Here is a 57,671-nt window from a genome sequence, read left to right on the forward strand (position 1 = left end):
CATTAAGCTATCGACATGAAGTAGCGTCGGGCGTTGCTCTGGTGGTAATGACTCAGCCCAATTCAGCGAGCGAATGACGTGGTCACTGGTTTTCTGATACAGCATCGCGTCGTCGACATACATCAAGCCGTGAATATGTGTTTGCTCCAATAGCCGCAACACCTGAATCGCTTGTTCTGGTTCTAATGGATCAGAATCCAATACTTTTTTCGCCTGATAATCATAAAGATAAGTGCCGTTACAGCAAATCGCGGGCGTATCAAGTTGTAATGCCTGATAGAACGGGTGAATGGCAACATGGTGGCGGCCAGTCACAACAATCACTTTAACGCCCTCAGCACGAGCTTGAGCCAGTGCCGATAAGGATTCAGGCAGAATACGTTTTTTATGATCCAGCAGTGTTCCGTCCAGATCCAATGCAATTACGCGATATGTCATGGCAGTTTTAGTCTCGTAAATGGCGAATGAAATTATATGTTTGAATATTATTTTCGATGGTACACCGGATGGCGGGTTGATTAAACCTGACAGGGTAATCGCCAGCATGAACGGCTAAAAATAAGCAGGATAAGATGTAAACCGCGCGACGACAGACGGTTGTTATGTCCGCGTAGTCAGGTAAGCTAGGCTAAAATAGTGTGTTAAACGCGATATTTGGTTTAGGTTGAAGTGGCTAAATCAGGCCCATTCGACCAAACAGCATTGTCTAACAGGCGCGACTAAGGAGTAAAGATGAAGCAAGTGGTTTACGTGGCAAGCCCAGACAGTCAGCAGATTCATGTCTGGCAATTAGATTCAGCCGGTGAATTAACTTTATTGCAAACCGTGGATGCGCCCGGCCAGGTGCAACCGATGACAATCAGCCCGAACCAGCGTCATTTGTATGTCGGGGTGCGTCCTGATTTTGGTATCGTCAGTTATAATATTGCAGGTGACGGCACCTTGACGGCTGCGGGAATGGCACCACTTCCCGGCAGCCCGACCCATATTGGCACTGATTTGCAAGGCCGCTTCCTGTTCTGTGCCTCTTACAGTTTCAATTGCGTGAGCATCAGCCCAATTAATGAACAGGGTGTGGTGCAGGCGCCTATTCAGCAATTAGATAATTTGCCCGCGCCGCATTCGGCAAATATTGACCCGACCAATCAAATCTTACTGGTGCCTTGCCTGAAAGAAGATAAAGTGCGGTTATTTGATTTAAGTATTGATGGCAAGCTGACGCCTCATGCGCAGGCCGATATCGCGGTGGCCGCCGGTGCAGGGCCACGTCATATGGCTTTCCATCCGAATCATCAAATCGCTTATTGCGTCAATGAACTCAATAGCTCGGTAGATGTGTATCAGATAAGCGATAACGGCCAAGAATATAAGCTAATCCAGACGTTGGATGCGATGCCAACTGATTTCAGCGGTACGCGCTGGGCGGCAGACATTCATATCACGCCAAATGGTCGCCATTTGTATAGCAGTGACCGCACCGCCAGCCTGCTGAGTATTTTCAGTGTCTCCGACGATGGGCGCACCATTTCACCAGCAGGGCATCATTTGACCGAAGCACAACCGCGTGGCTTTAATATTGACCACAGCGGTAACTTCCTGATTGCGTCCGGGCAAAAATCAGATCATATCGAAGTGTGCCGTATTGATAACAACAGCGGTGAGCTAACCACCCTGAAGCGCTATGCGGTAGGGAAAGGGCCAATGTGGGTCAGTATTGGTGAGCCAAGAACTTAATAAATAATGTTATCAGGCGGGGAAACGTGCCGAATGGGTCGTAACGGCACCCACCGGCGCTGTCGCCCCGCCCGTCCCCAGAGTATATTGTCCACTACTGCTTTAGTGGATACTCATCGCCACCGCATCCGTTAACCGCGCCAGTGAGTGCGGCGAGATAATATAAGGCGGCATCAGGTAAATCAGTTTACCGAACGGGCGGATCCAAACGCCATGCTCAACAAAGCTCCGTTGTAGGCGGGCAACATTCACCGGCTCTTTCATTTCAACGACTCCGATAGCCCCCAAGACCCGTACATCAGCCACCGTTTGGCTTTCTACCAGCGGCAGTAACGCCTGCTTTAATTGTTTTTCTATCGCGCTAACCTGCTGTTGCCATTGATTTTGCGCTAATAGCGTTAGACTGGCTGAGGCCACGGCACAAGCCAGCGGGTTTGCCATAAAAGTCGGCCCATGCATAAAGCACCCAGCATCACCGTTACTGATGGTTTCAGCGACGTTTCGGGTCGTGAGGGTGGCGGATAGCGTGAGATAACCGCCGGTCAACGCCTTACCCAAACATAAGATATCCGGCACAATCTGCGCATGTTCACAGGCAAAAAGTTTACCCGTCCGGCCAAACCCGGTGGCTATCTCATCGGCAATCAGCAAGATCTGATGCTGGTCGCACAAAGCTCTCACCTCCCGCAGATATGCCGGGTGATAAATACGCATCCCGCCTGCGCCCTGAACTATTGGCTCAAGGATAACGGCGGCAATCTCGCCAGAATATTGTGCAATCTTGTTGGCAAAATCAGTAATATCTTCCGGGTTCCACGGCTGGTCGAAGCGGCACTGTGGTGCATCAGCAAACAGATTTTCAGCCAAATAACCCTGATACAAACTGTGCATTGAATTTTGTGGATCACAAACCGACATCGCGCCGAAAGTGTCACCGTGATAGCCATGACGCAGCGTTAGAATACGTTGCCGCCGCTCTCCCTTGGCCTGCCAATACTGCAATGCCATTTTCAGTGCCACTTCCACCGCCACCGAGCCGGAATCCGCTAAAAACACACACTCCAGCGCCGGTGGGGTGATGGCAATAAGCTGCTTACACAACGCCACTGCCGGGGGGTGGGTGATTCCGCCAAACATCACATGCGACATTTTATCGAGCTGCTGATGTGCCGCCTGATTCAGTACCGGATGATTGTAACCATGTATTGCGGCCCACCATGACGACATGCCATCGATTAGCCGCCGGCCATCAGCCAGTTGCAACTCAACGCCATCGGCTGCCACCACCGGATAGCAGGGAAGGGGGTCAGTCATCGAGGTGTAAGGGTGCCAGATATGGCGTTGATCAAAAGCAAGGTCAGAAGGTGTCATAGAGGTTTGTTGTAAACTAATTGGCGTCTTGAATGGTTGACAGCATATCGGATTTATTTACACTGACCAAACTTTTTTCTCTTCTGAGAGAGGCCGTAATGGCAAATTATACTCACTGGACCGTCGGGCAAGCCCAAGCCCTGTTTGAAAAACCGCTGTTGGAATTACTGTTTGAAGCACAATGTGTTCACCGTCAGCATTTTGATCCGCGTCAGGTGCAAGTCAGCACTTTATTGTCGATAAAAACCGGTGCCTGCCCAGAAGATTGCAAATATTGCCCGCAAAGTTCGCGCTATAAAACTGGCCTGGAAAGTGAGCGCCTGATGCAGGTTGAACAGGTATTGGAATCCGCCAAAAAAGCGAAAGCCGCCGGTTCAACCCGTTTTTGCATGGGGGCGGCGTGGAAAAACCCGCATGAACGTGACATGCCCTATCTGGAGCAGATGGTGGAAGGCGTCAAGGCGATGGGGATGGAAACCTGTATGACGCTTGGCACACTGGATAAACAGCAGGCGCATCGGCTGGCGGAGGCAGGGCTGGATTATTACAACCACAATCTCGATACCTCGCCGGAATTCTACGGCAGCATCATCACCACCCGCAGTTATCAGGAGCGGCTGGATACCTTAAGCGAGGTTCGTGACGCCGGTATTAAAGTCTGTTCCGGTGGTATCGTCGGGTTAGGGGAGACGGTACGCGACCGTGCCGGATTGCTGGTGCAACTGGCAAATTTACCCAAGCCGCCGGAAAGCGTGCCAATCAATATGCTGGTAAAAGTCAAAGGCACGCCGCTGGAAAATAACGAAGATGTTGATGCGTTTGAGTTTATCCGCACTATCGCGGTGGCGCGTATTATGATGCCCGCTTCCTATGTGCGGTTATCCGCCGGTCGCGAGCAAATGAACGAGCAGACGCAGGCCATGTGCTTTATGGCGGGGGCCAATTCAATTTTCTACGGCTGCAAATTGCTCACCACGCCAAATCCGGATGAAGACAAAGACCTGCAACTGTTCCGCAAGCTGGGTTTGAACCCACAACAAACAACCACTGAACAAGGCTCTCGTGAGCAACAGCAAGCATTAACCGAGCAGTTGCTGTATGGCGATACCACTCAGTTTTACAACGCGGCACGCTGATGAGTTGGCAGCGCAAGATAGAACTGGGGCTGCAACAACGCCATGATGCAGCCGCTTACCGCGTCCGTCAGGTGAATAACGGTGCTAACGGGCGCTGGTTGCAATCTGGCAGCCGCCAATATCTCAACTTTTCCAGTAACGACTATTTGGGATTAAGTCAGGATGCGGCAGTCATCGCCGCCTGGCAGCAGGGCGCACAGCGCTATGGCGTTGGCAGTGGGGGGTCTGGCCATGTTACCGGTTATAGCCAACCCCATGCGCATTTGGAGCAGCAATTAGCCGACTGGCTGGGCTATCCACGCGCCTTGCTGTTTATTTCCGGCTATGCTGCTAATCAGGCGCTGCTGGCGGCGTTAACCGCTGCCGATGACCGAATATTAGCCGATAAACTCAGCCATGCCTCGCTGTTGGAGGCGGCAGCGCACTCGCCGGCTCAACTGCGGCGTTTTACCCACAATCAGCCTGATTCGCTGCAAAAACTGCTGGATAAACCCTGTTCAGGCCAGACATTGGTGGTAACTGAGGGTGTTTTCAGTATGGATGGTGACAGCGCGCCGCTGGCGGCTTTGCAGCAAAAAGCGGCAGCAGCGGGGGGCTGGTTGCTGGTGGATGACGCGCACGGTATTGGCGTTTGTGGCGACGGTGGGCGTGGCAGTTGTTGGCAACAAGGGGTGAAACCCGAACTGCTGGTGGTGACGTTTGGCAAGGCATTCGGGCTTAGTGGCGCGGCCGTATTGTGTCAGGAGCCGGTGGCAGAGTATCTGCTGCAATATGCCCGTCATCTGATTTACAGCACCGCGATGCCGCCAGCACAGGCTTGTGCCTTGCAAGCCGCGTTATTACGTATTCAGCAAGGTGATGATTTACGTTTGCAACTCCAGCAGCGTATCGGCCAATTCCGTGCCGGTGCAGTTGGTTTGCCACTGCAATTAGGGGCATCAGAAACTGCTATCCAGCCGCTGTTGGTGGGGGATAACCAACAAACGCTGACCCTGGCAGCACAACTGCGTGCCGCAGGTTTATGGGTAAGCGCCATTCGGCCGCCAACCGTCCCCCCTGGGGGGGCAAGATTACGTATTACGTTGAGTGCCGCGCACCAAGCGGAAGATATCGACAGATTGCTGGAGGTGTTGCATGACGTGTGTCATTGACCCCCCGTTTCCCACAGAAACAATTGATAAACCGGCCATTGCCGCCGCTTTTAGCCGTGCGGCACAGAGCTACGATTCAGCCGCTAAGTTGCAGCGTGCAACCGGTGAGGCGCTGCTGGAACGGGGTTTACGGCATACAGGGGAAACCGTACTGGATGCTGGCTGTGGAACGGGTTTTTTCAGCCGCCGCTGGCGCGAATTGGGGAAGCGGGTTGTGGCGTTGGATCTGGCGGCAGGTATGTTGGAGTATGCCCGCCAGCAGCACGCTGCTGATGACTACTTACTGGGTGATATTGAGCATATTCCCTTGCCAGATCAATCGGTTGATATCTGTTTCAGTAACCTGGCAGTGCAGTGGTGCTCGGATCTGGCGGCGGCACTGATGGAGCTTTATCGGGTTACTCGGCCCGGTGGCCTGATTCTATTTTCAACGCTAGCCGATGGCTCCCTTGATGAATTGGGGCAAGCGTGGCAACAGGTTGATGGTAAGCGCCATATCAATGATTTTCTTTCGTTTGGGCAAATCAGTACGGCGTGTCAGGGGTATCGCCACCAACTGACACCGCAGTTACATCAACAACAGTTTCCAGATGTGATAGCCCTGATGCGCTCACTGCAAGGTATCGGTGCGACACATTTACATCATGGGCGCGAGGCTGGTCTCAGTGGGCGTCAACGGCTGGCGGCGCTGCAACAAGCTTATGTCGTACAGTCAGGGGGTTATCCGCTGAGCTATCAACTGGTTTATGGGGTTATTTATCGTGACTAAACGTTGGTTTATCACCGGTACTGACACTGATGTCGGTAAAACAGTCGTCAGTTGTGCATTGCTGCAAGCGGCGGCCAATCAGGGCTACCGCACCGCCGGATACAAACCGGTGGCTTCAGGCAGCCAGATGACAACAGACGGTTTGCGCAATAGTGACGCGCTGGCGCTACAGGCTAATAGCAGCGAGCCATTGCGCTATAGCCAGGTCAATCCACTGACCTTTGCGGAAGCCACCTCTCCCCATATTGCCAGTGAAAGTGAAGGGCGCGAGATTCAGCTAACTGAATTATCACAGGGTCTACGGCAGTTAGCGCAATCAGCCGATTGGGTTCTGATTGAAGGTGCGGGCGGCTGGTTTACCCCGCTGTCGGCACAGGTCACTTTTGCTGATTGGGTCGAGCTGGAACAATTGCCCGTAATTATGGTTGTTGGGGTCAAGTTAGGTTGCATTAATCACGCCTTGCTCACCGCACAAGCTATCCGCCAAGCCGGGCTAACGCTGGCGGGATGGGTTGCCAATGAGGTGATTCCGACCGGTGCGCGGCAAGCGGAGTATCTGGCGACATTGACGCGAATGATACCTGCACCACGATTGGGGGTTATCCCGCATCTTACGGATATTGGCGAGCACCCGCTGGCTGAGCGCCATGATCTCGGCGGGTATCTGGACCTGAAGCCACTGGCCGTTAGCGAAGGGGGTTGATAGTCGTTATGCATTGCTGGAAACGGGGCTAAACGCTATTTTAGCCCCGAGGGTGCCTTACGGGGTCAACTGGCCAGGTGCTCAATAATCAAATCCTCATCCAATTGGTCCAAGGTTCCTTGGGCCACATTTCGGCCACCGGCCATCAGGCAAAAGCGATCAGCAACATGTTGGATAAAGGCCAAACGGTGCTCAACCAATAAAACCGTTAAGCCAAGGTTGCGGCTAAGTTGATGCAGAATTTGGCCTATATCCTCACTCAGTGGCGGCAGAGTATCGCCCCCCGGTTCGTCCAAAATCAGTAGTTCTGGCTCTGCGACCAGCGCTCTGGCTATAGCCAACTGCTGCTGTTGATAGCGGGTAAGATCTCCTCCGCGTTGGCTGAGTTTATCGTGCAACAGCGGGAAGAGATCAAAAACCCAGCCCGGAATGTGACGTGATTTATGGCGTCCAGCCAGTACAGCTACCAGCAAGTTTTCCTCAACACTCAGTTGGGAGAAGATCTGCTGCCCTTGCGGCACATACCCAATCCCAAGTGCTGTGCGCCCCTCAACAGGGTGTTGCAGCAGGTTCTGCGGTGGTTGGTGATTTGGCTGCCAGGTCATGGTGCCACTTTTGACCGGCAGATGCCCCATAATGCAATTAATCAGTGTTGTCTTCCCCACGCCATTGCGCCCGACCAGACAGGTGCATTGGCCGCGAGGTAACTCCAAACTGATATCCCATAGTATATGGTTTTGACCATAGTATTGATTTACAGCAGTTAAAGTCAGCATCGGTGCTTCTCCTTAGTCGATCTCAGTAGCTCACAGGTGCCCCAGTGTTCTGTAACGGCTAGTGAAGAAGTAACCAGCAAATCTGTATACCCGATGGTGGCAGTACAGCATAAAACACCACACTTATAACGCGTGGTTGTTAGTGTAAATAGCAGGGTAATGAGTTGATAACGGCATTAAATGGCGTCAAGTGGCTATTTTTACCCTTAATCCTCCCACTTATTGCTTAATAGCCCGCTCGTTAGTGCGCTGCACTGTATTCGCCCATACCCCCTTATATTGCGATGATTCACAGAGTTAAATGCAACTCTTAGGCCAGCTTAGCGAATACGATAATAAAGTCTGCATGTTAACGGTTTGTAAAGGGTTTTGGTTTTCTCTCCGTGTAAATGCGCGAAGGCCCGCAAGATAAAGACTGCCGAGCGGTCATGATGTTGCACTTAAGCGGTGCCTCAATGCGAGAAAATGGTGCAATAAGAGACACTTTGGTTAAAAGGTATCGGTTCTGTGAATGAGCTAGTGAAATTTATGGAATTAGCAAGTGGTTCAGTTAGTACTAATTGAAATATATGCCGAAACAAAAATGTATAAAAAACACTAAAAAAGCACGTTTGTCCCTATTTCATCGCTAGGCTGCGATTTTCTCCAACTCCCAGCCTCTATGGGGTTGAATGAGTTATCCACCATTCCTGTGGATAACCTTGTGCATTAGCCATAGAAAACTGGTGAGAGGCTAGAGCGGGCGCGGCTTTGGTACTTGTTGTCCGGATTCTCTACTTTTTATTAAATATGCTTTATTTCAATTAGTTAACTAAAATCAAGCAAGCAAAATATTGCGCTGGAAATGCTGCGTAATGTTTAAGCAAATTGCTGCTCATCGTTTGATGTTGTTAACTGCTGGGGATAAAAAGGCTTTTACAGTGCAATCAGGGACCTGGCGTCACAGTAACGAGGCAAATATTCACAAAGGAAGAAAATAGTGGCATTTTGGTGCTTGAAGCTGGTTTTATATCCAGTATCATAGAGGTGGCAAAAATCGATGGGGCTTCCATAATTAGCCTCCTGACAGTCTGTGTTTCTCCAACGGGTAGCGAATTCATGAGTAAAATATTCAAACTACATTCTGAGTTTAAACCCGCCGGCGACCAGCCTGAGGCTATCCGTAAATTAGAGGAGGGGCTGGAGAATGGGCTGGCACACCAGACGCTGTTGGGAGTAACGGGGTCAGGCAAAACCTTTACCATCGCCAATGTTATTGCTGATCTCAACCGGCCAACAATGGTGCTGGCCCCGAACAAGACCCTCGCCGCCCAGTTGTATGGCGAGATGAAAGAGTTCTTTCCCGAGAACGCAGTAGAGTATTTTGTCTCTTACTACGATTATTATCAGCCAGAAGCCTATGTTCCAAGCTCTGACACCTTTATCGAAAAAGATTCATCGGTAAACGAACATATTGAGCAAATGCGGTTGTCGGCCACTAAAGCCTTATTAGAACGGCGGGATGTCATTGTTGTTGCATCGGTTTCGGCTATTTATGGTTTGGGCGACCCGGATCTCTACCTGAAAATGATGTTGCATCTGACCCGTGGCATGATAATCGACCAACGCTCAATTCTACGTCGCTTATCTGAATTGCAGTACAGCCGCAATGATCAGGTCTTTCAGCGCGGTACCTTCCGCGTGCGCGGCGAAGTGATAGATATTTTCCCTGCGGAATCCGATGAATGGGCGCTGCGGGTTGAACTGTTTGATGAAGAAGTCGAAAAGCTCTCTGTCTTTGATCCCTTGACTGGCCAGTTGCAGCATGAAGTGCCGCGTTTCACAGTTTATCCGAAAACGCACTACGTGACCCCGCGCGAACGTATCTTGCAGGCAATGGAGGAGATCAAGGTTGAATTGGCTGAACGGCGTCAAGTGCTGCTGGCTAACAATAAATTGCTGGAAGAACAGCGAATTGCCCAACGTACCCAATTTGATCTGGAAATGATGAATGAGCTGGGATACTGCTCAGGTATTGAAAACTACTCCCGCTATCTGTCTGGCCGTGGGCCGGGTGAAGCGCCACCGACCTTGTTTGATTATCTACCGGCAGACGGTCTGCTGGTTGTCGATGAATCCCACGTCACCATTCCGCAAATTGGGGGGATGTATAAAGGTGACCGGTCACGTAAAGAAACACTGGTGGAATATGGCTTCCGGTTGCCATCGGCGCTGGATAACCGCCCAATGCGTTTTGAAGAGTTTGAGGCACTGGCACCGCAAACTATCTATGTTTCCGCCACACCGGGTAAATATGAACTGGAGAAATCCGGTGATGAGGTTATTGATCAGGTAGTGCGGCCAACCGGTCTGCTTGATCCATTGATTGAGGTTCGCCCGGTAGCGACCCAAGTGGATGACCTGCTGTCAGAAATTCGTATCCGCGCTGCGATTAACGAGCGGGTGCTGGTGACCACGTTGACTAAACGTATGGCTGAAGACCTCACCGAGTATCTTGGGGAGCATGGTGCACGGGTACGTTACCTGCATTCGGATATTGATACCGTAGAACGGGTCGAGATTATCCGTGATTTGCGTTTGGGCGAATTCGACGTGCTGGTGGGGATCAACTTACTGCGAGAAGGCTTGGACATGCCGGAGGTTTCTCTGGTCGCTATTCTTGATGCCGATAAAGAAGGTTTTCTGCGCTCAGAGCGCTCCCTCATCCAAACCATTGGTCGCGCGGCACGTAACCTCAACGGCAAGGCCATTTTATATGGTGATAGAATTACCGCCTCAATGGAGAAAGCCATTGGTGAAACAGAGCGGCGTCGGGTTAAACAGCAGATTCACAACCAGGAGCACGGGATAACTCCGCAGGGGCTTAACAAGAAAATTGGCGATATCCTGCAACTGGGCAAACCGTCGACCCGTGGTAAAGGGAAAGGGCGGGGTGGCAAAGTGGCAGATACCCACGACTACCAATCCCTGCCGCCGAAAGCGCTGGATCAGAAAATCCGTGAATTGGAAGCGAAAATGTATACCTATGCGCAAAACCTGGAGTTTGAGCAGGCCGCCGATTTGCGCGATCAGGTGCATCAACTGCGCCAGCAATTTATCGCAATATCTTAATATCTTGCGGCACACCACGATTCCCCGTAAGGTGTGCCGCTAAAATTAGGGTTACCAGACAATTATATCCCATAGATTTCGAGATACCGGAAGGCGGCAAGAGCATTCCGGTGAGCTGGGTAGAGGGCAGCCAGTACACCTGCATCTTGAAGGATAGCGAGTATATCAACGATAAAAAAGGCAAATGATGAGCGACCATTTATCAAAAGATCCGTTACATGGTATCACCTTGGAAGCATTGCTGACTAAGTTGGTCGAACACTATGGTTGGGATGGCTTGGCCGACCGCATTCAGATTAACTGTTTCATTAGTGATCCCAGTATCAAATCAAGCCTGAAATTCTTACGCCGCACTCCGTGGGCCAGACAAAAAGTGGAAGCACTTTATATCAAGCTGACGGATAAAAAAGATTGGCTGGAAGGTTCATCCTGATTGCTCTGTATTAATAAGCCTGCAAGTGCAGGCTTATTAATGATAGCCAAAATAGAAAAATAGTTTTTTATTTATATTCTACATAAAAGCCATGCACTTTTTTACCCTCTATCTCTCTTAATGATTCTTTTCCATTGATTGTTTTATAATGACATTTAAGTATATAGTGTGTATTTAATTTAAATAATGAAATAAAAGTTTTACGCAAATGTAATTTATTGACATGACTTATAGTTATGATTATTTTCAATGGAGTGAGATAGTGAATTCTCAATAATAATTAATGTTGTTTTTTTCTTTATTTTTTCTTTGTTTTTTTAATGTGAGTTTATATTAAAGTTTTTTGATATGGACTTTTTATATGAAAGGGATTATCTCAGTAAATATACTGCTATTATTGACGATATTATTCACCTTCCCCTCCCAGGCAGATGAAAATGGTGTAAAAAACGATAATTACATGGAAGTTATCGGGAGTGATCATGGCGATGCAATCATTAAACAAAAAGGTAAATTGGCGTTAATTCCTGGTGGGAGTAATCTGATTTTTCCTGACGAAGAAGGCCGATTAGCAACATTAGATGATGCACTGAAGCATCAATCTGGTTTGCTGGTATCGAACTTTTTTGGTGGTGCTGACCAGCCGCGTCTAAATATTCGTGGTTCAGGCGTGCAAAGTGCACCACTCTCCAGAGGTATCACCTTATTGCAGGATGGTTTGCCATTGAATGATGCTGACGGTGGCTTTCATATCAGTTTGCTGGAACCCCGTGAAAGTAAAATAATCAGCGTCCGTCGTGGAGCCAATGCCACTAGCTCGATAACTAACGCTCTGGGTGGGGAACTGGATTTTATTTCTTATACCGGTCGGGACGAGTCGGGGCGATTACGCTACGAGTACGGTAGTTTCGGGCGACAAGGTTGGCATGGCGCGATTGGGGGAGAGCTAACCGAGCGATGGGATGGGCGTCTAAGTGTCAGCGGTGATAATTTCCGTGGCTATCGTGATCACTCGTCTTCACAGCGAAATGCAATTAGAACAAATGTAGGTTTTGAGCAAGGTCGTTTTACCAACCGTACCTGGTTGAGCTGGACCGACCTCCGTTTTGATGTGGCGGGGTCACTTTCTCAATCCGAAGCCAAAAATAATCCCACCTCTATCTATCCCTTGGTATGGGCCAGAGATCCTCGGCGCAATGTAGAACAAGCTCGGGCTGCCAATTATTCAATATGGCAAGGCCAAGGTTGGCAGCAGGAACTCGGTTTATGGGCGCAACATACTCACGACAATTTTATCACGCCAGCCGTGTACGTACTGAGTAGCGGAAATACTTACGGTATCTTATGGAATTCAGATTTATCGAGCGGTGAACTGAGCTATCGTACTCGTTTGTCAGTTGAACGCTCTGATATGGCACGTGACCTGCGGCAAAATCGTCGTGAGACGACTCAGGATGGCAAATTGATAGGTAGTTACACAATGCTAGCTGAAAATCAAAATGTTGTCCTAGGGTTAGGTTGGCAAGCGAACGAAGACTGGTATTTGAACGTAGATATCAAAGGGACGCATTCGGTACGTAATGCCTATCCCCGTGATGGACGTCAAGAATCAAGGCAAAGTTGGTTTTTCATGACGCCAAAATGGGGGGTTATTTGGTTCCCTCAGCCACAATTTCGTGGGTTTGCCAATCTCAGTTGGAGTCATGAACCTCCGAGTTTCCGAGAAATTCTTTCTAATAATGGCAAAATTAACCGGTTAGCGCCTCAAAAGGCAGTAACAATGGAAGTTGGCGGTGAGGGGCAACTGGCATCTAAAATCAACTGGGATTTAACGCTGTATCGTAGCATTGTAAGAAATGAATTAATTTCACTCTATGATCAAGAGGGTAATTCCACTGGCACATTCAATTATCGCCATAAAACATTACATCAGGGTATTGAGGCTGGGCTTAAAGGCGATATTCCGCTAAGGGATTCGGATATAGAATATCGTTTGGCCTGGATGTACAATGATTTTCGTTTTTTGGGAGGAGAATACCAGGGTAAAAGAATGGGCGGCATTCCACCCCAACAATTTTCCGCAGAACTGTTATACAAATGGCAATACTGGCGTGTAGGCCCCAATCTCCATTGGTTACCAGCGCGTACCCCGGTTGATCATGCTAATCGTTATGATGTCCAATTCCGTGATAAATTTGCTGTTTGGGGATTTAAAATTGATTATCGGCATCCTGATGGCTGGTCAACATATTTAAGTCTTGATAATTTAACGAATAAACGGTACGCGACTGCATCAATTGCTGGGCGGGAAGTGACATCAGAAAAAAATAATACATTATTCCCGGGGGTGGGGCGATCAGTTAATGGTGGGTTTACCTATCATTTTTAAAATTACTGACGAGGGGATATTTCCGCTCATGTAGGCTAAGTTGCAAGTATTAATATAATTGGTAATGTCACTATGGTTAATAATATATATTCTATTATAATTCTCATCTGTCTATTTATATTTTCATTTCTACCGAGGGCATTAGCGAGTAGTGATATTAAATTAACTGATATGAATCAACGAAGCGTGCATTTGAACGGCCCGGTAAAGCGGGCTATTGTTATTCCGATCCCCGCATCTTCATTACTTATTAGTCTTGATAAAGGCTCAGATCGCCTTGCAGGTATACATCCTTTTGCCAAAGTCGCTGCCGAGCAAGGTATGCTGTCAAAAATGTTTCCGGCAGTAGCATCGTTACCCAGTGATACTGTCGGTCACGGTTTTATGCCAAATATTGAAACATTACTGAGTATTCAGCCTGATTTAGTGTGGCAATGGGGGCATTTAGGTAATGACATTATCGACCCTATCGTGCAGGCAGGCTTGAGTGTGGCCATTATTTCATATCCTTATCAAGATGATACGAAAATACAGCAATGGATTTCGCTGATAGGTAAATCTATTGGACATGAATTACGTGCTGAGAAGATTATCCGCTGGCGGCAGAAGGTATTACGGAATGTTGAGTTGCAGGCTGCGCTAAGACCCGATAAGCATAAACCCCGCGTGCTCTATCTTTCACGGTTTTTATCAGAAATTCAAACTATTAGTCGAACCTCTCATACCAATCAGGATATTCGACGTGCCGGAGGCGTTAGCATCACTGAGGATTTTAATGGGCCGCGAACGATTAATCAGGAGCAAATTATTGTTTGGAATCCAGATGTTATTTTAATTGGTAATTTTGAGACCGGTGTAATACCCCGCGATATATATACCAGCCCGGCATTAGCTGAGGTTACGGCCGTTAAGAATAAAAGAGTGTATAAAATTCCTAATGGAGGATTTATTTGGGATGCGCCAAGCCAGGAAACACCGCTCTATTGGCAATGGCTTACTGATATTTTTTATCCTAATAACATCATTTCCTCATTAAAATCAGAAATCGTTGAACGCTATGCCTTCCTTTATGACTACCGTTTGAGCCAACGCGAGCTGAATAAAATATTGCAATTTGACGCTAATAAATTGTCAGTCTATTACACCGAATTATTCAAGGACGAGTCATGAGATATTTCCGTTTATGTCGACAGAATATGACGGTATTTTGGCTGATGACATCTACTTTCTTGATTGCGGTGGTACTGGTTGCACTTTGTTCTGGGCGCTATCCTCTGAGTATCAACACGGTCATCGCTATTTTGTTGTCATCAATATTTCCAATTGAGGATCTTAATTTATTTTCTCAATGGACAATGACTGAACAGCGTGTTGTCATTTCTATCCGTTTGCCCCGGATTTTAATTGCTGCTTTGACGGGGGCGGGTTTGTCCGTTGCTGGCGCAGCACTACAGGGGATTTTTCGTAATCCATTGGTGGGGCCACAAATTATTGGTGTTTCTTCCGGTGCTGCTCTGGGCGGCGCAATCGCTATTGTCCTATTTTCCTCTTTGATATTAACCACCACGCTGGCATTTATTGGTGGGCTACTGGCTATGGTATTAGTGTATTTCCTTGGGTGTTATGGCGGCAGTTCTCGGGTTTTGATGCTGATATTAGCCGGTGTCGTGATCAGTGCTTTTTTTTCCGCATTAATTTCTTTATTGACCTATTTTGCCGATCCTAATAGCACGTTACCCTCGATCGTTTTCTGGTTAATGGGAAGTTTTGCAACGATTAATTATCACAAACTATTTTTAGTTACTTTTCCTATTTTGCTGGGAATCTTATTGCTGTTTTTATTACGTTTTCGCATCAATGTATTATCGCTAGGTGATGAGAGCGCAACAGCTCTGGGGATTTCAGTTGAAAAAACTCGTTGGTTAGTGTTGATTGCAACAACATTAATTACAGCTGCCACTGTAGCGGTGGCGGGCACTATTGGTTGGGTTGGATTAGTGGTTCCCCACATCGCACGGATGGCTGTGGGGCCGGATCACGGTAGGTTGCTTCCAGCTGCAGCAGTGTTTGGTGCCATCTATATGATTAGTGTCGATACCTTAGCTCGCAGTGCAACCAGTGCTGAAATTCCTTTAGGTGTCCTTACCGCATTGGTTGGCGCACCGGTGTTCATCTGGTTACTACGAAAAAACCAGAATAAGGAGGTAAATCGTGATTAATATTAGTGAGTTAAGTCTATCTCGAGGGGGTAAAATATTATTTGATAATCTATCATTCCATCTCAGTAAGGGGCAGATTGCAGCGGTTATGGGGACTAATGGGCGCGGAAAAACAACATTATTACGTTTGATTCTGGGGCTTATTTCGCCAACTCGGGGGAGTACATACTTGTCAGCCGCAGCAGCCTATGTTCCGCAACAGGAGAGTACAACGTTCGCTTATACTGTGCGAACGATGGTTATGTTAGGGCGAGTACGCCATATGCGTTGGTATGATTCACCGACGGCAACTGATCACCGTATAACTGAAAATTGTTTAGAATATATGGGGTTACTACCACTGGCCGAGAAGCCTTTCGATCAGCTAAGTGGGGGGGAGCGTCAGTTGGTGTGTATTGCTCGCGCACTTGCCAGCGAACCACAAATTCTAATTTTGGATGAGCCAGCCGCTGCGTTAGATTTATCAAATCAAGACCGCGTGCTAAGTACATTAAGAGAGTTATCAGTACAAGACGGTATAACGGTACTCTTTACGACTCACTCACCACAACACGCTCAACATATTGCAGATAATACCCTGCTGCTTTACCCGGAGGGCGAGTATCTCTATGGCCCCAGCGCTGAAGTATTGACCGATGAGCCATTGACGCGCTTATATACATTGCCAATACATACCAGCAGGGTGAATTATCAGCACCGCGTGTTGGATGCTATTATTCCGATATTCAGTGATAGCTAGCAAGATAAATACAGGCCCAACTTACACAGAGCCTGCACTACCTAATCTTTGCAGCGTGGTTTCCAGCGCCTGGCGTAGTAACTCGCGGTCATGGCGATAAGGAATATCTTTAGCTTCTAACGGTTGCTGGACAATGATTCGGTCTTTTACACCACTGGTATCAATTCGTGGGCTAACAATTGCTGCATCAATAATTTTTCGGCCAATTTTGCTTTCCATTATCGCCAGCTTATCCTGCAATGTTAACGCAGCGGCTGCCACACTCAGTTCGCGACCCAGATTACCAATATAAATCATGCTGGCAGAGCTACGCCGTAGGGCTTGGGTTAAATCATCTAGCAGCAGCAGTGGCATCAAACTGGTTAGAAAACTGCCCGGCCCGATTAAAATCACATCTGCCTGACTGATAGCTTCAACCGCTTCCCGTGTCGCATGTACATGGGGTGACAGCAGCATCTCTTGTGGCATCTGGTTCAGTTGGTCAATATTTACCTCCCCGTAGACGGGGTGCCCTTCACTATCGATAGCCAACAGGTCGACTGGCTGTTCGGACATTGGGATCAGCCAGGCATCGACTTTCAATAAGCTTCGTACCAGATTGATGGCCTCAATCGGGCGGATACTCAGATGATCCAGCGCTTTGAGCATTAAATTCCCCAGATTATGCCCCGCCAGCTCGCCATTACCACCAAAGCGGTATTCGAACATCGCGGAGGCAACACTGGGTTCGGTGATCAACTGATTGAGACAATTACGGGTATCTCCCCAGGCAATCCCACCCTCTGAGCGGCGAATACGGCCAGTTGAACCGCCATTATCAGTGGTCGTTACAATACCGGTCAGACGTGAGCCTAATGATGAGAGCGATGACATCACTCGCCCCAGACCATGACCGCCGCCTAAAGCAACCACCCGATCGAGATCCGCTAATGTGCGATTTCGCATATTTTCCCTGCCTGTATATTGTTGTCCAGCCCTAAATAGCGTAGCCAATGCTTAAATTGCTGCATAAGTTAACGGATTTAGGCTTGAAACGCGATAAAAGCCCTTGTTTTCGTGATTTTAAACAAAGTATTAGCACCTGATTAAATTAAGCTGGTTTTGCGTGGCTTTGATTATATAAGTCGTTGTATATGAAAATATATAGCGAAAACAGCGATTGGCTATCTTGGCATTTTAGCGTTAGAATCTTTACGAATAGTGGGGTTTTTTAGCAATTTACTGTCGTTAAATATCTCACCTTTTTAACCCATGATTCAGCGGGCACTTTCCTAAACTGCCGCTGAACATAAACTCCTAGCCTTAGTGTCTACGTTGTTTCTCTATCACCAACAATATGATGCTCTGGCCGTGGCCTTAAGCCACCAGGGTGCGAGGTAGAAATGCCTGCATCTCCCGTATTTGGAAAGGTGTTATGGTACAACTCACTGACGCATTTGCGCGCAAGTTCTATTACTTACGCCTATCGGTAACCGATGTGTGCAATTTCCGTTGCACTTATTGCCTGCCGGATGGCTATCGCCCCGACGGATTAAAAAGTTTTCTAAGCCTTGACGAGATACGCCGCGTTAGCCGTGCTTTCGCCCTGTTAGGAACGGAAAAAATTCGTCTGACCGGTGGTGAGCCTTCCATGCGGCGTGATTTCACGGATATTATTGCTACTATTCGGCAAAATCCCGCTATCCGCACGCTGGCAGTTACCACCAATGGTTACCGTTTGGCCCGTGATGCTGCACAATGGCGCGATGCAGGGCTGACCGCCATTAACGTTAGCGTCGATAGTCTGGACCCACGCCAGTTTCACGCTATTACCGGGCAGGACAAATTTCATCAGGTGATGCAAGGTATTGATGCCGCCTTTGATGCTGGTTTTGACAAGGTGAAAATCAACGCAGTGTTAATGCGTGATGTCAATGATCGCAACCTGAACGCCTTTCTCAACTGGATCAAATCTCGCCCCATTCAACTGCGTTTTATTGAACTAATGGAAACCGGTGAAGGGGGCAAACTATTCCACAAACACCATGTTTCTGGTGACGTTATTCGCCAACAGTTGCTCAAACAAGGCTGGCAGCAGCAAGAACGCGCGCGTAGCGATGGCCCGGCTCAGGTATTCCATCACCCAGACTATTTGGGGGAAGTGGGGCTTATCATGCCTTATGAGAAAGACTTCTGTGCCAGTTGTAATCGTCTGCGGGTATCGGCGTTGGGCAATCTGCATCTGTGTCTGTTTGGCGAGCAGGGCATTACGTTGCGTGATTTGCTGGGGAGTGACGACCAACAAGATGAGCTGATGGCGCGCATCCAAAGTGCCTTGCAGACCAAAAAACAGACGCATTTCCTGCATCAGGGCAATAGTGGCATTACGCAGAACTTATCATTCATTGGCGGCTAATGTTGTGGCGCTCGTCGCCCATATAGCGGTAATGATATTTTAGAAAGGTATTCTCTAATATGACCCAATTGACCCATATTAACGCCGCTGGCGAAGCCCATATGGTGGATGTTTCTGCTAAAGCTGAGACAGTACGTGAAGCGCGTGCGGAAGCTTTTGTTGAAATGCAGGCCGCGACACTGGCGATGATTATTGATGGTAGCCATCACAAAGGTGATGTCTTTGCCACAGCGCGAATCGCCGGAATTCAGGCGGCCAAAAAGACCTGGGAATTGATCCCGCTGTGTCACCCCTTGCTGCTGACCAAAGTAGAAGTTCAACTACAGGCGCAGCCGGAGCACAATCGAGTACGGATTGAGACTTGTTGCCGCCTGACCGGTAAAACCGGCGTAGAGATGGAAGCGTTAACCGCCGCGTCAGTGGCGGCACTGACGATTTACGACATGTGCAAAGCAGTACAAAAAGACATGATAATTGGCCCGGTACGTCTGCTGACCAAAAGTGGCGGAAAATCCGGTGACTTCAAGGTAACCTAATGATTCAAATTCTATTTTTTGCTCAGGTTCGTGAACTGGTGGGGATGGAGCGCTTGGAATTGGCCGCAGAGTTCCCGACCGTTGAAGCTTTGCGTCAATCCTTGTGCCAACGCGGAGAGCGCTGGCAGTTGGCGCTTGAAGAGGGCAAATTGCTGACGGCGGTGAATCAGTCGCTAGTGAATGCCCAACACCCACTGGTTGCCGGTGATGAAGTCGCGTTCTTCCCGCCGGTCACCGGGGGATGAGCATGGACAATACGCGGATTCGTGTCGGCACTGAAACCTTCAGCGTCGGTGATGAATATCACTGGTTGTCACAGTGTGACGACGATGGTGCGGTGGTGACGTTTACCGGTAAAGTTCGCAATCATAATTTGGGTGATAGCGTCAGTGCGCTGACGCTTGAGCACTATCCCGGTATGACGGAAAAGGCGCTAGTTGAGATTATTGATGATGCACGACGCCGTTGGCCATTGCAGCGCGTTTCAGTGATTCATCGGGTAGGGCCGCTGTACCCAGGCGATGAAATTGTTTTTGTTGGCGTGACCAGTGCGCATCGCAGTATGGCGTTTGATGCGGCTGAATTTATTATGGATTACCTGAAAACAAAGGCACCATTTTGGAAACGGGAAGCTACAACCGACGGCGAACGGTGGGTTGAATCTCGCGACAGTGATCATGTGGCGGCCAAGCGTTGGTAAACCGTACGTAAACCCGTGTAAAGATCAGCCCTAAATACCTATTTTTACTCCCTTGTTTGCCCTATTTGTGTGATACCCTTAAAAAGTCGGTGGGCTGTCAGTTGATAGCCTGTATCATTATTATATGCATAAGGTAACTACCATGGATCGCTATCCACGCTCTAATGGTTCAATTGTCGAACGTGCCAACTCAGGCATTCAGGCATATATGGCGCAGGTATACGGCTGGATGACCTGTGGTCTGTTATTAACGGCGGTTGTCGCCTGGTATGCAGCGAACACTCCTGCGATACTGAACTTTATCTTCTCCAGCCAGATCACTTTTTTCGGGCTGATTATTGTGCAGTTAGGTCTGGTATTTGTGATTTCCGGCATGGTTAATCGCTTGAGCGGTTCAATGGCGACCTCGCTGTTTATGCTCTATTCAGCATTAACCGGCTTAACGATATCCAGCATTTTCATCATGTACACCAGCTCTTCTATCGCCAGCACATTCTTGATTGCGGCCGGTATGTTTGGTGCCATGAGCTTCTATGGCTACACGACCAAGCGTGATTTGAGTGGGTTGGGCAGCATGTTGTTTATGGGCCTGATTGGTATCGTTCTGGCATCCATCGTTAATATTTGGCTGAAAAGCCCGGCATTAATGTGGGCTGTGACTTACATCGGCGTGCTAGTGTTTGTGGGTCTGACCGCTTATGACACTCAGAAGCTGAAAAATATGGGCGCGCAGTTGGATGCCAATGATAGAGATAGCTTCCGCAAATATTCTATTGTGGGCGCATTGACTCTGTATCTTGATTTCATCAACTTGTTCTTGATGTTGCTACGAATCTTCGGCAACCGTCGCTAAGCTGGTTGATTAAGGGCTGCGGTGCGGCAAATTTGCCCGCCGTACGCTGCTAGAAATTTGCAAGGACACCAGATTGGTGTCCTTTTTGTTTTGTGTGGGTTCAGCAAATCGCTGTGTTACGCAATTTTCCGCCTAAACATCGCATAAGCGGCACTTCCTGTCGTGGCCGTTATCACCAGCAGCGGCCATAAGCTGTGCCAGATAATATCGAAGCTGGCATCCTTGAGATAAATCTGTTTAGTAATATCGGTAAAGTGGCGGATAGGATTAATCCAGGTGATATTTTGCAACCAGACGGGCATGTTCTCCACCGGCGAGACATAACCGGACAGCAGGATTGCAGGCATCATAAAGACAAATACACCGATAAATGCTTGCTGCTGCGTGGAACATAGCGAGGAGATCAGCAAGCCGAATCCGACCAGCGACAAACCGTAGAGCAACATGGTGACGTAAAACAGCACCAGCGAGCCGGCGAACGGGATCTGATAGAAAAATATGCCGATAAACAACACAATAGTTGCCTGGAAGGTCGCAACTATCAATGCTGGTACCGCTTTGCCAATAAAAATCTGCCAGGTAGTCAATGGGGAAACCAGTAACTGTTCCAGTGTGCCTTGTTCGCGCTCACGGGCGACCGACAGCGAGGTGACAATCAGCACGCCGATGGTGGTAATCATCGCAATCAATGACGGCACAACGAACCATTTGTAGTCCAGATTCGGGTTATACCAGTTGCGTACCACTAACTCGCTGTTATTTGGCATGACTTTGCCTTTGGTCAATTCCAACTGATAGTTCTGCACGATTTGCTGAATATAATTTGCCGCAATCTGGGCGCTATTTGAGTTCCGCCCATCCAACACCAGTTGTAGCTGCGTGGTTTTACCGTTAGCCAAATCAGCACTGAATTGTTCCGGGAATCGGATCAATAATAATGCTTTCTGGTTATCAATCACCGGCTGGATCTCTTGTGGGCTGTGGAGCAGCAACACATGAGAAAAAGCTTCTGCTTTGGCAAAGCGTTGGGTCAATTCCACCGAGGCGTGCCCACTGTCTTCGCTGTAAATGGCGATAGTGGCATTGGTGACTTCCAGTGTGGCGGCGAACGGGAATAATATTACCTGTAATATCACTGGCATGATTAATATCGCGCGGGTTTGCGGCTCACGTAATAGAGACTGCAACTCTTTGATAATCAATGTATAAAGGCGATGAAACATAGTTAACTCTCTTCCTTTAATCTAGCCGGCGACGAGTCTTCCATACCGTCAGGCCAATAAATACAACGGCTGATGCTATCAGGAACAACAGGTTAATCACCAAAACTGTACCGATATTCCCCGCCAAGAATAGGGTTTGCAGGCTGCTGACAAAGTAGCGTGCCGGGATGATATAGGTCACAGCACGGACAACCGCGGGCATACTGTCAATCTCAAAAATAAAGCCTGACAGCATGACTGCGGGTAGAAATGCGGCGTTCAGCGCCACCATAGCGGCGTTAAACTGGTTGCGGGTGATAGTTGAAATCAGTAATCCCATACCCAACGTGCTGGCTAAGAACAAGCTGGTCATGACAAATAATATCCACAACGAGCCGCGGAAGGGGACGCGGAGGATAAACACTGACACCGCCATACACAACGTCATGGCTACCATACCGAGGACGTAATAGGGGATGAGTTTTGATAGCAGCAATTCACTGCGGGTAACTTGTGTGGATAACAGCGCTTCCATTGTGCCGCGCTCCCATTCGCGGGCGATCACCAGTGAGGTCAGGATAGCCCCGATGACTGTCATGATAATGGTAATCGCGCCGGGGATAATAAAGTGGCGGCTGATGGCGGCGGGGTTAAACCAATAGCGTACTTGCACCTCAATCAGCGGATCATTTTTCTGCCCCAAATTTTGCGCCTGCTGCTGTTGCCAAATCTGCCAGACGCCTTGTGCATAACCTTGCACAAAATTAGCCGTGTTCGGCTCGCTGCCATCGGTAATCACCTGAATTGGCGCTTTACTCTCTGGCCGTGCCAATTGCTCGGCAAAATCATTAGGAATAACAATTAATCCCCGAATCTTACCGGCTTGCATCGCTTGAATCAGTGCGGTGCGGTTATCGCTAATCAGCGGCGAGATATAGGGCGAACTGGCAAAGGCATTTGCCAGCTCTTGCGCCGGTTTGCTCTGCTGCTCCAGCAAAATGCCCACATGCAGTTTGCTGGAATCCAGATTAATGCCATAACCAAAGATAAACAGCAGCAGCAGTGGAATGACGAACGCAATCAACCCGCTGCTAGGGTCACGCAGAATTTGGCGCGTCTCTTTGCGGCATAATGCCCGCAGACGACGCCAGGAGAATCCGGTGTCCTGATAAGTATCGTCCTCATTTACCGGCGCTTTATTTACTGACAACAGATGCGGCTCGGTCATGGGTATTACTCCTTATCGTTTTGCTGGTCATAGTGTAGAACCAGCTCGATAAATGCCTCTTCCATCGACGGGTTGAGGTTTTTATCACTGGCAACCTGCTGTTTTAGCTCATCCGGTGTGCCCGCTGCGATGATTTTCCCCCGATAAACCAGCCCGATACGGTCACAGTATTCAGCCTCATCCATAAAATGTGTCGTCACCATCACAGTCACGCCTTTATCCACCATGCCGTTGATATGCAACCAGAATTCACGGCGGGTTAGGGGGTCCACGCCCGAGGTGGGTTCATCGAGAAATAAGATGTCCGGTTCATGCATCAGTGCGCAGGCTAAGGCTAACCGCTGTTTAAAACCCAGAGGTAATGAGTCTGGCGTTTGCTTCAAAATGGGGGTGAAATTAAACGCTGAGATCATATCCGCCATTTTGTCGCGCTGAACTTTTCCTTGCAGGCCATAAACACCGGAGAAGAACTTCAGGTTTTGTTCAACGGTCAGGTTGCCGTACAGCGAGAACTTTTGCGCCATATAGCCCAGATGTTGCCGCGCTTTACCTGAGCTGGTTTTCAGATCCATTCCCAACACCAATGCTTTTCCATCGGAGGGAACCAGCAGGCCGCACATCATTTTAAAGGTGGTGGATTTACCCGCCCCGTTTGGCCCAAGCAAACCAAATATCTCGCCGCGTTTAACCGCAAAGTTCACATGATCAGTGGCGGCAAAATCACCAAATTTTTTGGTTAATTCCTGCGCTTCAATCACGGTTTCATCATGGCTACCTGCCACTTTGGGCATAATCTTCGCCAGTGCAGATTCACTGGACGGGCCGCCACCTAACAGATCGATAAAAGCATCCTCAAAGCGCGGTTCTGCCTCCATGATCTCGGCATTAGGTTGATTTAACAGAGATAATACCTGGCTATGATCCACGTCTGGCTTGAGGATCAACCGCACATATTTCCCTTGAATTACCCCGTCACTCACCTGTGGTAATGTCAGGGCTTGTTGCAACAGTTTGCGGTTGGTTCCCGATTGAGAGGCGAGTAGAATAGTGCGCCCACTCATGCGCTGCGTTAGGTTTTGAGGTGCGCCGCTATACAACAACTTGCCTTCATTGAGCAGCAAAACCTCGCGGCATTGCTCGGCTTCATCCAGATAAGAGGTGCTCCACAGAATGAGCATACCGTCACTTGCCAGCTCATGTACCATGAGCCACAGTTCGCGGCGCGAGATAGGGTCGACGCCAACACCTGGCTCATCAAGTAACAAGACTTTGGGCTGACCGACCAAAGTACAAGCCAACCCCAGTTTCTGCTTCATTCCGCCAGACAGTTTCCCTGCCAATCGCTCAGTAAAGCGGGTTAAATCGGTGAATGTCAGCAGGCGCTCAAATGTTTCACGCCGCTGTTCCCCGAGAACACCGCGCAGATCGGCATATAACGTTAGGTTTTCCATCACCGTCAGATCTTCATATAAACCGAATTTTTGTGGCATATAGCCGAGGATAGCGTGCAACTGGCGATCATTTTCCAACGGGTCCAGACCGACGACGGTTATCTTGCCCTGACTGGGTTTTAGCAAGCCTGCCAACATACGCAATAGTGTGGTTTTACCCGCGCCATCCGGCCCGACTAAACCGGTCACTGCGCCACTGCGTATTTCAGTGGTCAGGCTGGCAACGGCGGGGTGTTCCAGACTGGGGAAGCATTTCGCCACTTCCTCCAGCGTAATTAGGTGCTGGATGCCATTCATAGCCTTGCCGCCTTAGGGTTGCACAAAACGGACGGTAACTGGCATACCTTGCCGTAATGACTCATCCGCATCGGTGATGATGATACGCAAGCGATACACCAGATCGGTGCGTAAATCCGGCGTTTCTACGGTTTTCGGGGTAAATTCAGCGGTGGGCGAAACAAAACCGACCTTACCGTGATAAGGCTTATCTGGGCGGCCATCGGTAAATACTTCAACTTGCGTACCGGGAATCGCCAGGCTCAAGTGAGGTTCACTGACATAAGCTCGAACCCAGACCGGATGGGTCAGCGACAAGGTAAATACCGTATTGCTGGCTGATAAAATCGTACCCGGTTCCACCGCACGGGTTAGGACGGTACCGGCGGAGGGCGAAAGCAGCGTGGTGTCGTGCAGGTTTAATTGCGCTTGTGCCAGTTCCGCTTCGCTTTGTGCCAAATTTGCCTCAGCTTGCGCAATTTCTTGCGGGCGGTTACCGCTTAAATATTGTGCCAGCTTATCTTTTGAGGCTTGCAGATTAGCTTGTGCCTGATTACGTGCGGTGCGGGCATTCTCCAGCTCGTTTGCTGAGGTGGCTTTGCTGGCCCATAACCCTTGTTGGCGCTTTAGGAAACTGTCGGCATAACTGAACGCGGCTTCCCGTTGAGAAACCTCAGATCTCACCTGAGCAATTTCTTCGTCGCGATAGCCTGCTTTCAATAGCGCTAACTGGGCCTGAGCGTTTTGCACATTGGCCTGCGCCTGTTTAAACGCATTAAGATAAGGGCCGTCATCTAACTTGCCAAGTAATTGACCTGGTTGGACTTTATCCCCTTCATCGACATTTAGTGATGCCAGCCGGCCACCGACACGAAAACCCAAATTCACCGTGCGAATATCGACATTACCGTATAACGTCAGGGACGCGTCATGTTGCTGACGATAATAACTCCATCCATAACCTATCGCTGCTAACAGAGCGACAATAACCACGGCCACTATAATCTTCTTGCGATTCATAATGTTCCCTAAATTTTTATAACAACAAACTTAACCCATTCACCGTGCTGATTTGGCCCGCAGCCCATAAAGAAGCAGGTCAATATGTTCTACCAATACCTGATTAATCAGCTCACTCTCCGCTTCACCAATATCCTGCCAACCAGCCTGTCGGCGGATAGTTTCACGCGCCAGACGAAACGCCAGAACTTCACCTATTAACGCATGTGTATGAAGAATAGTTTTGGTCGCACTGGCATCAGCGCCAATGAATGCTGCCAGCAGATGGTTCATTTTCTGGTGTAGTGGCGCGATAGCTTGTGTGTGGATAAGTGGATAAGCCTCACTGGGGGACAGCTGCTCACGCGCCATGATTTTGCTGATGTTCAACGTTTCTGGCTGCGTCATTAGATGGCTGAATTGCAGTAATCCGCGCCGTATATAATGCAATTGTTGCTCGGCTGCTTGTTCTGCCGCCGGTTGCTGCAAAAACTGATCAATTTCTTGTACCAGTGGCGAGAAGGCGTTCTGGATAAAGTCGGCAATTTGTTGTGCCACCGCCAGATACAGACCTTCTTTGGAATTAAAATAGTAGGTGATAGCGGCGATATTCTGGCCCGCGCGTTGAGCTATGTCTCGCGTAGTGGCCCCTTTCAAACCCAGTTCACCGAACAATTCGGTAGCGGCCTGAATCAATTGTTGACGCGCTTGTTCCCCGCGTGGAGTGACCGGTATTAACGCGAGTGCAGAGTGAGGTGTGGAGTGGGGCATAGTCTTCCTACACGATAACTGGATGTTATTTATGCGAATCGTGATATACAGCCGTATAATAAATCAATCATATGATTAACTTTAGGCGTCACTGACTGATATGTAAAGAAATGGGGCATCAGAGACTGACTTTTATGATGTGGATGGCATTAATGTGATGTCATAAATCAATTTCGTTGATGTTTGCGCTAATAAAAATCTCAAGAATTGAGTAAATATCCCATTTCCTGCTAAATATCTGCTACAATAGCCACAATGGTGCACTGCAGTTTGTGCCAATCCTCGTGGTAATGCCTCAATTCATGCCTCGTCTGATAATCTTCCCTTGAAACTGCACCTGACGATATCGCCGGGATTGGGAAGATCTGGAGCTTCTCGTAATATGTCATTTGATTCTCTCGGCCTAAACGCCGACATCCTGCGTGCTGTTGAAGAGCAGGGTTACCTTGTGCCGACGCCAATTCAACGTCAGGCAATCCCTGTAGTTCTGGAAGGCCGTGATTTAATGGCCAGTGCACAAACCGGTACTGGTAAAACCGCTGGTTTCACCTTGCCGCTGTTGCAACTGCTGAGCCAGGATCAACAGCCAATCAAAGGCCGTCGCCCGGTACGTGCGTTGATTTTAACGCCAACCCGCGAGCTGGCTGCGCAGATTGACGAAAACGTACAAAGTTACAGCAAATACCTGAAATTGCGTTCTCTGGTGGTATTTGGTGGCGTTAGTATTAACCCACAGATGATGAAATTGCGCGGTGGCGTTGATATTTTAGTTGCGACCCCAGGCCGTTTACTGGATCTGGAACATCAGAACGCGGTTGATTTATCCAAGATAGAAATTCTGGTATTGGATGAAGCTGACCGTATGTTGGATATGGGCTTTATCCACGATATCCGTCGTGTGCTGGCAAAACTGCCCGCCAAGCGCCAGAATCTGCTGTTCTCTGCCACCTTCTCTGATGAGATTAAAGGGCTGGCCAGCAAACTGCTGCACAACCCAGCGTCGGTCGAAGTGGCGCGCCGTAATACTGCGTCAGAGCAAATTACACAAAGCGTTCATTTTGTTGATAAAAATCGCAAACGTGAATTGCTGTCTCAGATGATTGGTGAAGGTAACTGGCAGCAGGTGTTGGTATTTAACCGTACCAAACATGGCGCTAACCATTTAGCTGAACAATTGAATAAAGACGGTATTACTGCCGCCGCTATTCACGGCAACAAGAGTCAGGGCGCGCGTACGCGCGCATTGGCAGATTTCAAAGACGGCAAAATTCGTGTGCTGGTGGCGACTGATATTGCAGCTCGTGGCCTGGATATCGACCAGTTACCCCATGTGGTTAACTATGAGTTGCCGAACGTACCGGAAGACTATGTTCACCGTATTGGCCGTACGGGCCGTGCGGAACGTACCGGTGAGGCGATTTCACTGGTTTGCGTTGATGAACATAAATTGCTACGTGATATTGAACGTTTACTGAAGCGTGAAATTCCACGTATCGCACTGGATGGTTACGAGCCGGACCCAAGCATTAAAGCTGATCCGATTCAAAATGGCCGTCAGGGGCGTGGTGCACAACGCCCTGGAATGGGCCGTGGTAACGGTGCAGGCCGCCCACAAAGTAGCGCAGGCGCAGCAGCAGGCCGTGGTGATAGCCGCACCAGTCGCCCGCGTAGCCAGGCTGATGGTCAACGCCGCCCGGCAGCACCTTCTGCCCGTGGTCGTAGCCGTAAACCCGGCGAATAAGCTGTAAAAAGTATTCGCCCAATAGACCGCTTCTCCGGAGGCGGTTTTTTTTCATCTAAATCCACGTTACCGCCGGGTATTCCTTGTCTTAGCGCCAGATTCACCCGTATCATTACCGGTCTTTTTTGCGGTTGTACTGTGCGCAATTAGGGAGCGTAACATGGTGTGGATAAGGGGGCCTGGGTAATGAGTATGCGGGTAATATTGGCACCGATGGAAGGTGTATTAGACTCACTGGTGCGCGAACTACTCAGTGAAGTGAATGATTACGACCTTTGTATCACCGAGTTTCTACGGGTGGTCGATCAACTCCTGCCGGCTAAATCCTTCTACCGCCTCTGCCCTGAATTACACAATCAAAGCCGTACCCAATCTGGCACATTAGTACGTATTCAGTTATTAGGCCAGTACCCTGAGTGGCTGGCGGAAAATGCGGCTCGTGCGGTTGAGTTGGGTTCTTACGGTGTGGATTTAAACTGCGGCTGCCCCTCAAAACTGGTTAATGGCAGTGGTGGTGGGGCCACATTACTGAAAGATCCGGAGCTGATTTATCAGGGGGCCAAAGCCATGCGTGAAGCTGTTCCGGCTCATCTACCAGTCACGGTGAAAATTCGTTTAGGTTGGGATTCTGGCGATCGTCAGTTTGAGATTGCTGACGCAGTACAACAAGCGGGTGCGACGGAACTGGCGGTTCATGGCCGCACCAAGGAAGATGGTTATCAAGCCGAGCGGATTAACTGGCAGGCGATCAGTGAGATTCGTCAGCGTCTGACAATACCGGTAATCGCTAACGGTGAAATCTGGGATTACCGGAGCGCACAAGAGTGCATGAGCGTGACAGGCTGTAATGCCGTGATGCTTGGCCGTGGCGCGTTGAATGTGCCCAATCTGAGCCGGGTAGTTAAATATAACGAACCGCGTATGGCTTGGCCCGAAGTGGTCAAGCTGTTGCAAAAATATGTGCAGTTGGAGAAGCAGGGTGACACCGGCTTGTACCATGTTGCTCGTATTAAACAGTGGTTGGGGTATTTACGTAAAGAATATGCTGAAGCTACTGACTTATTCAGTGAAATCCGCGCATTAAAAACCTCAAAAGATATTGCGCTAGCGATTACGTGTATTCAGGTTTAGACATATTAAAAAATGTTCAAATACCGTTGCCTGGGGGTCAGTTACAGGTATTGGCAACGGCATATTTCTGCTGTGGGTTTATTATTTTTTATCCCGCATCTGTTTAAGGATTTTACCAAAGCTGACTGTTTTTCTACCCACTTTTTTCATTCCTTCTTCCGGGAGATAACTGAATTTCACGTAAAGTAGCTTACCATCTACCTTTTCCTGATGTTTTAGCTTTTTAATAACGTCATACATTTCTTTTATGTCTACAGGGATACCTGCGGCATCAGTTACCACCGAACCAGGTAGAAATATTGATATTTGTTCAACCGATTTACTCAATAAATCATGTAGTGGAAATAAGCCAGTAAATCGCTGTCGTGGCACATAATCGGTAATGCCCATATAAATATCCGGTAATTCTTTAATATGATTTTCAATACCACGGGTTTGGTTTTTAATCAGAAATTCTGAAACTTCAATGGGGGTGCCGATTAACACTAATGGCTTGATAGCATTTCCCTTTTCGGCAAAGAGATATTCATTGTTGCTATCTTTGGCGGCCTTTTGTAGTTCACCGCGATCAACAATCAGGCTGTAATATTTCCCCTCTTTTACAATAGGGGCTGGCTCGCGCCATAACGTAACTTCTTGAGCAGATAGGGTTCCCATGCCTATGATATAAAGTATAGATAATACTGATGTGTTGATTAATGTTTTCATCAATAAGTTCCTTCTCATTGTAGTGATATTATACCGATAATTTTTCATAAAAAACTGATTACATCCTGAGGATTTCCAGAGGAAAATAAGTTCAGGATCGCCTGCTAAATAGTATAATTCATATCTATATACGTAGTCATTAAGTATAAAACTGAAGTTAAATATTAGAATAACTAATAACTAATAACTAATAACTAATAACTAATAACTAATAACTAATAACTAATAACTAATAACTAATAACTAATAACTAATAACTAATAACTAATAACTAATAACTAATAACTAATAACTAATAACTGACGGTGTTTTATGCTTAGAAATAATAGATCATTTATATTCATAATAAATTTCAGACTCTAAGTATATCTTAAAGTGATGATGGTTATCTTTTGGGTCTGATTTAAGTACTATGTTTATAGTGTGCTGGCATTTTAAATAGATTGACTCGTTAGGTGAGGTTGTTATACAAGCACAGGTTAGCAATCTGATGACATCCAGAGACGTACAAGGTGATGGCTAGTTAAAATGGATGTCAATTGACCCAACCGCCATATCAACCACCTTTAATTGATGTCACCGGCTTGACTATTTACTTTGAGATAGCCCGTGAGTAATGACAGATTTGACATAATTTAGCCGCTAGATTTAACACAAATCGCTTAGCTGGTCGTAAAAAGGTGCGTTCTGTACCTTTTATGGTAACCACCAGCGACTATTTTAATAACCTGTGGTTATTTTCTTTTGCGGCCAATAAATTTGGCAATACCAAGCAGGAATACTGCGCCGACTAAAATCAGTAATGCATCGACCCAAAATGTCAGTGATGCCAAGTTTTCATCATGAATGTCAGCCAGACCTGCGGCAATAAGAAACACACCAAAGAGAATACCAAAAATTGTTGTTCCCATATTTACCTCCTAGGCTGGTTTTTATTTGAGAATTTATGTCATTAATTATAGGGCAATTTCTAATCGGTCAGGTATCTTTTTTAACCTCATTGAGAGTAGGTTTAGATTTATACATTCTATATTTTGACTATTTTATCAACGAACACTATCTTTCAAAATAGACGGCAGTGTTTACCATTGAGCGGAATAGGATCAGCTTTAATCTTTGTAACAATGATTTTAAGAATGTGTGGTGCGCAGAATATTGCTGTAATTTATAATGCGCCGAACCAATCATAATCACTCCCGATAACCTATTTAAGCTGACTAACATGCATGTAAAAATCCGTTTTGCACTATTGAGTTTTTTGCTTTTATCCACCGGTATCAGTGTTGTTCCTTTAGCAACTGCCAGTGGAGGAACGGCAGTTGCCAAAGGGAAAGCGCCTTTGGAGCTGGCATCCGGCAGTGCGATGGTGGTTGATTTACAAACTAATAAAGTCATTTATGCCAATAATATTGATGAAGTGGTGCCGATTGCCTCGATAACCAAACTGATGACGGCGATGGTTGTTCTGGATGCCAAATTACCGCTTGATGAGGTTATTTCAGTAGATATTCATCAAACTAAAGAATTAAAAGGTGTATTTTCACGGGTTAGGGTGAACAGTGAAATCAGCCGTAAAGATATGCTGTTATTGGCGTTGATGTCGTCTGAAAACCGTGCTGCGGCCAGCCTGGCACATCACTATCCGGGGGGCTATAACGCATTTATAAAAGCGATGAATGCTAAAGCTAAGTCACTTGGCATGACCCACACACGTTATGTCGAGCCAACTGGCCTGTCGATTAATAATGTTTCGACAGCACGAGACTTAACTAAAATGCTGATGGCGAGCAAACGATACCCACTGATTGGTCAGCTGAGTACGACCACTGAGAAAATGGCGACCTTCCGTGAACCGAATTATACATTGCCATTCCGCAATACTAACCATTTGGTTTACAACGATAAATGGAACATTCAACTCACCAAAACCGGCTTTACCAATCAGGCTGGTCACTGCTTGGCGATGCGAACGGTCATTGGTAATCGCCCCGTTGCCTTAGTGGTGTTGGATGCTTTTGGTAAGTATACCCATTTTGCCGATGCTAATCGCCTGCGTAGTTGGATGGAAACAGGCAAAGCCGCCCCTATTCCAGGGGCTGCTAAAAGTTATCGCCAGCAGAAAGATGCTCAGGGGCGTTTAGCTCAAGTATCAGAATAAGAGGATATATAGCTATTAACTTGCGGAATTTGTGCTTGAAATTGCAAATTCCGCAGGTTGTAGGTGACAGCTTATCTCTCTTTGATAAGTACTAAAAAATTAATTTAAACACACCGGTTATTGTCAGTAAGCCAACAATAAAAATTATGGCAATAATCCACAGTATAATCCTCATATTGTTCTCCCAGACTCAGTATTGAAATCAACCTACGTAATATGACTATAGTTTGTCTGACACAAATTTGGTGGTTACAGAGCAGAATTCAGATAATACCTAATCCTATTTAGTCCTTATGGTTTTATCACTCTTTGTACTGCCAGCGTTTGAGTTTTGAGGTTTGACCAATGCCCGGATTAAAACTATTAGTTGGATCTATCTGTTGATAAAACATTTTTAGCGCAGGTTTTGCCAGATAGAGATGACCTACATTGTGCTCTGCTGGGTATTCCGCCCCTTTATCATTCAACAGCGCTAACATTTTTTGTTTTAATGCGTGAGTATCGACGCCTTTTTTAACAATATAATCTTGATGAAAAACGTGACACAGAAAATGACCATAATAGAGTTTTGCCACCAGGCAATTATCAATTTCTGTAGGCAGTGTCTCGAACCAATCCTCCTCATTACGTCGTAGCGCAATATCCAGTGCCAGAATGTCTTCTACTTTATCTGCATGTACTGCGTGATAGCGCACCGCTGCACCTGCGGCGGCAAAACGATGTAAGAAAGCTTTTTTGCCTTCATCTGTGGTGCAGGTAATAAAATTACCTTCTGCGGTCGCAAAAAAATCGCGCAAAAATTGCTGTGCTTCCGCGATACCCTCTCCGGACATTTTTAGCATCAGATGATGTTCATATTTATTACGATAAGTCTTAAGACGCTTTGGTAAATGGTTGGGGAGAATCTGACTAAAGCCTTGCATTACTCTGTCTGTCAGATTGTCGACCAGAAAAGGAACTTTACTGAGACGGGCATCAATTTTACCTTTTAAAGTGAAGAAGCGAGGTATGTTATTGGTACCCATACTATTGATCATAATAAACGTATCTTTACCGTACACTTCTGCAATATCAAAAATATCACGATGCATATATTCGCCAGCGACCGGCAAATGCTTGAAGTCACGTAAAATAGTACGGCGTAATTCAGTTAAAACCTGAGTTTGATTCGTCCCGATATAAAATACTTGCTGTCGCTTCTCTCTGGGGAAAGTATCCAGCCGTACAGCGAAAACAGCTAATTTCCCGGCACAGCCCGATGCTTCGAATAAACGCCGTGGATCGGCGTTAAAACGCGATGGTGTTGGGGCATCAATATCCCTCACCCGAGTAGCATATTCATGGTCTGAGGCTTGCTGTGAGTCATGCTCAATATCACTGGCATGATATTTTCCCTGTTCTAATCGCACCAGGATCTCTTCTGGCGTAATGCCTAAGCTAATGCCTAAATGATTGATGAGTTGCAACTCACCTTGTTCATCTATTTGTGCGTACAGCGCCATTTCGGTGTAAGCCGGGCCGCGCTGTACCAGTGACCCCCCTGAGTTATTACATATTCCCCCAACGACAGATGCACCAATGCAGGAAGAACCAATGACGGAGTGAGGTTCACGATCATAAGGTTTTAATCGTTTTTCCAGTTGATTCAGTGTGCTACCAGGAAAACCTATGACTTGCTTACCATCGTTGAGCAATTGGATTTGATTGAGGCGTAATGTATTCAATATCACAATGGGTCGGTCGTAATCATTTCCGCTAGGTGTAGAACCTTCCGTTAGCCCGGTATTCGCCGCTTGCATAATAACAATGGTATCCGCAGCCACACACGCTTGTAATATCTGCCATTGTTGCAATAACGTTGAAGGAAATACTACGGCGAGTGCAGCACCTGAACCGGACCGAAAACCGGTACGATAACGCTCGGTTTGGCGATCACCGCTCAGTAGGTAGCGCGCTCCAACAATATGCTGCAATTGGGCCAGAAAAGTTTGTGTTTTTTCATCATTGAATGGCTTCATAGGTTTGGCTTCCTGATTATGGTGCTAACCATGTATTTGGGTTTTGCACCCGCAATCGTCTTTATAAGAAAGGTAAATATTTTTCCTGCCATGAAGTAAACATGAGGGAGCGAGGGGTTTCCTGAGAAATCGTTTGCTTTGTGAACAGTATCACATTATTAAATCTGCAATCATTCTTAGCAAATCTTTCAGATACATCACTAAGCATTTTGGTCATAAGGCGAGGGGATATAGAGTAAAATCTAATAATGTGACTGATTAATAAGGTATTTAATTTTATATGGCTAAATATAAAACAAATGATTATTGAAGGCCGTGATTCAAAGGCACGGCCAGCGTCATTTATTTTTTCATTAAAGACTTCAAATTAGCGAATGGATTGTGGGTAGCAACCCCTTGGTCATCCTGCGCGTCATCACCGGCGATCACCGTTGAACCATAGAGATCTGCTTCAGTATATTTGGAGTGTTCATGATCATGACAAAAGAGACATAACATCTCCCAATTGCTGCCATCTTCAGGATTATTGCTGTGATCGTGGTCAATATGGTGAACTGTCAGTTCACGTAGATTTGAATAAACAAACTCCCGCGAACATTTACCACACACCCACGGAAAGATCTTCAGTGCCTTCTCCCGATAACCGCTTTCCAATCGAGAGTAATTCTTCGGTATATATGCCATGTAACCTTCAATATTGCGTAGAGTAATATCTTCATTTTAACGTGAAAGTCTATGGTGGACTACCCACGATTCGGGGAAAATATTTAGGCTACATCCTAAGATTAGTCTCTAATACGGTAGGAACATATTGAATTAGCTATATAAATACACAATATCTGAGCTAAAATTTATTGAGCGAATTTTTGAGACTTTTGCTGATGATTTAAAGGGATAAGACGTTTTACACTGTTCGCATGAGATAACAAGTTTCAATTAATAAGTCTATTTATGCGACAGGCAATAAACGCATTCCGCCTGAAACCCTTTGCCGAAGCAGTTGAGGTGATATGAGAGAATCTGAAGTACTGGCCGAAGTCAGTAACGAAAACCAAACATTGGTAGCCGTCGTACAACAAGATCAGCGTGTTGTGTATTTCTATATCTATCCACAGGAAGCATTTGAAGAACGTTTTCCTGTCCGAGCTTGTTGGGTACGAAATTTGGTCGCAGCACCACAATCAGCGGATAATACAGAAATAGAACGAGGATTAGCACCTCGATTGGTGGCAGAGTTTTGCCGAAATGTTACCGGTGAGGCCGAACTTGATCCGCAACTTATTTCTATCATCTGGACAGAAAGTGATGATGGGGCCGCGTTATGGTATCAGGAGCAATTGCTGGCAATCATTCCCGGTTGGAGTTTATATATTGATCATTCAGTTTACTATTCTGCCAGTTGTATTAAAGATAATCCGCTAACATTACCACTAGGGTCGGCCTCAACCAACAAACAATATGCGCTTGCACAGCAAACGAGGCAATTCTGGCGCATCTGGCAACAAGAGATGGGAAATCCGTGGCCTGCACTACAGCTCGAATATATTCAATATTATGAGCAGCACTTTGGCCCCTCATTGAAGTATTTTGCTATTGATCAGGGGAAGTGGCCCCCTATGGCTATCTCCCAGCATGAAAAAGATGGGATATATTATTTCCTGACATTAGGGGTTAGTATTCGCCCACAGCCTTGGGTTGAAATATTATTTAATGACGATGCAACTCAATATCGGCGCATGGAGATGGCAATAGCCATCGATAGTCAATACGTTAATGAAGACAATGCGATACATATGGCCAGCGCACTGGCGGGCTTTGCGCATGTTCCCTGGAGCAAAATTACCTGGTTGGGTGAAGGCCACACTTTAGCGTCAGAGGTTGCTCCCCAAGGCTATGAGGGCTATATCTTATCGACTATATTATATGCTGATGCAGAGCATCTTATATTGCCTCCGCAACAGGGTGATCCGGTTAATTTATATTGGGCAAGCCCTGTATTTACTAGCGAGCGGGAGTTTGCACATAGGGAACCAAATGGGGGGTATGATTTACTGGAGAAACTTAAGTTACATGGTGTTAATCACATTTTCACCCCACGTCAGGCTGTTATTTAATTCATTTCTGGTCACACTGGTCTGATTTGCAGATTTTGTTATTAGGGTCTTAACTTGATCATGTAGGTGGCAGTTTGAGTGGTATATTCTGACTGAATAATCAAATCAGCTGCCAAAAAATATTAATTTATGGAGGGAGTTATGGGCATACTATCTTGGATTATTTTCGGTCTTATCGCTGGTGTTCTGGCTAAATGGATTATGCCCGGAGAGGATGGCGGTGGATTTATTATGACCGTAATTCTTGGGGTAGTTGGTGCATTGGTCGGCGGTTATATCAGTACATTCTTCGGTATGGGCAAAGTTGACGGTTTTAATTTCGGTAGCTTTGTCGTAGCAGTGATAGGTTCGTTGGTTGTGTTGTTTGCTTATCGAAAACTGAGAAGTTAACTCTTCAATCTCTTGCAATAACAGTGATCTCAGATCACGCATAATCGCGCATTATGCAAAGAGGGAGGTGGCTATTTTGTCACCTTTCTCTCATAAAACCATCATCAATATGCAATAAAAATAGCTGTTAATGGCTCATGTTCACGGGTTTCTGAGAGACATGATATGGGCCAGGCATTACGTAAATTTACTGCTGCCGACTATCCGGCAGCGGCACTAGAACCGCGTAAAAGGGTACTTGCCGTTAAAGGATTGGTTAAAGCATATAAATCTCAGCATCGAGTTCTGGATGATATTAATTTTGAACTTCATGCGGGTGAATTTGTTGCTATTATCGGCCGTTCGGGGGCAGGTAAATCAACATTATTGCATATTTTAAATGGTACTATTCCAAGCAGTTCTGGGGCGGTTATTAATTATCACGACAACGGTGATATCCAAAATATTACCGAGTTGACGCCCAGAGAAATGCGTAAATGGCGTGCAAAATGCGGTATGATATTTCAAGATTTCTGTTTGGTTCCTCGCCTTGATGTTATTACTAATGTTTTATTAGGTCGCCTAAATTATACCTCGACACTCAAGTCCTGTTTCAAAATATTTGCAGACCAAGACCGAGTTCGCGCAATCGAATTATTGCAATGGTTGAATATGTTACCACATGCATTACAACGGGCAGAGAATCTCTCTGGTGGTCAGATGCAGCGGGTAGCTATTTGCCGCGCTATGATGCAAAACCCCAAAATATTGTTAGCAGATGAGCCTGTGGCGTCGCTTGATCCGAAGAATACAATTCGTATTATGAGTACGTTACAGAAAATAAGCGAAAACGATATTGCCGTGATGGTGAACTTACATTCGGTCGATTTAGTGAAAGACTATTGTACTCGGGTTATTGGTATTGCCCATGGGCGAATAGTCTTTGATGGGCCCCCCTCAATGCTGAATGATACAATTATTCAGAATATTTATAGCGATGAGTTAGCTGAGTTTTTGTATTAATATCCACTTATCCCTCTATCATAATAGGTTATTTTAATGAAGAAAGTACTTTGTCTTACCTCATTAGTGGCAAGTATGATGATATTTAATGCTACAGCAGCAGATATGCCAAAAGAAATTAATCTGGGAATTCTTGGTGGGCAGAATGCGACACAGCAAATTGGGGATAATCAGTGTGTCAAAAGTTTTCTGGAAAAAGAGTTGCACGTAAAGACTAATTTACATAATGCCTCTGATTATTCTGGTGTTATTCAAGGAATATTAGGCGGAAAAATTGATCTGGTATTAAGTATGTCTCCTTCCTCTTTTGCATCTATTTATATTAAAGATCCTAAGGCTGTTGATATTGTCGGTATTGCGATTGACGATACTGATCAGTCGCGCGGATATCATTCTGTTGTTGTTGTCAAAGCAGATAGCCCATATCAAAAAATAGAAGACTTGAAAGGCAAAGCGTTTGGCTTCGCTGATCCTGACTCAACGTCGGGTTTCTTAATTCCTAACCAAATTTTCAAACAAAAATTTGGTGGAACATCAGATAATAAATACAACGATTTCTTCTCCAGCGTGACTTTCTCGGGCGGTCATGAGCAAGATATTCTGGGAGTGATTAATGGCCAATTCGCAGGTGCGGTAACCTGGGCTTCAATGATTGGTGACTATAACACTGGTTATACGAGTGGTGCATTTACCCGCATGATCCGTATGGACCACCCAGATTTAATGAAACAGATCCGCATTATTTGGCAATCTCCATTAATTCCTAATGGCCCGATTTTAGTTCGCAGTGCATTACCTCCTGAATTTAAAGCTCAGTTAGTCGCAGCAGTGAAAAAGTTGGATAAAGAAGAACATGGCTGTTTCATTAAAGCTATGGGTGGCAAACAGCATATCGGTGACACATCACTTAGTGAGTATCAAACGATTATCGATATGAAGCGCGAATTAACCAAAGGCGATCGTTAAATCGATCCGCTGGATAAAACAAAATAGCTCTGGTTACCCAGAGCTATTGCTTTTAGGTGGTAACTTATTTTGAATACAGACTTTAACCACTATTACCAGCGCATTCGTAGCAAGCAAAAGCGCGAAACCTTGATTTGGTCGCTGGCTCTGGTAATTATTTATCTTGGTGCAGGAAGTCTTGCCGAGTTTAATCTTCATACTATTTTTATTTCTATCCCACATTTTTTTGATTATCTGGCTGAAACTATTCCAGTGCTTCATTGGCATAGCTTATTTTCTGATGGCCATACTGAAGGCTCTTTTGCTTATTGGGGATATCGGTTGCCAATTCAATTACCTTTAATTTGGGAAACCCTGCAACTGGCGGTAGCATCGACGATTTTATCGGTAATGGTGGCAGTTGTTCTGGCATTTATGGCCGCCAATAATACTTGTAGCCCTCCTTTATTGCGATTATTTATTCGCACTTCTGTCGCTTTTTTGCGCACGATGCCAGAATTAGCTTGGGCGGTGATGTTTGTTATGGCATTTGGTATTGGTGCTATTCCCGGTTTTCTGGCTTTGGCATTACACACTATCGGTAGCTTGACTAAACTATTTTATGAATCATTGGAAACAGCTTCGGATAAACCGGTTCGTGGATTAGCAGCTTGTGGTGCGGGTAAGTTGCAGCGAATGCGTTTTGCACTCTGGCCACAGGTCAAGCCTATATTCCTCTCTTATAGCTTTATGAGATTAGAAATAAACTTTCGCCAGTCAACCATCTTAGGCTTGGTTGGCGCTGGAGGGATAGGGCAGGAATTGATGACATCTATAAAATTGGATCGTTATGATCAAGTCAGTATGACCTTACTGTTGATTATTATTGTGGTTTCACTATTGGATTATACCTCCGGTAAGTTGCGAAAACGAGTTGTGGAAGGAGCATCATAATGTTGGTTAAACACCTAAAAACTGAACAAGTATTATCTATGAAGCAACAATATCCGCAACTTTTCTTGCAGCAAAGGCGCTATATCCGTTTAGTAACCGCGGTCACTGTAGGCATTATTTTGTATTATCTTTTTTTCTTCAAGATATTCGGCATACCCTGGCAGACCTTTGCCAATGGCAGCCAACAAATAAGTCGTTATTTTTTGCGCATGTTTGTCTGGCATGATTTTGTTAATTGGCCATTTAAATACTATTTTGGTCAGATTTTTATCACCTTAGCAATTGTTTTTGCTGGGACATTAACCGCCACACTTGTTGCCTTACCGCTGTCATTCATGGCGGCGCGCAATGTTATGTCGACCCCTAGGTTGCGTATTGTTTCATTTATAGTACGCCGTTTCCTCGATATCTTCCGTGGTATTGACATGGCTATCTGGGGCTTGATTTTCGTCCGAGCAGTGGGGATGGGGCCACTGGCGGGGGTATTGGCAATCATCATGCAGGATATGGGATTGCTGGGTAAACTATATGCCGAAGGTCATGAAGCTGTCGATAAATCGCCTAATCGTGGTTTAACCTCTATGGGAGCAAACGCCCTGCAAAAACAACGCTTTGGTATTTTTACACAATCTTTTCCCACATTTTTAGCATTAAGCCTTTATCAAGTCGAGTCTAATACTCGTTCTGCAGCCGTATTAGGCTTTGTTGGCGCTGGTGGGATCGGTTTGGTATATGCCGAGAATATGCGGCTATGGAATTGGGATGTGGTGATGTTTATCACATTGATTATGGTTGTCATTGTTATGGTAATGGACAAGGTATCTGCTATATTGCGCAGAAAGTATATAATTGGCGAAGAGATTACACTGTATCAGCCTATTAATAGTATTAAAGATAATATTTAATGATGCTAATGAATAAGTATTATATCGATTACCTTAATTTGACGTTTCCTTCACTGCTTTACTTGTTATAAGTATTTATTTAGATAAGTTTAGCACTTTAGTCATTTATCAGATTTACATTGAGAAAATCGGCATAAATCTATACAATACTGCCCGCTAGACGTTAAAGAAGCCTTTTTTTCTTGCGACATTCGCATGCGTCTACTCTAAATAATAGGAATAGGGCAGTAATATGATCAACAACGATGTACTCCGCAGTGTTCGCTATATGCTTAACGTTAACGATACCAAAATAGCAGAAATTATTAAGCTGGCCGATTTTGAAGTGGATAATGCGGATGTCATTAATTTTCTTAAAAAAGAAGATGAAGCGGGTTATCAGGATTGCCCCGATTTGGTGATGGCGCATTTCCTTAATGGCCTAATTTTCTTCAGACGTGGTAAAGATGATAAGTTCCCCGCGCCTGCGGTAGAACCTGTCATTACCAACAACATCGTGTTGAAAAAACTGCGTGTAGCATTTGAGCTAAAAGATACTGATATGCAAGATGTTTTCAACGCCGTTGAATTCCCAGTATCCAAACCTGAGTTAAATGCGCTGTTCCGCAAAGAGGGGAGTAAAAACTTCCGTCCTTGTGGTGATCAAGTACTACGTTATTTCTTGAAAGGTCTAACATTACGCATCCGTGGCCCTAAAAAGTAATATCAATAACATGAGTAATGCGTAACTAATAATAAGACAGGAGTGGCAATGAGCCATTCCTTTTTTGTTAATATAATGTCTTCATTTATATCTATCTTTTACTCCATCAGACACCTATATGTAATATATGCTCCTCTTGCTGCACTCTATTTTTCTATTTCATCGTAATTATAGTTATCTGCACTATTGCGGCCCATCCACAGACTGGCAAGAAGTTATATGACCAATACCATGATCTTTCAACTGTGAGTCCGATTGAAATTTCATAAGCGGGTATTGAGTGTAAATTTTAAAAAACGACGCTATTTGAAACGCTGAGTGTGCTAGAAGGTCTTGAATTGGCAAAAATACCAAAACCGCCTGGGCCTGTTTATGTGTAAAACTAAATGGTGAGTAGCAGGTTCAGATTGATAAAATATTCCTGATGTTGCGTTTAAGTGATATTAGTTTGTGTCAGGCTGGTTTGTTATCTCACGGGCAGACGCTGTTTCTTGACATTGATATGTTACTGGTGCAGGTCCACATCCACATTTGTTGTTACTGGATGAACTTATCGCAGGTATGATAGATGTAAAGACAGCCTATACCGCAGGGCTATTTAACCCCTTGACAGGCAAGCATTCATTCGTGGTCGCGGGGCATGATATGGTGGGTTATCGAAACGATTGCCAATAATGAAATACCCCGTTGTGGCGGAGATATCTTTGCCAGCCAGCAGCAATTGGCTATGCATTTTCTTGCCAGCCTTGGCTGCTAATGCTGGATAAACCAACCGAGGACATTCAATCCTCGGTTATCAAGGAAATTAGTGCTGTTATCAAAAAACTCTTCGCTCAGGGGGATATGGCTATCCTGGTGGGTTGAACAGTTTTATTATTTTGTCACAGAACTGGCGGATAGCAGTCTAGTGATGTTCCGCAGAAAAATTGCCCAAAAAGTGCGTGGAAACGATATAGAGCTTGATAATATCCGCAATCTGGTAGTGATTGAGTTCCAAATCACGGGAGCTGTGTGTCCTCTATTGGCAGTGAGCCAGATGCACCCCATTCAGCCCAAGAACCGTCATAGAGCGACACTGATGGCGTATTTAACGCAGCTAAACCTAGTGTAACCACAGCTGCTGTTACCCCAGAACCGCAGCTGGTGATAATAGGTTTAGTTAAATCGACTCCTTGTGCGGCAAAAATATCTGCCAGCGCTTGCGGCGACTTCAGATTACCATTTTCGACCATGCTCCCCCACGGCACATTAATGCTGCCAGGAATTCGTCCCAGCCGTAGGCCGGGGCGAGGTTCAGGCTCCTGAGCCTTGAATCTGGCTGCTGGTCGGGCATCAAGAATCTGCACTTCGTCGTTACCTAATACAGCGAATACTTCATTCACACTTTTGACTGCTGCGGCATTAAATGTAGTTTTGAAAATCTGCGAGGCAGGATTGGTTTGACCACTTTCCAAGGCATAGCCAGCCTGTTGCCAACCGTTTAAACCACCAGCCAGTATATGCACGTTTTTTGCACCGAAAGTACGGAGCATCCACCAAACTCTTGGTGCAGAAAATAGGTTGCCGTCATCATAGATCACTAAAGTTTGCTGCTCGCTGATACCCAATTTTCCCACTTTCTCACTGAATACTTGGGGCGAGGGCAGCATATGTGGAAGCTCGGTGCTGTGGTCAGCTACAGCGTCGATATCAAAATAAGCTGCACCTGGGATATGACCCAGCTCAAATTCAGCTTGAATATTTCGTTTTGGCACCAAGCCCGGAGGCGACATTCTGGCATCCAGAATAACCATGTTGGCATCATTAATATGTGCGGCCAACCATTGTGGTGTAACCAAAAAAGGTGAATTCATGGCAAGTTACCTGTCAAAGTTATAAAGAGGCAGTTCAGCCGATAGCTTCTTCGTGCTACCTACTATATAACGAAATTTTTCTAATGAAACTCGGCTTTGTTATTAATGCGTAACATTTCGCATTTGTTGGAATTTATTATCCATTTTATTGCATTTTATAAATGAATAGTTCATTTTTCTGGTGTTTAGATATCTTCATTTGTGAGACTGCTACAAGGATTTACCTTCTGTTTATGCAATGTTTCATTAATCCAAAGTCTTTCTTAGTAGTATCTCGCAAAAAGAGTTTTTCGTTCTATTTTTATCTTGATGATGAAATTTTAATTTCGTATAACCATGAGTAAGTAAAGTCTCTTTTTGGGGCTTGATCTATAAACAGGCGAGGGGAATAGAATGAATAAAGTTCGAATTGGCCTTATCGGTACTGGATATATTGGCCGCTGTCATGCCATTGCTTACACACAGGTTTCAACGGTTTTTCCGTTAAAAGGGCAACTGGTATTAGAGATGTTGGCAGAGGTTACACCTGAATTAGCGCAGCAGCGTGCAACTGAGTTTGGTTTTGCTCGTTCTACTGCAAATTGGAAGACGCTGGTTGCTGATCCTGATATTGATGTCGTGGATATATGTGCACCTAATTTCCTGCACAAAGAGATGGCGCTGTTAGCGATTAGTCACGGTAAACATGTTTATTCAGAAAAACCGCTGGCTCTTAATGCTGCGGATGCCAAAGAAATGGCTGACGCTGCACGGGCAAAAGGAGTGAAAACACTGGTGGGTTTCAATTATATGAAAAATCCAACCAGTCAATTGGCAAGGGAAATCATCGCGAATGGTGAGATTGGCGAGATTGTCCATTTTTACGGTACTCACAATGAGGACTACCTGGCCGACCCACGGACACCTTTGGATTGGCACTGTACTAAAGCACAAGCGGGCTTGGGGGCTTTGGGGGATTTAGCGGCCCACATTGTTAATATGGCGCATTATCTGGTTGGTGATATCACGAGTGTATCGGGTGATATGCAGACTATCATTAAACAGCGGCCTGACCCTAAGGAGCCTGCCCAGCTCAGAACAGTGGAAAATGAAGACCAAGCCAGTGCCTTGGTGCGTTTTGCCAATGGTGCAATGGGCACAATCGAAACATCACGTATAGCTTGTGGCCGTAAAATGGGGCTGACGTATGTTGTCACTGGTACCAAAGGTACAATTAGCTATTCTCAGGAGCGCATGGCTGAATTACAGCTATATCGTCATGATGACCCACAAGCCAGACAAGGGTTCAAAACCATTCTTACCGGGCCACAGCATCCAGACTATGCCGCATTTTGTATCAGTGCAGGGCACGGCATAGGATTTAACGATCAAAAAACCGTAGAGATTCGTGATCTAATTAACGGAATTGCTGCTGGAGATCGGATGTGGCCGGATTTTGAAGAGGGTTGGAAAGTCTCAAAAGTATTGGATGCAATCGCCGTGTCAGCGCAGGAAAAATGCTGGAGAGCAGTATAAATATATTTAATTGAGCTGCTGATCCTGTTGTAACGTAAAAATACGGGGTCAAAGTGGTCAGTAAATTTTCTTATAATCGTAATGCTTTTAGTTGGTTAGCCGTAATTCTTATTCAGATCATGCAGATATAAATTATGCCTGGTATGAACCGAGATATACCGCCCACTAATATTAAAATCGATAACCATCAACGCGGAGTTGCTCATTGTTTCAATGAACAACTCCGCGAGCGGATAAAGCGACTATTTTTTGGCTGATCATGGCCGGGGGCTACCCCACTTGGGCAGGGGTTGGCATAATCTTCCTTTGACTGCTTTTTATCTGCTAGTCATTTCGTCTCCAACACTGAGTTTGACAAGACTCAGAGCCTTTTTTGAACACCGTACAGCAGAACGAGTGCGACATATTCAACTTTGAATGAGGCTGCACAGTACCGGTTTTTTGTTATTTTTAAATCTCAATCCTAGCCAAGCCACCATGATTTACTGTTTTGCCCTGTTATGGGTTGCGTTAGATTTATTTTAAAAATTGCTATCAATATTAGTAGGCAGCAAGCAATTTGTGGTGAGCATCTATACTTAATGGTTGTAGACATTTGCATTTTCAATATTATAAATTGAAGCATATCCCAGTTATCTCAGTGAGAAAAAGTGCCCGAGGGAGTTCTCCAGCATAGTGTAATTGAAAGAAGTAATAGCCGTTTCCCATCGGATTAAAGCGTTCCATAGGTTTAGGTAATGAATGCAGTTATGGAAATGGGGTGATTGTCCCGATATTGCTTTTAGTTTGTTCAATAATTTGTAGTTGGCTGTTGTTATATACAGTATTTTGTGTAATCTTAACTTGGCTACTGTTAGAAAATTTGATCGTAAGTTCTCAGCAACTATACAGTTATTAATTAGGAAGGTGAATTGATCAAACTCATTTCACGTTAATAATACATTTAATATCAGTCAGTTATTTGGTTTGTTTTGAGCCAATTCAACTATAGTTACGGACGTACAAGTTACGCGTTTTACAAATGGTAACGCCTGAACTCTCTTATCCCCTAAGTATATAGAGGTAAAGCATGGTAATGAACCTAATCCGTGGCCGGATTTTTGTGTTGGTGGCAATGATGATTACGCTATCAATTGGTGTATCTCACGCAGCAGATACTGTCCGTGTTGGCTCTAAAATTGATACTGAAGGTTCACTGCTGGGCAATATTATTGTGCAGGTTTTAGAAACTAACGGGATCAAAACCACCAATAAGTCACAACTGGGTACGACTAAAGTTGTTCGTGGCGCGATATCTGCTGGTGAGATAGATATTTACCCTGAATATACAGGCAATGGTGCTTTCTTCTTTTCAGATGAAAAAGATCCTGCCTGGAAAAATGCCAAAGCGGGTTACGAGAAAGTCAAAGCTCTGGATTATGATAAAAATAAATTAGTGTGGCTTGAACCTGCGCCGGCTAATAATACTTGGACAATTGCTGTACGTAAGGATTTGGCTAAGGCAAATAATCTCAAGACATTGGAAGATTTAGGTAAATGGATTAACGCAGGGGGGAAATTCAAATTGGCAGCTTCTGCCGAGTTTATCGAACGTCCGGATGCATTACCCGCTTTCCAGCAAGCCTATGGTTTTCAATTGAATCAGGACCAACTGCTCTCTTTAGCGGGAGGTGACACTGCGGTCACTATCAAAGCGGCTGCGGAGCAAACTTCCGGTGTGAATGCTGCTATGGCTTATGGTACCGATGGTCCGGTTGCGGCTTTGGGCCTGCAAACATTGGATGACCCTAAGGGGGTGCAACCTATCTATGCTCCCGCCCCGGTTATCCGTGAGGCTACACTGAAAGCACACCCAACTATACCTGCGTTGCTTAATCCGGTATTTGCCTCACTTGATGCTCCGACGTTACAAAAACTGAACGCTCGTATCGCTGTTGAAGGACAAGATGCAAAAAAAGTAGCGGCTAATTATCTGAAAGAAAAAGGGTTTATTAAGAAATGATGGTGTCTATCAAGGATGATGCTACAACGCGTTCATTTTATTGTGCCATCCAATTAACGGGTAGCCTAAGTTTTATCAGGCTATTTGGTAAGGAGATGGATTTGTTATGGTTGTGAAAAACCGTGTCTTGTTAACACTGACTATTTTGATGGTTTTAGCGGGTGCATGGCTCTCATTTCTTAGTCATGCACCTAACCGGTTAATCTCTGGTCAAGGGGTCCCGTTAGCGTCATTAATAACCGGTTTAGTCTGGTGGCTTCTTGTGCCAATGCTGGTATTGATTGCGTTCGCTTTCGTTAAACAAAATATTCTGAGCTATTGGTTGATTGCACTATCAGCTGGATTCTTGCTGTTCGGCTTGCTGTTATTAGCAGGCACTACTGCAACACAGCTTGCGGGAGGGGAAGACAGTTTAACGCGCATTTCTTTAGGCGGGGGGTTCTGGCTAATGAGTGGGCTGAGTGTATTGATTGCCGTCGATAGTTGGTCTCGCGCAATTGTTAGTCCAGCCTGGCGCAGCTTGGCAAACGTCTTACTGATACTTCCTGTCGCAGTATTGTTGACAACCGGCCAACTAAACAATCTCTCATTGATGAAAGAATACTTTAATCGCCAGGACGTGTTTGATGATGCCCTGTGGCAACATGTGCAAATTCTATTGGCAACATTGGTTCCGGCTATTGTTTTGGGAATTCCTCTCGGCTTACTTTGTTTTCGAGTACCACGTTTTCAACGCGCGATTTTCTCAACATTAAATATCATTCAAACTATTCCATCTATTGCGCTATTCGGCTTATTGATTGCTCCTCTAGCCAGCTTAGCTGCTGCTATTCCCTGGTTGGCAGAGCATGGAGTCAGTGGCATAGGGCTGGCACCTGCGATAGTGGCGTTAGTGCTCTATGCCTTGTTACCGTTAGTACGTAATGTGGTCGCTGGGTTAGATGCTGTTCCTGACAGTGTTGTGGAGTCTGCGCGGGGAATGGGGATGACTCGCAGTCAGTTATTCTTTCGGGTACAAACTCCAATCGCAATGCCACTTATTTTGTCAGGCATTCGCATTATTTCCGTTCAAACTGTGGGGCTGGCTGTCGTCGCCGCACTTATCGGCGCTGGTGGGCTGGGAGCAATTGTATTTCAAGGATTATTAAGTAGCGCATTGGACTTGGTGCTGCTAGGTGTTATACCCGTGATAGTGATGGCGGTCATTGTTGATTCACTGTTTAAATTTATCGTTACTTTTATGGATACTTCTCGTCGATGATTCATTTCCATCAGGTGAGTAAATATTTTGCCGGTAAACAGGCGGTAGATAACTTATCGTTGCAGATTGCCAAGGGGGAATTTGCCGTGCTTATTGGTACTTCTGGTTCCGGTAAATCAACCACACTGAAAATGATTAACCGTCTGATTGAACACGACGAAGGAGAGATCCACTTTGCCGGTGAAGAAATTCGTAATTACAAACCCGAAGATTTACGGCGACGGATGGGCTATGCCATTCAGTCAATAGGGTTATTTCCTCATTGGACTGTGGAACGTAATATTGCCACTGTACCTCAGTTACTAAAATGGCCACAAGAGCGTATTCGGCAACGTGTTCTTGAATTACTTGAACTATTGCATTTGGCTCCAGAACAGTTTCTTCACCGTTATCCCCATCAGCTTTCTGGTGGTCAGCAACAGCGGGTAGGTGTCGCGAGAGCTTTAGCCGCTGATCCTGAAGTGTTATTGATGGATGAGCCATTTGGTGCGTTAGATCCTGTTACTCGTTCAGCTTTGCAGTTAGAAATTACCCGTATTCATCAATTGTCTGGCCGAACCATTGTGCTGGTAACCCATGATATCGATGAGGCGTTAAGTCTGGCTGATCGTATTGTGTTAATGGATGAAGGAAGGGTTATTCAACAAGGTACACCGCTTGAGATGCTGACTCAGCCTGTCAATGATTTTGTCCGCGATTTCTTTGGCCGCAGCGATCTCGGTATCAAGTTGCTATCGCTGGGATGGGCTGAACAAAGAGTTCGGCGCGGTGAAACATTGGTAGGGCAGCCAATTCTAGGCTCGACCAGTCTGCGCGAAGCTCTTTCCCTGTTTGTATCGCGTCAGACTGATAAGTTACCAGTAGCCAATGAGCAGGGGCAGCTATTGGGGGTGCTCTATTTTGCTGATTTGGTGGCAAATAAGGAGGAAGCATGAGGCTACAGAGAGCCAAAGTTAATGATATGAATATGGTGACTATAGCAAATATATCATCTGGTCTATCCCGTTGGCTAAAAGACCCTCTGTTTTGGGCACTGCTCTTATTATGTGCATTAGTTTTTGGTATGACCTCGTTGCGTGGTTTTTTTGCCATATTATTTCCTGACCTTGACCGGCCCATCTATTTGCAGGATACATTCTGGTCACTGGTTGTTGCCCATGTTCTGCTGGTTCTGGCATCCAGCATTATTGCTATTTTCATTGGTGTTTCTGCCGGTATAGCCGTAACACGATCGGCGGGGAAAGAGTACCGATCCGTAGTGGAAACCGTGGTAGCGATGGGGCAGACCTTCCCACCTGTAGCTGTATTAGCGATTGCCGTGCCGGTTATGGGGTTTAGTGAGAAGCCAGCGATTATCGCGTTAGTGCTCTATGGCTTACTGCCTATCTTACAAGGGACCATTGCGGGTATCGAATCAGTTTCGCGCGGTATCCATGAGGTAGCCGAAGGTGTGGGAATGAGTGCCCGCCAGATTTTGTTGCAAGTCGAACTCCCTTTGGCAGCGCCAGTTATCGTTGCGGGTATTCGTACTTCAGTAATTATCAATATTGGTACTGCGGCTATAGCATCCACTGTAGGCACCAAAACACTAGGTTCTCCCATTATCATCGGTTTGAGTGGTTTTAATACCGCTTATGTAATTCAAGGGGCAATCATCGTTGCCCTGTTAGCCATTATTACCGATATGATTTTTGAACGGTGGAGTCAGCGTTTATCACGCTGGCGGGGTCTGCAATCTTAAGCGGGAACGAGGACTGATTCTCGCTTGTAGTGATTCTCACGTACTACAGATTTTATGGTGCTATGTTTGTTCTCTGTAGGCATCACTAAAGGTAAATGGGGAACATTAATTAATGTATTACTGGAGTTTAAACAGCATTATGACACTAATACACCATTATCGATTTGCTTACCTGAATTAGCAAAAAATCACCCACAGCATTACGCTCATCTAGGGTTGAAAACCTTGTGTGACACAATGTTCACGTACATGCAAACCAGTGAAATGGATAAGCTACAGACAGACGCTTTCGGCCATTTACCCATTCCTATGGCCTTACCCCGTCAGGCTTTCCAGGATCATATGGCCGGGCGTTGTGAGTTGTTGCCGATTGATAAGTTAGCTGGGCATATTTCGGCTGTAGGTGTCATTCCTTATCCTCCGGGGATTCCTATTGTGATGCTGGGGGAATGCTTTGGTTCTGATAACGAGCCGTGATTAAGTTACATTCGAAGTCTTGCTAAATGGGATCAGCATTTCCCCAGTTTTGAGAAGATTCTTGAGGGGGCTGAGCGCAAGGGGGGCAGTATCATATTTGGGTATTGAAACCGTAGGTTGGAATCGAACGATGATTACCGCGATGGCTGTGGGAGATATTTTTCGCCCCTACCGTTCTTAGGTATTTGAACGGATCTGGGGCTTACTGGCTTTTTGCCGCAATAATTGCGCGACTTAATCGGTAGTTACGGTGCTTCCTGACCATTATTGGATAAACCCGCCGGGCCAATATCAGATAACGGAGAAGATTCAGTCGCATTGGTATCAAGAGGCGTGGTTGAACGGGTATAGATATTCAGCCCTGCCAGGAAAACGCCGCCTAATGAACTCAGTGCCATTATCGCAATCAGGATAATGAGTGCTTTTCTTAGCATAATTTTTTTCACTTTTTATCTAAACAGCAGGAATTATAGTCTGTTCACTAAATGAAACAACCATGTTGAGGTTAATGATAATGTGGCTACAGCGGTGAGAACGGATTGATCGTAAAAACGCCAACTCCCTTTATAAAAATAAGCTCCCTTGTAGGGCCGAGCTGAGGTATCCCTGACGTGGGCACTTTACCGTTCTGGCAGCCCTCGCCAGCAGTAATAGTGTGGTTGGGGTTTGCCAGCAATCTGATGTTGTACTTTTGCCCCCTAAAGGGGTCGGGTGTGGTGTTTAAACTGAGGTTTCGCGGCGTTTAAATAGAAATTTACCCAAGGTAACCAATACTACCGCCGACACTATGATTGCCAATGCGCACCATTCAGTGGTTGATAAACTTTCACCCGCAAAGCTAATACCCAGTAACACCGCCACAACGGGGTTGACATATGCATAGCTGGTAGCGACTGCTGGGCGGACATTTTTTAGCAAAAACATATATGCGCTGATGGCAAGCATTGAGCCAAAAACAATCAAATAGAGTAGCGAGAGTATCCCGCTCATCGAGGGCATTTGACTCAGTTCCTCACCACTTAATGTACTGCCAATCAACAATATCACTCCGGCTACCAGCATTTGTGCCGCGCCAGACATCGGGCCGTTGGGAAGTGATAATTTGGAGCTCCAGACTGAGCCAAATGCCCAACTGGCTGAAGCCAATAAGATCAGCATTGCTCCCATAGGGTTACCTAATAGGTTACTGCCAGTGTTCAGCAATATTATCCCGACTAGCCCAAGAGCTATTCCAGCCCATTCCAATTTAGTGTTACGCATACCCCATAACAGACTGAAACACAAAGTGAAAAGAGGCACTGTTGCCACCATTACTGCGGCAATTCCTGATGGGACATGTTGGTGCTCCGCGATAGTGACCAGCCCGTTACCGATGGCCAGTAATAAAATACCGATAGCACTGGCTCCCATCCATTGCCGTAAAGTAGGCAGTGTGTGGCCTCGGATGGTCAGGAAGCTGAACAGCAAAATTCCGGCAATCAGATAACGTAAACCCGCCATCATTAAAGGAGGCCAGCTTTCTACACCGATGCGAATGACCAGATAGGTTGAACCCCAGACGAAGTACAAGGTGAAAAGTGAACCAACCAGCAACCACATATTACGGCTATTTTGCTTCAACATAGTTATTCAACTAAAAAGGGGCAGTAAACAGATAGGCATCAGTAAACCTGAGAATAGCGATGTTTAGCAAAGGTTTTTATCATTTTTTTACTTTTCAATTTTTCACCTGAATTTTTCTCTAAAACAGCAACTTATTCTTTATTTAATTGGGCAGTTAAAGAGTTTTCAGTGATAAAAACTACCTACTTAATGAAAGGTAAATAGGCTTCAGACATGATGCTTAAATCTTATTTGTGGTTATCAGACAAGGTAATGATTTATGGCTGCAATTGCTTTAGCAAGAAATTCCGTTCTTTGTACTCGCTATGTTACTTGTGACCGTGACAGAGGCGGCACAGACAGATTATGCTTTCTTGTCCGCTCACGCTTTGCAGCATAACCAACAAGCTATTGCACAATAAAAAACCGTAAAAGAGAGGTTTCTGGCCTATCATCAATTGTTGCGATGGGTGGATAGCGCGTTGAAACAGCCAGACCCCAGTGTGACGGAAAAAAAATCACCTCATCCAGCAGTTCCAGACATGATTATCTTAGTATCAGTGGCTATTAGTGGTTGGTTCCACTACGGGTTCAGGCCGATAACGGCGTGAGTAAAGAACACTATTGGCAAAGCGCAGAGGGGAGATGATTGAGGCGTTACGCGAGACATTGTTACTGTTGATGCGGCTTAATTAATTTTTCATCCCTGACTTTTTTATAAAATAGAGCATTGTTTATAAATATAGAAAAAAGAAGCCGGGAATTATCCCGGCATAATAGACACTACATATATCACTAAATAGATTATGCGAAAATATAAAGGCCATCCACAATGGAGCAATGAGGGCAATGCAACGGGTTAAATACTAGAATTGATAAACTAAACCTACAGCAACCACATTATCTGTATTGAGCTTCAGTTTGTTATCATCACTCAGTTGGTTTATTTTATAATCGACATAAGTGGACATGTTTTTGTTAAAGTAGTAATAAGCACCGATATCAACATATTTAACCAGATCAGTGTCACCGATTCCTTCAATGTCTTTGCCTTTAGATTGAATGTAGGCTAAAGATGGTTTTAATCCGAAATCGAACATATATTGTGCAACCAATTCTATGTTTTGTGTTTTATTGGCAAAACCACTGACGCTAGTAGACACATTATTGATGGATGCCGTACCTGAAATTGGTGTCATATTGCGGGTTTCTGCATAAGTTGCTCCCAGATAAACCCCGTTATTGTCATATTTCAGACCGGTTGTCCAGGCATCGGCCTTGTCACCTTTGCCAAAATCGCCGTTTTTCTGTGCGGTGGTGCGATTTGATGAAGCATAGGCTGCACCTACGCTAACGCCGGCACCGATCTCATAGCTGGAAGACAAACCAAAGCCGTCACCATTCTGTTTGCTTGCGTCGGGACGCCCGTTATTGCTGTCTGACGGGCTGCCGTTTTTACCCTGATATTGCAGGGAAAACTTAAGGCCATCAACCAGATCAAAGAAATCGGTATTGCGGTAAGTTGCAACGCCAGTAGTGCGGCCAGTCATAAAGTTATCTGTTCTGGTGTAACTGTCGTTACCGAACTCAGGCAGCATATCGGTCCAGGCGGCGACATCATATAAAACGCCATAATTACGGCCATAGTCGATTGAGCCTAATTTTCCGTAACGCAAACCCGCGAAAGCCAAACGAGTTTTATTGTCTTTAGTTTCCTGGCTTTCAGCGTAGTTTGCGGCAACGTTATATTCCCACTGACCATAGCCAGTGAGTTGGTCAGTAATCTGAGTGGCACCTTTAAAACCGAAGCGTACATAAGATTTGTCGCCATCACTTTTATTATTATCAGAAAAGTAATGTAATGCTTTTACTTTTCCGTATAAATCCAGCTTATTACCATCTTTATTATAAATTTCTGCTGCGTGCGATGTGGTGGCAACTAATAGAGCCGGTACCAGGATTGCCAGAATATTACGTTTCATGTTTTTTGCCCTGTTTCTCTTATTAAAAAGACGCGAGTAATGGATTTATTGACCGTATTCAATGTCTGTCTTAATTCATCCAGCGCAGAATTTTTACCGCATCTGTGTGATGTATTTATGACAAAACATAAATAATTGCGACATTAGGTAAATATTTACCTTTTTCACGGGGATAAACTGACACTTCACCTCAGGCCACCCAGCTTGTCACCGCCCGGTTTTTCAACCGGTGTAGCTTTCGGGCTGACGCGAGCGCCGCTCTATGTGACAATAGGGCAACACTCAGTTTAGATAAGATATGCATGGCGTTGTCCCCAGCAGTAAAAGAGCAAATCAGTCAGTGGTATAAGGCGCTTTCGCAGCAGATCCCAGATTTTATCTCACGCGCGCCACAGCGTCAGATGATTGCCGAGGTGGCGAAAACATTGGCAGGTGATGCTGGCCGCCACTTGGCAATAGAAGCGCCGACCGGTGTCGGCAAGACGTTGTCCTATCTGATTCCCGGTATCGCGGTCAGTCGTGCGGAAAGTAAACCGTTGGTGGTGAGTACCGCGAATGTGGCGCTACAGGATCAGATTTACAGCAAAGATTTGCCGTTGTTAAAGAAAATCATTCCTGATCTCAAATTCACCGGTGCTTTCGGGCGCGGGCGGTATGTTTGTCCGCGTAATCTGGCGGCAATGTGTACCGATGTTTCCGGGCAGGGGGATTTATCCCTGTTTCTCGGTGATGAGTTGGCCCCGGCTAATGGTGAGGAGCAAGCGACCTGCCTGACATTGTCTAAATTACTGAGCAGCCATGTCTGGGATGGGTTACGGGATCACCATCAGTTGGCACTCAGTGACAGCTTATGGGCCAAACTGAGTACCGATAAGGCCAATTGTCTTGGGCGGAATTGCCATTATTTCCGTGAGTGCCCGTTCTTTATTGCTCGCAAAGAGATTGAAAGTGCTGATGTGGTGGTCGCAAACCATGCACTGGTCATGGCGGCGCTGGAGACTGAATCCGTGCTGCCCAATCCGAAGGAGCTGCTGCTGGTTTTAGATGAAGGGCATCACTTACCGGATGTGGCGCGGGATGCCTTAGAGATTGAAGGTGAGATCACCGCAGTTTTTGCCAATATGCAGTTGGATATGATTGTGCGGCTGGTGGATCAATGCATGGTGCAATATCGGCCCAAAAATCCCCCCGGATTGGCAAACCCGGAACGGTTAAAAGACCATTGTGAGCAGTTACGCGAACTGATGTTGAGTGTTGAGCAACAAGTCAGCCTACTTTTACCTGAACAAGGGAATCCGGTTGTGTATCGCTTTGAAATGGGCGAACTGCCGGGTAGTTTGACTGAGGATTGTGCCAAATTATTTAAGCTGACCGACGCCTTGCGTGGGCTGGCTGAGTTTGTGCTTAATGATTTGAGTGAGCAGACTGGTAAGCACGATATCGTTCGTTTACATCGCGCTATCTTGCAGATGAGCCGGACTTTGGGCTACCTGGAAGCCATGAGTAAGCTGTGGCGGCTGGCCGCGATGGAGAAAGCCTCGAACGCCCCCATCTCCAAATGGGTAACCCGCGATTACCGCGAAAACCAAACCCATCTCTATTTCCATTGTGTGGGGATCCGTGTCAGTGATCAGCTTGATAAAATGTTATGGCGCAAAGTTCCCCATGTGATTGTTACCTCTGCGACCTTACGTTCACTGAATAGCTTTGCACGTTTACAAGAACTAAGTGGCCTAAGTGAGAAAGCCGGTGATCGCTTTGAAGCGCTATCGTCACCGTTTAATCATATTGAGCAGGGGAAGCTGATTATCCCCAAAATGCGTTTTGAGCCGACGATGGCTCATGAAGCGGAACATTTGGCGGAAATGGCCCAATTCTTCCGCGCGCAGCAGGCCAGCGGGCGGCATAAAGGAATGCTGATTCTGTTCAGTAGCCATCGTGCAATGCAGACTTTTCTCAGTCATGTCACCGATCTGCGTTTGATGTTGTTAGTGCAAGGGGATCAACCCCGTTATCGCCTGGTTGAAGAGCACCGCAAGCGGGTGACTAACGGTAGCGCCAGTGTATTGATTGGTCTGCAATCATTTGCCGAAGGGCTGGATTTAAAAGGGGAATTACTCACCCAGGTACATATTCACAAGATTTCATTCCCCCCGATTGACAGCCCGGTTATTCTCACGGAAGGGGAGTGGCTGAAGTCTTTGAAACGTTATCCGTTTGAAGTGCAGAGCCTGCCAAGTGCTTCGTTTAACCTGATCCAGCAAGTCGGGCGGTTAATCCGCAGTAATGAATGCCACGGTGAAATTGTGATTTACGATCGGCGGTTATTGACCAAGGGCTACGGTTCCCGGCTATTGGCGGCGCTACCGGTCTTCCCGATTGAACAACCTGAGATGCCTGAAGGGGCTGAGGCACCGGTTGTCAACGTGGTGGCTAAACCTGTGACAAAAAAGGTAAGGCGCAAGCGCGGATAAGGTGATATCCCTGTTGTTAACGCATTATTAATACAAATTACCGTTTCATATGAAATCTTTCCCGATAGGCATGAATTCAATGACTAAGCTTATATAAATCGCAGGTGAGCTGATCTTAATAGATTCAGCCGCAGTACCTCCGGTGAGAATTGCTGGTTATTGGTTAGCGATGACGCTAACTGTTATCGACATATTTAGCGGGCAAGGGTGAAGCAGAATGAAACAGCTAATGGCAGAGTTTATTGGCACTTTCTGGTTGGTATTAGGCGGGTGTGGTAGCGCGGTGTTGGCTGCAATGTTCCCGGTGGCGGGTATTGGATTTCTTGGTGTTGCACTGGCATTTGGTTTGACCGTCGTCACAATGGCTTATGCCCTTGGGCATATCTCTGGCGCGCACTTTAACCCAGCAGTTTCACTGGGGTTATGGGTCGGCGGGCGCTTTTCAGGTGCGCAATTGGTGCCTTACATCATCGCGCAGGTATTGGGTGGGCTGACAGGTGCTGCAATCTTGTATCTTATCGCCAGTGGCAAAGCGGGCTTCGATGTCAGTGCCGGTTTCGCCAGTAATGGTTTTGGTGTCCGCTCGCCGGGGGGATATAACTTGCAGTCGGTGCTGGTGGCTGAGGTGGTTCTGACGATGGGATTTGTGATGGTTATCATGGGGGCGACAGATAAACGTTCTCCCGCAGTCGCAGCTCCGCTGGCTATTGGGTTGTGCTTAACACTGATCCATTTAGTCTGTATTCCAGTGGATAACACTTCGGTCAACCCCGCGCGCAGTACCGGTGTGGCAATCTTTGCCGGTGGCATTGCACTGCAACAGCTCTGGGTATTCTGGCTGGCTCCGTTGGTGGGCGGTGCTTTAGGCGGGGCAATTTATCGTGTTTTATTCAGCCCTGCGGAAGAGGTTAGAAAACTGTCATAACTGATATTAATTCATGTATTATTACTCTCAATCGGTCACTGCTGTGTTTTTCACTCAGCAGTGACCGATTCTCCTTACCAGTACCAACCAATTATCTCACTAGTGACATTGTCGCTCATCGCTATAAA

At 46.1% G+C, this 57,671-nt stretch carries 51 protein-coding genes, 3 pseudogenes and 1 riboswitch (1 of these 55 cut by a window edge); of the genes and pseudogenes, 36 read left to right on the forward strand and 18 right to left on the reverse strand.

Going from position 1 to position 57,671, the window contains the following annotated elements:
• Positions 1-438, reverse strand: the 5' portion of a protein-coding gene (locus tag AT01_RS18935) for a pyridoxal phosphatase (protein ID WP_042548721.1). The gene continues 384 nt to the left of window position 1, outside the view; 438 of the gene's 822 nt are visible here — the first part of the coding sequence; it begins with the start codon at positions 436-438; the stop codon falls past the left edge of the window.
• A gap of 294 nt (positions 439-732) precedes the next feature.
• On the opposite strand from AT01_RS18935, the gene pgl reads away from it, so the two are divergent.
• On the forward strand, positions 733-1,734 hold the full coding sequence (gene pgl / locus AT01_RS18940) for a 6-phosphogluconolactonase (protein ID WP_042548239.1): 1,002 nt from the start codon (positions 733-735) through the stop codon (positions 1,732-1,734).
• Between the two features lie 102 nt (positions 1,735-1,836).
• Here the strand turns inward: pgl and bioA are convergent, their stop codons facing one another.
• Positions 1,837-3,105, reverse strand: a complete 1,269-nt coding sequence (gene bioA / locus AT01_RS18945; protein ID WP_042548240.1) for an adenosylmethionine--8-amino-7-oxononanoate transaminase — start codon at positions 3,103-3,105, stop codon at positions 1,837-1,839.
• Positions 3,106-3,203: 98 nt separating this feature from the next.
• Between bioA and bioB the strand changes: the two genes are divergently transcribed.
• From bioB to bioD, 4 genes are read left to right on the forward strand one after another with little or no spacing between them, the layout of a single operon-like run.
• A complete protein-coding gene (bioB, locus tag AT01_RS18950; RefSeq protein ID WP_042548241.1) occupies positions 3,204-4,241 on the forward strand; it encodes a biotin synthase BioB in 1,038 nt (345 codons plus the stop codon).
• The gene (gene bioF, locus AT01_RS18955) at positions 4,241-5,392 is read left to right on the forward strand and encodes an 8-amino-7-oxononanoate synthase (protein ID WP_042548242.1); all 1,152 of its coding nucleotides are present in this window, start codon (positions 4,241-4,243) and stop codon (positions 5,390-5,392) included. Before bioB ends, bioF begins: the two co-directional genes overlap by 1 nt.
• Positions 5,376-6,161, forward strand: a complete 786-nt coding sequence (gene bioC, locus AT01_RS18960) for a malonyl-ACP O-methyltransferase BioC (RefSeq protein WP_042548243.1) — start codon at positions 5,376-5,378, stop codon at positions 6,159-6,161. Before bioF ends, bioC begins: the two co-directional genes overlap by 17 nt.
• Positions 6,154-6,864 carry a dethiobiotin synthase gene (gene bioD, locus AT01_RS18965; RefSeq protein WP_042548244.1) on the forward strand — a complete coding sequence of 237 codons (711 nt, stop codon included), beginning with the start codon at positions 6,154-6,156 and terminating at the stop codon, positions 6,862-6,864. The genes bioC and bioD overlap by 8 nt, the downstream gene beginning before the upstream one ends.
• Positions 6,865-6,929: 65 nt before the next feature.
• Here bioD and AT01_RS18970 read toward each other — a convergent pair whose 3' ends face one another.
• Positions 6,930-7,640, reverse strand: a complete 711-nt coding sequence (locus AT01_RS18970) for an ABC transporter ATP-binding protein (RefSeq protein WP_042548245.1) — start codon at positions 7,638-7,640, stop codon at positions 6,930-6,932.
• Positions 7,641-8,738: 1,098 nt separating this feature from the next.
• Here AT01_RS18970 and uvrB point away from each other — a divergent pair.
• From uvrB to AT01_RS19000, 6 genes are all read left to right on the forward strand, one after another.
• Positions 8,739-10,751: an excinuclease ABC subunit UvrB gene (gene uvrB, locus AT01_RS18975; RefSeq protein WP_042548246.1), complete on the forward strand. Its 2,013-nt coding sequence runs from the start codon at positions 8,739-8,741 to the stop codon at positions 10,749-10,751.
• Between the two features lie 187 nt (positions 10,752-10,938).
• Positions 10,939-11,184, forward strand: coding sequence for a VF530 family protein (locus AT01_RS18980; RefSeq protein ID WP_042548247.1), 246 nt, complete (start codon positions 10,939-10,941; stop codon positions 11,182-11,184).
• 361 nt (positions 11,185-11,545) lie between these two features.
• Positions 11,546-13,573: a TonB-dependent receptor family protein gene (locus tag AT01_RS18985; protein WP_042548248.1), complete on the forward strand. Its 2,028-nt coding sequence runs from the start codon at positions 11,546-11,548 to the stop codon at positions 13,571-13,573.
• A 72-nt stretch (positions 13,574-13,645) separates the two neighbouring features.
• The gene (locus AT01_RS18990; RefSeq protein WP_042548249.1) at positions 13,646-14,743 is read left to right on the forward strand and encodes an ABC transporter substrate-binding protein; all 1,098 of its coding nucleotides are present in this window, start codon (positions 13,646-13,648) and stop codon (positions 14,741-14,743) included.
• Entirely contained in the window at positions 14,740-15,792 is a 1,053-nt protein-coding gene (locus AT01_RS18995; RefSeq protein ID WP_391592608.1) for a FecCD family ABC transporter permease, read from the forward strand. Before AT01_RS18990 ends, AT01_RS18995 begins: the two co-directional genes overlap by 4 nt.
• The gene (locus AT01_RS19000) at positions 15,785-16,531 is read left to right on the forward strand and encodes an ABC transporter ATP-binding protein (protein WP_042548250.1); all 747 of its coding nucleotides are present in this window, start codon (positions 15,785-15,787) and stop codon (positions 16,529-16,531) included. Before AT01_RS18995 ends, AT01_RS19000 begins: the two co-directional genes overlap by 8 nt.
• Before the next feature lie 21 nt (positions 16,532-16,552).
• On the opposite strand, the gene yvcK is transcribed toward AT01_RS19000, so the two are convergent.
• Positions 16,553-17,476: a uridine diphosphate-N-acetylglucosamine-binding protein YvcK gene (gene yvcK, locus AT01_RS19005; protein WP_042548251.1), complete on the reverse strand. Its 924-nt coding sequence runs from the start codon at positions 17,474-17,476 to the stop codon at positions 16,553-16,555.
• A gap of 336 nt (positions 17,477-17,812) precedes the next feature.
• Positions 17,813-17,959, forward strand: a riboswitch (molybdenum cofactor riboswitch).
• Between yvcK and moaA the strand changes: the two genes are divergently transcribed.
• The 5 genes from moaA to AT01_RS19030 all read left to right on the forward strand — a co-directional run bounded on the left by moaA (position 17,946) and on the right by AT01_RS19030 (position 21,015).
• A complete protein-coding gene (gene moaA / locus AT01_RS19010; RefSeq protein WP_042548252.1) occupies positions 17,946-18,926 on the forward strand; it encodes a GTP 3',8-cyclase MoaA in 981 nt (326 codons plus the stop codon). It overlaps the preceding riboswitch by 14 nt.
• 59 nt (positions 18,927-18,985) lie before the next feature.
• The gene (moaC, locus tag AT01_RS19015; protein WP_004704079.1) at positions 18,986-19,462 is read left to right on the forward strand and encodes a cyclic pyranopterin monophosphate synthase MoaC; all 477 of its coding nucleotides are present in this window, start codon (positions 18,986-18,988) and stop codon (positions 19,460-19,462) included.
• Positions 19,462-19,707: a molybdopterin synthase sulfur carrier subunit gene (gene moaD / locus AT01_RS19020; RefSeq protein WP_042548253.1), complete on the forward strand. Its 246-nt coding sequence runs from the start codon at positions 19,462-19,464 to the stop codon at positions 19,705-19,707. The genes moaC and moaD overlap by 1 nt, the downstream gene beginning before the upstream one ends.
• A 2-nt stretch (positions 19,708-19,709) precedes the next feature.
• Complete coding sequence (moaE, locus tag AT01_RS19025; protein WP_004704078.1) at positions 19,710-20,162, forward strand: molybdopterin synthase catalytic subunit MoaE; 453 nt, start codon at positions 19,710-19,712, stop codon at positions 20,160-20,162.
• Between the two features lie 142 nt (positions 20,163-20,304).
• Positions 20,305-21,015, forward strand: coding sequence for a Bax inhibitor-1/YccA family protein (locus tag AT01_RS19030; protein ID WP_004704077.1), 711 nt, complete (start codon positions 20,305-20,307; stop codon positions 21,013-21,015).
• 116 nt (positions 21,016-21,131) lie between these two features.
• Here the strand turns inward: AT01_RS19030 and AT01_RS19035 are convergent, their stop codons facing one another.
• The 5 genes from AT01_RS19035 to cecR are packed head-to-tail and all read right to left on the reverse strand — an operon-like array spanning position 21,132 to position 26,942.
• On the reverse strand, positions 21,132-22,238 hold the full coding sequence (locus AT01_RS19035) for an ABC transporter permease (protein WP_042548254.1): 1,107 nt from the start codon (positions 22,236-22,238) through the stop codon (positions 21,132-21,134).
• A 16-nt stretch (positions 22,239-22,254) separates the two neighbouring features.
• The gene (locus AT01_RS19040) at positions 22,255-23,445 is read right to left on the reverse strand and encodes an ABC transporter permease (protein WP_042548255.1); all 1,191 of its coding nucleotides are present in this window, start codon (positions 23,443-23,445) and stop codon (positions 22,255-22,257) included.
• A 5-nt stretch (positions 23,446-23,450) separates the two neighbouring features.
• The gene (locus AT01_RS19045) at positions 23,451-25,193 is read right to left on the reverse strand and encodes an ATP-binding cassette domain-containing protein (protein WP_042548256.1); all 1,743 of its coding nucleotides are present in this window, start codon (positions 25,191-25,193) and stop codon (positions 23,451-23,453) included.
• 12 nt (positions 25,194-25,205) lie between these two features.
• Positions 25,206-26,192 carry a secretion protein HlyD gene (gene hlyD, locus AT01_RS19050; protein WP_042548257.1) on the reverse strand — a complete coding sequence of 329 codons (987 nt, stop codon included), beginning with the start codon at positions 26,190-26,192 and terminating at the stop codon, positions 25,206-25,208.
• A gap of 39 nt (positions 26,193-26,231) precedes the next feature.
• Positions 26,232-26,942: a transcriptional regulator CecR gene (cecR, locus tag AT01_RS19055; protein ID WP_004704069.1), complete on the reverse strand. Its 711-nt coding sequence runs from the start codon at positions 26,940-26,942 to the stop codon at positions 26,232-26,234.
• Positions 26,943-27,324: 382 nt separating this feature from the next.
• On the opposite strand from cecR, the gene rhlE reads away from it, so the two are divergent.
• Positions 27,325-28,683, forward strand: a complete 1,359-nt coding sequence (rhlE, locus tag AT01_RS19060; RefSeq protein ID WP_004704068.1) for an ATP-dependent RNA helicase RhlE — start codon at positions 27,325-27,327, stop codon at positions 28,681-28,683.
• Between the two features lie 192 nt (positions 28,684-28,875).
• Positions 28,876-29,814 (forward strand): tRNA dihydrouridine(16) synthase DusC, encoded by a 939-nt coding sequence (gene dusC / locus AT01_RS19065; protein ID WP_042548723.1) that lies wholly within the window; start codon positions 28,876-28,878, stop codon positions 29,812-29,814.
• Positions 29,815-29,895: 81 nt separating this feature from the next.
• On the opposite strand, the gene AT01_RS19070 is transcribed toward dusC, so the two are convergent.
• Positions 29,896-30,522, reverse strand: coding sequence for a hypothetical protein (locus tag AT01_RS19070; protein ID WP_042548258.1), 627 nt, complete (start codon positions 30,520-30,522; stop codon positions 29,896-29,898).
• A 734-nt stretch (positions 30,523-31,256) separates the two neighbouring features.
• Positions 31,257-31,433, reverse strand: a complete 177-nt coding sequence (locus AT01_RS22080) for a hypothetical protein (RefSeq protein WP_004699499.1) — start codon at positions 31,431-31,433, stop codon at positions 31,257-31,259.
• Positions 31,434-31,744: 311 nt separating this feature from the next.
• On the opposite strand from AT01_RS22080, the gene pbpG reads away from it, so the two are divergent.
• Positions 31,745-32,680: a D-alanyl-D-alanine endopeptidase gene (pbpG, locus tag AT01_RS19080; protein WP_042548259.1), complete on the forward strand. Its 936-nt coding sequence runs from the start codon at positions 31,745-31,747 to the stop codon at positions 32,678-32,680.
• Between the two features lie 91 nt (positions 32,681-32,771).
• Here the strand turns inward: pbpG and AT01_RS22670 are convergent, their stop codons facing one another.
• The 3 genes from AT01_RS22670 to yajD form a co-directional block, all read right to left on the reverse strand.
• Positions 32,772-32,855, reverse strand: a complete 84-nt coding sequence (locus tag AT01_RS22670) for a small membrane protein YohP (protein WP_086016797.1) — start codon at positions 32,853-32,855, stop codon at positions 32,772-32,774.
• A gap of 127 nt (positions 32,856-32,982) precedes the next feature.
• Positions 32,983-34,698, reverse strand: coding sequence for a D-lactate dehydrogenase (gene dld / locus AT01_RS19085; protein WP_042548260.1), 1,716 nt, complete (start codon positions 34,696-34,698; stop codon positions 32,983-32,985).
• 342 nt (positions 34,699-35,040) lie between these two features.
• Positions 35,041-35,382: an HNH nuclease YajD gene (yajD, locus tag AT01_RS19090; RefSeq protein ID WP_042548261.1), complete on the reverse strand. Its 342-nt coding sequence runs from the start codon at positions 35,380-35,382 to the stop codon at positions 35,041-35,043.
• 326 nt (positions 35,383-35,708) lie between these two features.
• On the opposite strand from yajD, the gene AT01_RS19095 reads away from it, so the two are divergent.
• The 9 genes and pseudogenes from AT01_RS19095 to AT01_RS22410 all read left to right on the forward strand — a co-directional run.
• The gene (locus AT01_RS19095; RefSeq protein WP_042548262.1) at positions 35,709-36,812 is read left to right on the forward strand and encodes a suppressor of fused domain protein; all 1,104 of its coding nucleotides are present in this window, start codon (positions 35,709-35,711) and stop codon (positions 36,810-36,812) included.
• Positions 36,813-36,953: 141 nt separating this feature from the next.
• The gene (locus AT01_RS19100; protein WP_004699494.1) at positions 36,954-37,202 is read left to right on the forward strand and encodes a GlsB/YeaQ/YmgE family stress response membrane protein; all 249 of its coding nucleotides are present in this window, start codon (positions 36,954-36,956) and stop codon (positions 37,200-37,202) included.
• A gap of 165 nt (positions 37,203-37,367) precedes the next feature.
• The gene (gene phnC, locus AT01_RS19105) at positions 37,368-38,204 is read left to right on the forward strand and encodes a phosphonate ABC transporter ATP-binding protein (RefSeq protein ID WP_042548263.1); all 837 of its coding nucleotides are present in this window, start codon (positions 37,368-37,370) and stop codon (positions 38,202-38,204) included.
• A 36-nt stretch (positions 38,205-38,240) separates the two neighbouring features.
• The gene (gene phnD, locus AT01_RS19110) at positions 38,241-39,170 is read left to right on the forward strand and encodes a phosphonate ABC transporter substrate-binding protein (protein WP_042548264.1); all 930 of its coding nucleotides are present in this window, start codon (positions 38,241-38,243) and stop codon (positions 39,168-39,170) included.
• A gap of 69 nt (positions 39,171-39,239) precedes the next feature.
• Positions 39,240-40,103 (forward strand): phosphonate ABC transporter, permease protein PhnE, encoded by an 864-nt coding sequence (gene phnE / locus AT01_RS19115; RefSeq protein WP_042548265.1) that lies wholly within the window; start codon positions 39,240-39,242, stop codon positions 40,101-40,103.
• Complete coding sequence (gene phnE, locus AT01_RS19120) at positions 40,103-41,008, forward strand: phosphonate ABC transporter, permease protein PhnE (protein ID WP_042548266.1); 906 nt, start codon at positions 40,103-40,105, stop codon at positions 41,006-41,008. Before phnE (AT01_RS19115) ends, phnE (AT01_RS19120) begins: the two co-directional genes overlap by 1 nt.
• A gap of 232 nt (positions 41,009-41,240) precedes the next feature.
• Positions 41,241-41,711 (forward strand): YehS family protein, encoded by a 471-nt coding sequence (locus tag AT01_RS19125; RefSeq protein ID WP_042548267.1) that lies wholly within the window; start codon positions 41,241-41,243, stop codon positions 41,709-41,711.
• Positions 41,712-41,911: 200 nt separating this feature from the next.
• A pseudogene (locus tag AT01_RS22405) lies at positions 41,912-42,359 on the forward strand (ABC transporter ATP-binding protein); the annotation flags it as partial.
• Positions 42,360-42,419: 60 nt separating this feature from the next.
• A pseudogene (locus AT01_RS22410) lies at positions 42,420-42,699 on the forward strand (ABC transporter ATP-binding protein); the annotation flags it as partial.
• Between the two features lie 10 nt (positions 42,700-42,709).
• Here the strand turns inward: AT01_RS22410 and sseA are convergent.
• Positions 42,710-43,564: a 3-mercaptopyruvate sulfurtransferase gene (sseA, locus tag AT01_RS19135; RefSeq protein ID WP_042548268.1), complete on the reverse strand. Its 855-nt coding sequence runs from the start codon at positions 43,562-43,564 to the stop codon at positions 42,710-42,712.
• 393 nt (positions 43,565-43,957) lie between these two features.
• Between sseA and AT01_RS19140 the strand changes: the two genes are divergently transcribed.
• The 6 genes and pseudogenes from AT01_RS19140 to AT01_RS19165 all read left to right on the forward strand — a co-directional run.
• Positions 43,958-45,079, forward strand: coding sequence for a Gfo/Idh/MocA family protein (locus tag AT01_RS19140; protein ID WP_042548269.1), 1,122 nt, complete (start codon positions 43,958-43,960; stop codon positions 45,077-45,079).
• A gap of 1,069 nt (positions 45,080-46,148) precedes the next feature.
• Entirely contained in the window at positions 46,149-47,081 is a 933-nt protein-coding gene (gene osmF / locus AT01_RS19145) for a glycine betaine ABC transporter substrate-binding protein OsmF (protein WP_042548270.1), read from the forward strand.
• A gap of 106 nt (positions 47,082-47,187) precedes the next feature.
• The gene (locus AT01_RS19150; protein WP_042548271.1) at positions 47,188-48,342 is read left to right on the forward strand and encodes an ABC transporter permease; all 1,155 of its coding nucleotides are present in this window, start codon (positions 47,188-47,190) and stop codon (positions 48,340-48,342) included.
• A complete protein-coding gene (locus AT01_RS19155; RefSeq protein WP_042548272.1) occupies positions 48,339-49,277 on the forward strand; it encodes an ABC transporter ATP-binding protein in 939 nt (312 codons plus the stop codon). The genes AT01_RS19150 and AT01_RS19155 overlap by 4 nt, the downstream gene beginning before the upstream one ends.
• 128 nt (positions 49,278-49,405) lie before the next feature.
• Positions 49,406-50,083 (forward strand): ABC transporter permease, encoded by a 678-nt coding sequence (locus tag AT01_RS19160; RefSeq protein WP_162484253.1) that lies wholly within the window; start codon positions 49,406-49,408, stop codon positions 50,081-50,083.
• 36 nt (positions 50,084-50,119) lie between these two features.
• A pseudogene (locus tag AT01_RS19165) lies at positions 50,120-50,676 on the forward strand (Orn/Lys/Arg family decarboxylase); the annotation flags it as partial.
• A gap of 129 nt (positions 50,677-50,805) precedes the next feature.
• Here the strand turns inward: AT01_RS19165 and AT01_RS19170 are convergent.
• The 3 genes from AT01_RS19170 to ompF2 form a co-directional block, all read right to left on the reverse strand.
• Positions 50,806-50,994, reverse strand: a complete 189-nt coding sequence (locus AT01_RS19170; RefSeq protein ID WP_042548275.1) for a hypothetical protein — start codon at positions 50,992-50,994, stop codon at positions 50,806-50,808.
• Positions 50,995-51,280: 286 nt separating this feature from the next.
• Complete coding sequence (gene yedA / locus AT01_RS19175; RefSeq protein WP_042548276.1) at positions 51,281-52,183, reverse strand: drug/metabolite exporter YedA; 903 nt, start codon at positions 52,181-52,183, stop codon at positions 51,281-51,283.
• A gap of 845 nt (positions 52,184-53,028) precedes the next feature.
• The gene (ompF2, locus tag AT01_RS19180) at positions 53,029-54,144 is read right to left on the reverse strand and encodes a porin OmpF2 (protein WP_042548277.1); all 1,116 of its coding nucleotides are present in this window, start codon (positions 54,142-54,144) and stop codon (positions 53,029-53,031) included.
• Between the two features lie 302 nt (positions 54,145-54,446).
• Here ompF2 and dinG point away from each other — a divergent pair, with 302 nt between their 5' ends.
• Positions 54,447-56,618: an ATP-dependent DNA helicase DinG gene (gene dinG / locus AT01_RS19185; RefSeq protein WP_042548278.1), complete on the forward strand. Its 2,172-nt coding sequence runs from the start codon at positions 54,447-54,449 to the stop codon at positions 56,616-56,618.
• Positions 56,619-56,835: 217 nt separating this feature from the next.
• Positions 56,836-57,543: an aquaporin Z gene (gene aqpZ, locus AT01_RS19190; RefSeq protein WP_004699472.1), complete on the forward strand. Its 708-nt coding sequence runs from the start codon at positions 56,836-56,838 to the stop codon at positions 57,541-57,543.
• The last annotated feature ends 128 nt before the right edge of the window (positions 57,544-57,671 follow it).

The sequence above is a fragment of the Yersinia aldovae 670-83 genome (assembly GCF_000834395.1).
Taxonomy (GTDB): Bacteria; Pseudomonadota; Gammaproteobacteria; order Enterobacterales; family Enterobacteriaceae; genus Yersinia; species Yersinia aldovae.

Bases quoted from the DNA above. Each gene is read 5' to 3' on its own strand.
- pgl (WP_042548239.1), top strand. From the start codon at position 733: ATGAAGCAAGTGGTTTACGTGGCAAGCCCAGACAGTCAGCAGATTCAT.
- bioA (WP_042548240.1), bottom strand. From the start codon at position 3,105: ATGACACCTTCTGACCTTGCTTTTGATCAACGCCATATCTGGCACCCT.
- bioB (WP_042548241.1), top strand. From the start codon at position 3,204: ATGGCAAATTATACTCACTGGACCGTCGGGCAAGCCCAAGCCCTGTTT.
- bioF (WP_042548242.1), top strand. From the start codon at position 4,241: ATGAGTTGGCAGCGCAAGATAGAACTGGGGCTGCAACAACGCCATGAT.
- bioC (WP_042548243.1), top strand. From the start codon at position 5,376: ATGACGTGTGTCATTGACCCCCCGTTTCCCACAGAAACAATTGATAAA.
- AT01_RS18970 (WP_042548245.1), bottom strand. From the start codon at position 7,640: ATGCTGACTTTAACTGCTGTAAATCAATACTATGGTCAAAACCATATA.
- uvrB (WP_042548246.1), top strand. From the start codon at position 8,739: ATGAGTAAAATATTCAAACTACATTCTGAGTTTAAACCCGCCGGCGAC.
- AT01_RS18980 (WP_042548247.1), top strand. From the start codon at position 10,939: ATGAGCGACCATTTATCAAAAGATCCGTTACATGGTATCACCTTGGAA.
- AT01_RS18985 (WP_042548248.1), top strand. From the start codon at position 11,546: ATGAAAGGGATTATCTCAGTAAATATACTGCTATTATTGACGATATTA.
- AT01_RS18990 (WP_042548249.1), top strand. From the start codon at position 13,646: ATGGTTAATAATATATATTCTATTATAATTCTCATCTGTCTATTTATA.
- AT01_RS18995 (WP_391592608.1), top strand. From the start codon at position 14,740: ATGAGATATTTCCGTTTATGTCGACAGAATATGACGGTATTTTGGCTG.
- yvcK (WP_042548251.1), bottom strand. From the start codon at position 17,476: ATGCGAAATCGCACATTAGCGGATCTCGATCGGGTGGTTGCTTTAGGC.
- moaA (WP_042548252.1), top strand. From the start codon at position 17,946: ATGGTACAACTCACTGACGCATTTGCGCGCAAGTTCTATTACTTACGC.
- moaC (WP_004704079.1), top strand. From the start codon at position 18,986: ATGACCCAATTGACCCATATTAACGCCGCTGGCGAAGCCCATATGGTG.
- moaD (WP_042548253.1), top strand. From the start codon at position 19,462: ATGATTCAAATTCTATTTTTTGCTCAGGTTCGTGAACTGGTGGGGATG.
- moaE (WP_004704078.1), top strand. From the start codon at position 19,710: ATGGACAATACGCGGATTCGTGTCGGCACTGAAACCTTCAGCGTCGGT.
- AT01_RS19030 (WP_004704077.1), top strand. From the start codon at position 20,305: ATGGATCGCTATCCACGCTCTAATGGTTCAATTGTCGAACGTGCCAAC.
- AT01_RS19035 (WP_042548254.1), bottom strand. From the start codon at position 22,238: ATGTTTCATCGCCTTTATACATTGATTATCAAAGAGTTGCAGTCTCTA.
- AT01_RS19040 (WP_042548255.1), bottom strand. From the start codon at position 23,445: ATGACCGAGCCGCATCTGTTGTCAGTAAATAAAGCGCCGGTAAATGAG.
- AT01_RS19045 (WP_042548256.1), bottom strand. From the start codon at position 25,193: ATGAATGGCATCCAGCACCTAATTACGCTGGAGGAAGTGGCGAAATGC.
- hlyD (WP_042548257.1), bottom strand. From the start codon at position 26,192: ATGAATCGCAAGAAGATTATAGTGGCCGTGGTTATTGTCGCTCTGTTA.
- cecR (WP_004704069.1), bottom strand. From the start codon at position 26,942: ATGCCCCACTCCACACCTCACTCTGCACTCGCGTTAATACCGGTCACT.
- rhlE (WP_004704068.1), top strand. From the start codon at position 27,325: ATGTCATTTGATTCTCTCGGCCTAAACGCCGACATCCTGCGTGCTGTT.
- dusC (WP_042548723.1), top strand. From the start codon at position 28,876: ATGCGGGTAATATTGGCACCGATGGAAGGTGTATTAGACTCACTGGTG.
- AT01_RS19070 (WP_042548258.1), bottom strand. From the start codon at position 30,522: ATGAAAACATTAATCAACACATCAGTATTATCTATACTTTATATCATA.
- AT01_RS22080 (WP_004699499.1), bottom strand. From the start codon at position 31,433: ATGGGAACAACAATTTTTGGTATTCTCTTTGGTGTGTTTCTTATTGCC.
- pbpG (WP_042548259.1), top strand. From the start codon at position 31,745: ATGCATGTAAAAATCCGTTTTGCACTATTGAGTTTTTTGCTTTTATCC.
- AT01_RS22670 (WP_086016797.1), bottom strand. From the start codon at position 32,855: ATGAGGATTATACTGTGGATTATTGCCATAATTTTTATTGTTGGCTTA.
- dld (WP_042548260.1), bottom strand. From the start codon at position 34,698: ATGAAGCCATTCAATGATGAAAAAACACAAACTTTTCTGGCCCAATTG.
- yajD (WP_042548261.1), bottom strand. From the start codon at position 35,382: ATGGCATATATACCGAAGAATTACTCTCGATTGGAAAGCGGTTATCGG.
- AT01_RS19095 (WP_042548262.1), top strand. From the start codon at position 35,709: ATGAGAGAATCTGAAGTACTGGCCGAAGTCAGTAACGAAAACCAAACA.
- AT01_RS19100 (WP_004699494.1), top strand. From the start codon at position 36,954: ATGGGCATACTATCTTGGATTATTTTCGGTCTTATCGCTGGTGTTCTG.
- phnC (WP_042548263.1), top strand. From the start codon at position 37,368: ATGGGCCAGGCATTACGTAAATTTACTGCTGCCGACTATCCGGCAGCG.
- phnD (WP_042548264.1), top strand. From the start codon at position 38,241: ATGAAGAAAGTACTTTGTCTTACCTCATTAGTGGCAAGTATGATGATA.
- phnE (WP_042548266.1), top strand. From the start codon at position 40,103: ATGTTGGTTAAACACCTAAAAACTGAACAAGTATTATCTATGAAGCAA.
- AT01_RS19125 (WP_042548267.1), top strand. From the start codon at position 41,241: ATGATCAACAACGATGTACTCCGCAGTGTTCGCTATATGCTTAACGTT.
- sseA (WP_042548268.1), bottom strand. From the start codon at position 43,564: ATGAATTCACCTTTTTTGGTTACACCACAATGGTTGGCCGCACATATT.
- AT01_RS19140 (WP_042548269.1), top strand. From the start codon at position 43,958: ATGAATAAAGTTCGAATTGGCCTTATCGGTACTGGATATATTGGCCGC.
- osmF (WP_042548270.1), top strand. From the start codon at position 46,149: ATGGTAATGAACCTAATCCGTGGCCGGATTTTTGTGTTGGTGGCAATG.
- AT01_RS19150 (WP_042548271.1), top strand. From the start codon at position 47,188: ATGGTTGTGAAAAACCGTGTCTTGTTAACACTGACTATTTTGATGGTT.
- AT01_RS19155 (WP_042548272.1), top strand. From the start codon at position 48,339: ATGATTCATTTCCATCAGGTGAGTAAATATTTTGCCGGTAAACAGGCG.
- AT01_RS19160 (WP_162484253.1), top strand. From the start codon at position 49,406: ATGACCTCGTTGCGTGGTTTTTTTGCCATATTATTTCCTGACCTTGAC.
- AT01_RS19170 (WP_042548275.1), bottom strand. From the start codon at position 50,994: ATGCTAAGAAAAGCACTCATTATCCTGATTGCGATAATGGCACTGAGT.
- yedA (WP_042548276.1), bottom strand. From the start codon at position 52,183: ATGTTGAAGCAAAATAGCCGTAATATGTGGTTGCTGGTTGGTTCACTT.
- ompF2 (WP_042548277.1), bottom strand. From the start codon at position 54,144: ATGAAACGTAATATTCTGGCAATCCTGGTACCGGCTCTATTAGTTGCC.
- dinG (WP_042548278.1), top strand. From the start codon at position 54,447: ATGGCGTTGTCCCCAGCAGTAAAAGAGCAAATCAGTCAGTGGTATAAG.
- aqpZ (WP_004699472.1), top strand. From the start codon at position 56,836: ATGAAACAGCTAATGGCAGAGTTTATTGGCACTTTCTGGTTGGTATTA.